Genomic DNA, 41,147 nt, shown 5'->3' on the forward strand with positions numbered 1-41,147 from the left:
GATATCGAAACTGTAGGTAGCAAAGCAGATATAGGCACTGGTTCTCTGGCGACTGACGCTTGATTTTGGCGCCGTAATATTGAATCCGTTCGGCATAGTGCTGCTGATTTTTTTGAGACAGAGAAAGTGCGTCCAGGACAGCTGTCACCTCTACCATCAGCGGTTGAATGTGGTGATACACCGCGAGTTCTTTCTGCAATTCGGTGCCGGTGAAATTGCGCGCGCTGCCGCGCAATTGTGTTAACGTAAGCGGGCCATCACCGGTTGCCAGTGTGTGCAGTATAACCGTCAATTTTGGGCTACACGCGGCGCGGATCTTCTCATGCATTCGCTGCTGATGCTGGTTAACCACCTGACTGACGATCTTCTGCAGGGTGCTATAGGCAGGAATGGCGATTTTTTGGTGGGCAAGGAACTCAATCGCTGCATCGAAGAGGGCACGAGGTGCAACCCAACTTTCAGCGCAGACCAGTAAGTGTTCAACAAGCTGGGGTTGATGCTCCGCATCTTTCCAGTTTTCGTAATCGATCATGGAAAAAATCCGTTCATAAATGCGGGATTTTTGATCGGATTTCAGACTGAAGCGCCGAAATTTCAGGCCATCAAAGTGATTTTTCGCGATAAATCCCAGGTCAACCTGCATGGATTTAAACGTCGGATTGAGCAAGATGGGTTTACATTTGAAGTAGCCCAACAATGCAATGCCGATACAGCGGTACTTGCGCTGCCTTATTCTGGCCAGCTCAGCACGCTCTTTATCATTCAGCGTGAAGTAAAACCGTTGATACGATTCGTTGAAGGAGGGGACGCCGTATAAATCCTCGATTTCAGCGGCAGTGAGAATTGATAGTCGCTTGGTTCTGCTCATTCTTTGACCCAAAGGCCGAAGAAGATACTGAAACTCGAGCTAAATTAAAATTAATAGTGGCTTGGAGGCCAGTAAATACGGGGCCTTCAACGGTTTTTGCAGTATTTGGTGGCAAAATCCCTAGGACCCCACAAAGAAAGGGAATTGCCGGATGCCGGATTGATTGCTCGTGAGGGCAATGGACCCATGTAGGTTTGATTCCTATGGTATTTGTCCAATTAAATTGGACTTAATGCGGCCAAGGTAAACTTACGTTATGAGGGTGACTGCGCTTTCCAGCAGGTCTCGCTTCGTGATTTGGCTTCCCGGTGTGCTGTTACCGTTGTCCTTGGGAAGTGTGGCGTGTCGGGCGGGGCATGTATCGCTGGCTACCGTCGTCAAACTGTACCGAGATCTTGATTTTGTGATAAAATCGCATGATGTATTATCACTATTGAGGTAGTTGGCGCCGATGAGCTTGGCAGGGCAAGTAAAACTGCAGTTGCAGAGTGTGCCGGAGGGTGGCGTTATCACCAGCCGAGCACTCCACAAATTGTCGCCTGACAGTCAGCAGGTCGATAAGGCCGCCTCTCGTCTGTACAAAACAGCGGGGCTCCAGAAGCTTCGCAATGGTATTTATTACCGCCCCTATACCAGCACCTTCTTCGGCAAGCTTCCACCCGAAGAAGAGCGCATTGTTCGTTCAATCAAACAGCAATACCAAGCCAAGGTGGCCCCGTCTGGTGAGTTGGCTGCCTACAAGCTCGGTTTAACCGACAACTTGCCCGATAACATTAGTTACGAAACCAATAAGCGCATCGGCCCCATCCAACTCGATAATCTCACACTTTATTTTCGCAAGGTGGAGGGTAAAAAGCTCGTTTCGGTCAATGGCGGCTTGTTGACGGTTTTGCGGGCGCTGGAGTTTCTCTACAAGGAAGAAGGGCGTTTAACCGTACTGCAGGAGCAGCGTATACGTCGACTACTCAGTCGTTTTTCCCGCGGGCAACTCGACAAAGCCATTGCCTTGTGGCCCGTATGGTTCCAGGACAAAGTAAAGGCTTTCATGCAGGGAGTGGAGAAACCGTATATTACCGGGCTAAGTGCTCTGAACATTCCCCACAAGGGAAAACAGGCGGATTGGCATCAGATGGGCATGCTTCACAGAAATAAATTTCAAGTTGCCGGGAAGAATTACGACAGCGCACCCAACCTTCAGGATACAGAGCTGTTTGACTGCAGTACTTTCTTGCGGAAATTCAACGTCGATGTAGGCACCATCCTGTGTGCCACACCCCTGCGCGCGATGAAAGATATTTTGTTCGCCAGCATCATCCGCAAATCACAATACCCTGGTTTCTTTATGCTGGATCAGTTTATGTTCGATATAACTCCCAGCGAGATGAAGCAAGCGATTGATGAACTGAGACCGTTGGCGGACGAAACACAGAAGCAGTTACTCGATACCTGGATGCATGACAATGAGCTTGAGTGACGAACAGCAACGCGAACACATAGAGGTCATGTCGGCGCTGTGCCATGGTTTTCACAAGAAAGGGCTGCCGATGATCCTGAAAGGTGGGACAGCCCTGAAGCTGTGTTATGACCTCGATCGCTTTAGCGAGGATCTGGATTTCGATTGTGCCAAAGCCCTGAATCTGGACAGTTCGATCAAGGAGGTTTTTACGCAGCTCGGCAAGGGCAAAGCCCACTTGAGAAACCCAACGATTGATATCACCAAGGACACAAAAACGGTTCGCCGCTACCGCATAACATATGGGGATGGCATGAATCTAAAGTTGGAAACCTCATTGCGCGGTACGCCCAATGACAACGACCTTGTCGAGATAAACGGTATCCTCACCTACAGGATTGGGAAACTGATCCAACAAAAACTCAGCGCACTCACCGGACGAACCGCCGCCCGAGACTTGCATGATGTCATTTATCTCTACGAACATTTCCCGGATGATTTTGACGATGAGGCCTTGGCGGAAATCACTGCCTTGTACGACAACCAGTCATCAATTCTCGAAGAATACACCCCGGCCTATAGTGAAGATACCATCCTGTCGATCTCTGACCTGTTGCAGGATATGAGTCGGTTCATTGATCTTTACGAGCAGCGTCATTGATACCCGGGAGTCGATCCATTCGATACGATCTGCGCAAGGATCCAATAACATGGGTAGAAGGGGACATGCTGTCAATTAATGGGAAAAAGGGATGACTGCATACGATCTGCTCGGGCTTTTCCTTGTCATGAGCGCATTGGCCGCGATACCCAGTGCCAGTGTGGCGCTGGTGGTTGTGCGTTCGGCGACGGTGAATGTGCGTAACGGTATCGCTACCGCAGTGGGGGTTGTGGCGGGGGACCTGATCTTTATTACCATGGCCATGATGGGGCTGGTGGCGCTGTCTGAAATCATGGGTGCCTTCTTCGCCATGATCCGCTACCTGGCTGCCGGTTATCTGGTCTGGGTTGGTTGGCAGTTGATCCGGCACGCGGCGGACACCAGGGTTGTGAATGCGGGTCAGGTCACAGGCGGTATGGCGACCAGTTTTCTATCCGGACTGGCGCTGACCCTGGGCGATATCAAGGCTATCCTGTTCTATGCAAGCTTGTTTCCCGCCTTTGTCGATATCGCGTCCCTGACAATGTCCGATGTCGTACTTATTATGCTGGTGACGGTCATTGCCGTCGGCGGTGTCAAGGTTGCCTATGCACTGGCGGCCAATCGGATTGCCTGTCTATCGAAAGACGTTGTATTTCGGCAGGAGGCCAGAGTCGCCGCCGGTGGCCTGCTGGTGGGGGCGGGCGGTTATCTCATTGTGAAGGCCTGAAGGTATTGTGCGGGCTGGACAGTTGAAGCCTCTTTCGGTCGGTTGTACGTCGTGATTATTTCAGGGGTTCTGGTTATTTGGCTCAATTCTTATTGGCCGGACTTATTAATAGTCGCCAGTGTTGTGGCTGTGGTTTTTCTGCACACTGCATATGAAGTGCTTCGAAGCGCAGGTCAATCCTGACGGGGTGGGCCTCAAGTCAATATTTGCAGTTCTGGCGCTTAATGGAAGTATCCGTTGATTGATCTATGTCAATCATCAAGGGCGTTATGTTTGAACTTTCGAGAGAATAAGGTATCTTTCCTAATGTTAATATAACCATTTGCAGATTATGTGGCTTAGCAGATTCAGATTTTACATGGCGATCTTCGCGTTACTGGCTTTTACCAGCCAGTCGTTCGCTGTTGCGAAATTGCCCTGCCACAAGATGAGTCACGAACCTGATGTTCCAGTAATGACGGGGGCAATGGATCATGGAAGCCATACCAAGGCAAACAATATCCAGATCAATAATGCCCTTACGGCTGATGCCGCTGATTGTTGCAGCCAGGATCACTGCTCTCAGTTGGATTGCATCTCTGCAAGCGTTGCGGTGGTGAGTACACTGTCGCCGTTTTCCGTTCAGTTTTCTCAAACCCTCAATACAGCGTATTCGGTTTCCTTCCTCTCCCAGGCAGCTTCCTCGCTGTTTCGCCCCCCCATTTCCCGCTGAAGTAGGGTTGGTACGCCTGAAATTCAGGCGTCTGACGACTCGATAAGCGGGAGATCAAAACTCCCATAACGTATGTTTAAAACGCGCCATCGCTACGAGCGCGTTCACTGCAACTCTTGATTGGGAGTCATCATGAAGCCGTTACATACCTATCTGCGCTTTCCGGCGCTGATCGTATTCCTGTTATTTCTTACCGCTTGTTCCGAAAGCGAAAATCACGCAACTAAAAGCGCAACGATTGCCACGTTGGATGTTTATAAAAGCCGCACCTGTCAATGCTGCCAGCAATGGATTCACCATATGGAAGATGTTGGTTTTGACACAAAAACCCACCACCCGTCGGACTTGAATCGCATTAAAAATGACTATGGCATAGCACCTGAGTTCCAGTCCTGCCATACGGCAGTTTCGAGCGACGGCTATGTGTTCGAAGGCCATATCCCTGCGCGCTTTGTTCAGCAGTTTCTGGAAAACCCTCCCGATGACGCCATCGGCCTTAGTGTGCCTGGCATGCCAGCAGGCAGCCCTGGTATGGAGATGGGTGACAGGTTTACGCCTTACAAGGTATGGCTGCTTAAAAAAGACGGTTCGGCTGACGTGTTTGCATCTGTGAATAGTCGCGATCAGCAATAGGACATATAACGATGAACATTCAATGGGTATTTTTATTGTTTTTGCTGGTGGGGCTTCCTGTATTTGCGCAGAGCCCGGCTAATACGTTGAGTCTGGATGAGGCCATCGCCCATGCCATTGCCACGGATCCCTGGCTGAACGGTAGCCGGCATCGCGAAGACGCTTTGACCAGCGAATCAATTTCAGCATCGACGCTGCCAGACCCCAAGGTCAGCCTGATGGCGGCTAACTTTCCTACCGATAGCTTCGATATCAACCAGGAGCCTATGACGCAGCTCACTGTAGGTGTTAGTCAGATGTTTCCTCGCGGCGATAGCCTGGAGTTGTCCAGCCGTCAGAAACAGGAGTTGGCGGAACAGGAGCCATTGCTCAGGCAGAATCGCCAGGCCAAGGTAGCGGCTACTGTCTCGCAGCTGTGGCTGGAAGCATTCAGGGCCCAGGAGAGCATTCGATTGATTGAGCGGGATCGCTCGCTGTTTGAACATTTGGTGGATGCAACCAAAGCGAGCTATTCGTCGGCACTGGGACGTGCCCGCCAGCAGGATATTATCCGGGCCCAATTGGAGCTTACCCGGTTGGACGATCGTTTGACGGTGCTGCGGCAACAGTCGGAGTCAGCACAGCAGCGTTTATCCGAGTGGGTCGGCGGTCGCGCCCGTCTGCCGTTAGCGCAGCTTGTGCCCAGTCAGTACGGTGATGAGCCGACGTCGGTGGGAAGTCAGCCGGATAGTGATCGTTTGCTCTATGAACAGGTCAATCGGCACCCACTCTTGCTGGCACTTGATCAGCGTATTGATGCCATGGAGACCGGGGTCGAATTAGCGCGCCAGAAATATAAACCTGAGTGGGGTCTTTCCGCCCAATACGGCTATAGGGACGATGATCCCATGGGTCGCGACCGCGCTGATTTGTTCTCTGTCGGTGTGACCTTTGACCTGCCGCTTTTCACCGGCAAGCGACAGGATAAAGACGTCAGTGCGGCCACTTCTCGGGCCGAGGCCTTGAAAACTGACAAGTTACTGATGGCGCGAAAGCTGATGGCGGAACTGGATACGGCCTTGGTCCAGCTACAGCGCCTGAATGATCGTCGCGCGCTCTACGCCGAGCAGTTATTGCCGCAAATGTCAGAGCAGGCCGAAGCTGCCCTGGCCGCCTACAACAACGACGACGGCGACTTTGCCGAAGCGGTGCGCGCCCGCATTGCTGAGTTAAATGCCAAGATCGACTTTTTAACGATCAGGATTGATCGGCTGAAGATGATTGCCGAGTTGAATTACCTCTTGTCCAAAAATGGTTCAGAACCGTTTCCCGCCACCAGCAGAGAACACGCTGAAGGATTAACCCCATGAAGATTCAATTGAATAAATCTTTTTTCATTACAGTTGCCTTGTTGATTGCGACAGCGACCCTTGCTCACTATTCGGCCCTATGGCGTATGAAAGGGACCACGGGCGATGATGACGTTGCAACCGAGAAAAAACCACTCTACTGGGTCGCGCCGATGAATCCCAATTATAAGCGCGATAATCCGGGTAAATCCCCTATGGGGATGGATCTGATACCAGTGTATGAAAACGCGGGCGGCGATCAGGAGATTGGCACAGTCACCATCTCTCCCGATGTGGTCAATAACCTCGGCGTACGTACAGCGCCTGCCACTCGGGGGCAGCTGGACGTCTCTGTCAATACCGTGGGCTATGTGCAATATGATGAAGACCGTCTTGTTCACATTCATCCACGGGTAGAAGGCTGGATTGAAAAACTCCATGTCAAAGCCGCCGGAGATCCGGTCACTCAAGGCGAACCGCTCTATGCCTTATATTCGCCTACCCTGGTCAATGCTCAGGAAGAACTGTTGCTGGCATTAAAGCGAAATAACCCAACACTAATCACTGCTGCCATGGAACGGCTGTCGGCTTTACAGGTGCCGGAATCGGAGATCCACCGACTGAAAAAATCCGCAAAGGTCAGTCAGGCCATCACCATCAAGGCCCCGCAATCCGGCGTATTGGACAATCTTATGGTCCGTGAAGGCATGTTTGTGAAACCCGGTATGGAAATGATGGCCATCGGGCAGCTGGAACATATCTGGGTCATAGGAGAAGTGTTCGAGCGTCAGGTTATGAGTGTGCGAGAGGGCGATGCAGTGCGCATGTACCTCGATTATCTGCCAGGACGCACGTGGTCTGGCACGGTTGACTATATCTACCCGTCACTGAATACCCAGACTCGAACAGCTCGGGTGCGGGTACGATTCGACAACCCGGACGGTTACTTGCGGCCGGGTATGTTTGCGCAAATGACGATAGCGACACAACCCGCTCGGGAGGCGTTGCTCATTCCCCGTGAAGCACTGATTCGCACGGGTAGTCAATCGCGGGTCGTGTTGGCTAAAGGTGACGGGCGCTTTAAATCCATCGCCGTCGAGGTGGGGCGGATTGGCGAGAACCAGGTGGAGATTCTGTCGGGGCTCAACGAGGGCGACCGGCTTGTGACTTCCGCTCAATTTTTGATTGATTCCGAATCCAGCAAGACCTCGGATTTTCGTCGCATGAACCACAGCCCGGATGACGATACCCAGCCTGAAACACCGGCATCGGTATCGGTCGACGCCCGTATTGAAGGCGTCATGGTCGAACACCGAATGCTCAAGCTGGCTCACGACCCCATCGATGCCTGGCAATGGCCGGCCATGACGATGGATTTTACTGTGGACCCCGCAGTGGATCTGGATGGGCTGAAACCCGACATGAAGCTGCATGTGGAGATTCAGCGGAACGGGGACAACCACTACGTGATCAGCCAGATCCATCGACTGGAACAGGTGTCCGAAGATGCGCCCAGGGAGGGGGACGGGCAATCCATGGACAACAGCCAGCATCAGGGTATGAGCCATGATGCGATCGATATGGATCAAGGCCAGCGCAACGGGGAGGACAAGCCATGATTGAAGGTATTATCCGCTGGTCTGTCCAAAACCGCTTTTTTGTGCTGCTGGCCACCCTGATTCTGGTGGGGATCGGCGGTTGGTCCCTGAAAAACACGCCAGTGGATGCCATTCCCGATTTGTCGGACGTGCAGGTGATTATCAAAACCAGTTATCCGGGGCAGGCGCCGCAGGTGGTGGAAGATCAGGTCACCTATCCACTGACTACAGCCATGCTGTCCGTGCCTGGCGCCGTTACGGTTCGGGGTTACTCCTTTTTCGGCGACTCCTATGTCTATGTCATTTTTGATGAGGATACCGATGCTTACTGGGCGCGATCGCGAGTGCTGGAGTACCTGTCGCAGGTGGCACCGACTTTGCCGCCCAATGCCAGGCCGCAATTGGGGCCGGATGCCACCGGTGTGGGTTGGGTCTACCTCTACGCGCTGGTGGACCGCACCGGTCAGCACGATCTCAGCCAGCTGCGCAGCCTGCAGGACTGGTTCTTGAAATACGAGCTGCAAACGGTTCCCGGCGTGTCGGAAGTTTCCGCCCTGGGTGGCATGGTGAAGCAATATCAGGTCAGGGTTCACCCGGATAAGTTACGGGCCTTCAACATCCCGCTGTCCCATATCCAAATGGCGATCCAGCGGGGTAACCAGGAGGTCGGGGCGTCGGTGGTGGAAATGGCCGAAGCGGAATACATGGTGCGCGCGTCTGGCTACATCCAGGGGCGTGATGATCTGGCCAATATCCCTTTGGGCCTGAACGTAAACGGTACCCCCTTGCTGTTAAAGGATGTGGCGGACATCGACGTCGGGCCGCAGATGCGCCGGGGCATTGCCGAACTCAATGGCGAAGGTGAAACGGTGGGCGGCATCGTGGTCATGCGTTTTGGCGAGAATGCGCAAAAAACCATTGATGGCGTCAAAGCCAAGCTGGAGACACTCAAGGCCGGGTTGCCTGAGGGTGTGGAAATCGTGACGGTCTATGATCGTTCCGGCCTGATTGAGCGTGCGGTGGAAAACCTGTGGCACAAATTGCTGGAAGAGTTCATCGTCGTGGCCCTGGTGTGTGTCGTCTTCCTGTTTCATATCCGCTCCAGTCTGGTGGCCATTGTCAGTTTGCCAGTGGGTATTCTTGTCGCATTTATCGTCATGCATGCGCAAGGACTCAACGCCAATATCATGTCGTTGGGCGGGATTGCCATTGCCATCGGCGCCATGATCGACGGCGCCATCGTCATGATAGAGAACATGCACAAGCATATGGAGCGAACACCACTGACCAACGAAAATCGCTGGCAGGTAGTCGCGGAATCTGCTGCCGAGGTGGGGCCGGCGCTATTTTTCAGCCTGCTGATTATCACCGTGAGTTTCGTGCCGGTGTTTACCTTGGAGGCGCAGGAAGGCCGTATGTTCTCGCCGCTGGCCTTTACCAAAACCTATGCGATGGCCGCAAGCGCTGCATTGGCGGTAACGCTGGTGCCCGTGCTGATGGGCTATTTTATTCGCGGAAAAGTATTGCCCGAGCACAAAAACCCACTCAATCGCGCGTTGATTGGCGTGTATATGCCTGCGCTTAAAACCGTGCTCAATTACCCTAAATCCACGCTCGTGTTAGCCCTGGTGATTACGGTTATCGGGTTTTGGCCAGTCAGCCAGATAGGTAGCGAATTTATCCCCCCCCTGGATGAGGGCGATTTGATGTATATGCCCACCACCTATCCGGGGCTGTCCATAGGTAAAGCACGGGAGATCCTGCAACAAACTGACAAGTTGATTGCCACGGTGCCCGAAGTGAAAAGCGTATTCGGCAAAATCGGTCGGGCAGAAACAGCCACTGACCCGGCGCCCCTGACCATGATTGAAACCTTTGTCCAGTTGAAACCGAGAGAGGAGTGGCGCGATGGCATGACCACGGAATCGTTAAAAAAGGAACTGGATGCCTTGGTGAAGTTTCCTGGACTGACCAATGCCTGGGTGATGCCCATCAAAACCCGTATCGACATGCTGGCCACGGGTATTAAAACCCCGGTAGGCATCAAGGTGGCTGGCCCTGATCTGAGGGAAATCGAAAAAATCGGCAAGCGTCTGGAACAGGTGCTCAAAGATGTACCTGGCACCGCCTCAGTGTATTCCGAGCGAGTAGCGGGTGGCCGTTATATCAAGGTGGATATTCAGCGGGAAAAGGCAGCGCGTTATGGTCTCAATATCGCTGACGTGCAGCAGGTGGTGGCCACTGCTATCGGCGGCATGAACGTCGCGCAGACAATCGAAGGGTTGGAGCGTTATCCCGTCAATCTGCGTTATCCGCAGGACTATCGTAACTCGCCGGAACAACTGGCCTTGCTGCCTATTGTAACAACCAGTGGCCAGCGCATTGCATTGGGGGATGTCGCTCGTGTTTATGTGGAAGACGGCCCACCTGCCATCAAGAGCGAGAATGCCCGCCTTAATGGCTGGACCTTTGTTGACATCGATGGCGTGGATATTGGCAGTTACGTAAAAAATGCCATGGCTGTGGTGGCCGATCAGGTCGAGCTACCCGCAGGCTACTCCCTCAACTGGTCGGGACAGTACGAATACATGCTAAGAGCCAAAGAAAAACTCACCTATGTGGTGCCACTGACGTTGGCCATTATCATCGTGCTGCTCTATTTCAATTTTCGCAGCGTTGCCGAGGTCGCGATCATCATGGGGACTCTGCCGCTAGCCATGGTGGGCTCGATCTGGCTGATGTACTTGCTCGGCTACAACTTCTCTGTCGCTGTTGGCGTAGGGTTTATTGCGCTGGCAGGTGTAGCAGTAGAAATCGGGGTCATCATGCTGGTGTACCTCAATCAGGCCTATCGCCATATGCTGGAAGAATGTGAGCAGAAAGGTGTTGAACCGCGAAAGGAAACATTGCGCCACGCGGTGTTGCACGGTGCCGGCCTAAGGGTAAGACCCGTGATGATGACTGCAGCGGCGATTATCGTGGGGCTGTTACCTATTATGTACGGCACGGGTACCGGTTCGGAAGTCATGAGTCGGATTGCGGCGCCTATGGTGGGTGGAATGCTGAGTGCCGTGGTGTTGACCTTGTTGGTATTGCCGGCGGTTTATCTGCTTTGGAAGCAGAGCAAGGGTAATGACGGAACTTAATCAATGAACCTGGCGTACCCGATTATAAAGTTCGGGTGCGCCGTTCTGAATTCTAACCCTATATTCTTGGCCTCTCCGTTGGTTCTGGTTGTGGAACCGATGAGAAACACATCGGTGTCAAACATTTGATTCAGATCAAGAACTGGCAATATCAGATCTGCTAGATTAAAACGGTCAATAAAGGGGGGCCGATATGGTTCATTATCTGGGTATTGTGCTGGTCATTTGGGGGTTGCTTGCGCAACCACTGATGGCTGCATTACCCGGAGATATACAGGTTCACTCTCCAGTATCAGCAAGTGCGCCCAATATTGGCGCGATCGCCTCAGTATCGGATCTGGACCATACGCTCCCAGTCCCAGCGGCCACTTCCAATCCTCTCAACCCGAATGAGTATGGTAAACAGGCGGCAGGGCATAGCCTCACTGCTTCGACAATGCCCTGTCACCAAATTGCCGACAGTAGTGATTTGTCCAAACCCTGCGGTAAGTGCTTAACCGGTCATTGTGACTCAGGCTGTCTATCGGCCAGTCATTGTGCGCCAACCTGTTCAGCCTCGGGAACAGTTGGGGCTGTCGGTTCATTTTATAAAAATACTATGAATCATGCCGCCTGCGATGTGTTCAATACCCCGCCGGAACCACTGTTGGCGCGGCTCCCCTCACGTATTTTTCATCCTCCCAAAACGGCCTGATCAGGCCGGTAATCCCGCTGGTATAACAACTGCGATACCTGTTTCGTGAATGGTTCCGCCTTTGCGGATCCTGGTTCCTGAACCTTTGAAATCCCTGCTGGCGGTTCTCCCGCTTTGTGCTGGGAGCAACGCATGTTCCGACTAGCCAGGGTAAACAGGATTACACATCCATTACAGCAATGTAATACACGGGTCATCTTAAGGTCAGAAACGCCGCTCTACTATGACAATGGATAAGTCCAGGTGCAGCTTGGGAGTTGTGTACGGGTCGATTCAATGCAGAAACGCCGCGACAGGATATCTGGCCAATATTAACGGTTGACGGCGTACAGGCTACAGATCGAGGTGCGTGTAATAGTGAGTACGAGAGGCCTGATACCTGTTAATGAAAATTGCTTGACCTGTGTCTTGGACACAGGTGTAAGGTGACAAAAAGCCGGACAAATTCTTTGGATTTTCTCTCGGGTTTAGAACTGATGATTGACTCATATCAAGGCAAGGAACAGATCTTCGGGGTTAATCTGAATCCTGCGATAGTCAGACTGAGCTGCGAGGAGGGCTGTGTGAAAGTTATCGAAATGGCCAGGCGTTTAGGGGTTACGGCCGATACCGTGCGGTTTTATACCCGGATCAAGATTCTGAAACCGGGTAAGAACAAAGCCAATGGATATCGGGAATACAGCGAAAAGGATTACAACCGCTTGCGATTCGTGCTGAGTGCACGGCAACTGGGCTTTTCCGTTGAGGATATTCAGGAAATTTTGAACCACGCGGATAATAAGAAATCGCCTTGCCCGACGGTGCGCCGCCTGATTGATCAGCGCCTGCATGAAACCGAGCGACAGCTTAGGGAAACGTTGAAATTGCGGGATCGCATGCAACAGGCTGTGTTGGAGTGGAGTCAAAAGCCGGATAAGGCGCCAACGGGCCATATGCTTTGCCATCTGATCGAAGAATTCACTGCGGAGGAAAGGTTATGAATACACACAAAACGCCAAGTGCGAATCTACACCGAGGTGGTTGTTGCTGCGCCGGCAAATCATCCGTTTCTGCTGAAGCCCGTGATATCCGCAGCGTTAGCGATACGTCTCTTCCTCTTCATCGTTTACAGGTTCAGGGTGCCAGCTGCGGTGGTTGCGTGAAAAGTATCGAGCAGACGTTGAAATCCGTTGCAGGGGTTAGCGAAGTGTCGATGGACCTGGTAACGGGCATCGCTTCAGTCATTGGTGTGGTTGAACCAAAAAACCTTACCGATGCGTTGGATCGTGTGGGTTTTCCCGCAACGCTCATTCGCTAGTTGCTGTCAAGTAAACCAGGAGTATGGATATGAGTTCAACAAACACGGAATCTGGCAATCCATCCTGTCATGAAGGTACGGAAACTGGCCAGCATCACCACCATCATGTTCATGGCGGCAGCGCAGTAAGCCAGGAATTGATGATCGAAGGCGCTGGTTGTGCCAGCTGTGTGGGAAAAATCGAATCCGCCCTAAAAGCGATACCGGGTGTGGAAAACGCGGAAATGAATTTCGCTCAGCGAACCGTCAGCGTGTTGGGTTCGGCGCCTGCCGAGCAATTGATAAAAGCCGTTGAGGGCGCTGGTTATAACGCCAAAATCAGCCTTGCTGACAATGAAGACGATGCATTGGCGGAAAAAGAAAAAGCTGATTGGGCTTACTACAAACGACTGATGCGGGAAATGACCATCGCCCTCAGCCTGGGCGTGCCGCTGATGATTTACAGCATCGTAGTCGGCGAAATGACGGTAACAAGCACTGGTGAGCGCATTGCCTGGTTGGCTGTTGGATTACTGACGCTTGGGGTGATGGTGTTCTCCGGCAAACACTTTTATGTCGGTGCCTGGCAATCCTTTAAAAATCACTCGGCCAATATGGATACCTTGATTGCTTTAGGCACAGGTACGGCGTGGGTGTATTCGATGGTGGTGGTGTTTGTTCCTCACTTGGTGCCGGAAATGGCGCGCCATGTTTATTTCGAGGCGACCGCGATGATTATTGGTTTAATCGATCTCGGTCTTGCCCTGGAATTGAAAGCCCGCGGTCGTACCTCTGAGGCTATTAAGCGCCTGATTGGATTGCAGGCGAAAACGGCGCGGGTTATTCGCGATGACAAAGAACTGGATATCGCTATCGAACAGGTTCTACTGAACGATGTGGTCCGCGTGCGCCCAGGTGAAAAAATTCCCGTCGATGGTGAAGTGGTTGAAGGGCATACGGCGATTGACGAATCCATGCTCACCGGCGAGCCGATGCCGGTTGAAAAAGCCACTGGGAATACCGTAGCGGCGGGCACCATCAATAAATCCGGCTCAATTCTGTTTAAAGCTACCCGCGTTGGTAAAGACACGGCGCTGGCGCAAATCATCAATATGGTCAAGCGCGCACAAAACTCCAAGCCGCCGATTGGTCGTTTGGCTGATGTCATCTCGGCGTATTTTGTACCGGTGGTGATGATTATTGCTGTGGTGAGTGCCTTGACCTGGCTTAATTTTGGACCGGAACCGGCGGTGGCATTTGCCATAGTATCGGCCACGACTGTATTGATTATCGCCTGTCCCTGTGCGCTGGGGCTGGCCACGCCGATGTCGGTGATGGTGGGTGTGGGTAAGGCCGCAGAGGCGGGCGTGCTGATTCGCAACGGTGAAGCCCTGCAAACCGCGTCGAAGATAACGGCGATGATTCTGGATAAAACCGGCACCATTACCTTGGGTGCACCGAAGGTCACCGATGTACTGGTGGCGGGTGAGTATGATGAGCAGGCGGTGTTGCGATTGGCAGCAACGCTTGAATCCGGCTCTGAGCATCCGTTGGCCATGGCTATTGTTGAAAGTGCTCAGGAAAGGGGGATCGAAACCGGCAAAGTCTCCAACTTTAACGCCATTGCTGGCCACGGCGTGCAGGCGGAAGTAGACGGTAAAACGCTGTTGTTTGGCAATGAAAAACTCATGCGCGAGCGCACCATTGAGCTCGGTGATTTTGTTGAAATGGCCCAGGCGCTGGCCGCCGAGGCTAAAACGCCGATGTATTTCGCCGTTGATAATAAGCTCGCAGCGATTATCGCAGTAGCCGATCCGATTAAGGAAGACTCCATCGCTGCCATCAAGCGCCTGCAGCATAACGGCATCCGGGTGGTGATGCTCACCGGCGATAACCGTGCCACGGCCAAAGCGGTAGCGAAAAAAGCCGGTATCAAGGAATTTTTCGCCGAAGTGCTGCCGGAAGAAAAATCCAAAAAGGTGCAGGAACTGCAGATGGAAGGCGAAGTGGTGGGCATGACCGGGGACGGCATTAACGATGCGCCGGCCCTGGCTATCGCCAATGTCGGTTTTGCTATCGGCACCGGTACGGATGTGGCCATTGAGAGTGCCGACATAACACTGATGCGGGGTTCGTTACATGGCCTGGCGGATGCCATTGCCGTCAGCAAGGCTACGTTGCGCAATATCAAACAAAATTTATTTGGCGCCTTTATTTACAACGTGGCCGGTGTACCGTTTGCGGCTGGCGTGTTGTATCCATTTTTCGGTTTGCTGTTAAGTCCGGTGATTGCCGGTGCGGCGATGGCGTTTTCATCGCTGACAGTTGTAACCAATGCTAATAGGCTGCGCTTCTTTAAAGCGCAGGAGCACTAATGAGAATGTCGGGATGAGAGCGTTGCGATGATGATTATTAATATTGCGGGTTTAGCGCTGATTGCACTGATTGTGTGGTGGTTCTGGCTCTACAAGCCGAAAGAAGCCGAGCTGGGTGAAAACGATCTGGTGATAACTGTGGAAAACGGTACCTATTCGCCTTCGCGCATTAAGGTGCCAGCTGGAGCACCATTTGAAATTAAATTTATGCGCAAAGATCAATCACCCTGTTCTGAGACTTTATTGATCCCCGAACTGCAAATCAGCGACACTTTGCCGTTGAATAAACTGAAGACCATTCAGCTGCCAGCAATGTCATCCGGCGAGTATGCGTTTCATTGTCAGATGCAGATGTACCGTGGACAAATCACGGTGAAATAAGCAGGAGGCCCAATGAACATCAACAAAGTCATGGCCATTTTTGACGAGTTTCGCCTGAAAAACGTGGAAGAAACTTTGATTCGACATGGGGTGAAGGGGTTTACCTTGCATCCAGTTCGTGGGCGTGGTCATTACTTTGACAGTTTTAACGAAAACCATTTGATCAAGCATATTCAAATGGAAGTTTACGCCAAGGCGGAGCAGGCCAAGGAAATCGCACGGTTGATTGTGGATGCGGCGCATGCCAATGCCGATAGCGAAGGGCTGGTCTGCATTGTGCCGGTTAACGATCTGCTATGGATACACGATAAACGCGGCGCAATAGACAACGATTTTCAATTACACAGGTGAGGTGTGACATGGCGACTCAAAAAACATCATTCTGGTTAACACCCAAAGGACTGGCGGCACTGGGACTTATCGGCGCGGTCACCTATTTTCTGCTCGTCGAGCACCGGCAACACGTCTGGCAGTTTCTGCCGTTCCTGATTTTCCTTGCCTGCCCCTTTATGCATCTGTTTATGCACGGCGGACACGGTGGTCATGGTAGCCATGATCAGCATGAGGGCGAGTCCGATCAGGATGCCTATCAGCGGGGGCTGGAGGAAGGCCGTCGGGAAAACGAACACCGTCATCACCATTAATCCAACAATATTACAGGAGAAGAAGCATGCACGGTGAATCCGCTTACGGCCTCTGGACGCTGGTGATACTTAATTCGGCGATATTTATTTTCTTTGCCTTCAGCTTTACCAAGCCGCAAACCAAAACTGACTGGCGAAGCTTTGGCGCTTTCTCGGCGTTTATTATTGCCCTATTTACCGAGATGTATGGCTTTCCATTAACCATTTATTTTCTCTCCGGCTGGTTGGCGGAAAAATATCCTGGTATTGATTTTCTGTCCCACGAAAACGGCCATCTTCTGCATACCCTTTTCGGTTTTGAAGGCAACCCTCATTTTGATCCGCTGCATATCGCCAGTAATGTCCTGATCATTTTGGGTTTCTTTTTGCTGGCCTCGGCGTGGAGTGTTCTGCACAAGGCGCAGCAGACCCGTTCGCTAGCGACTACCGGCTGGTATGCCCGTTGCCGCCACCCGCAGTACATCGCATTTATCCTGATCATGTTTGGATTTCTGTTGCAGTGGCCGACGATCCTTACCGTGATTATGTTTCCGGTTCTGGTAGTGGTTTACGTGCGACTCGCTAAGCGTGAGGAGCGCATGGCATTGAAGGAATTCGGTGATGACTATCGCCGCTATATGGAAGTCACGCCGGCATGGATTCCGAAATTTAACGTCGATAAAACTGTTTCCAACTGATGAGGGTACTCCGATGAAAAAACTAATCTCCAATTTGGTAATAGCCGCCGCGATTTCTTCGCCCGTCTTTGCGGAAAAAAGGGCACGAACATGGCGACAGTAAAGATCAGCCGATGGGCGGAATGGTGATGGGCCATGAGCAAATGATGGCTATGCATGAGCACATGCAAAAGATGCACGACATGATGGGAAAAATCAAAGCCGAAACCGATCCGGAAAAACGCCAGCAACTGATGCAGGAACATATGCGAGTGATGCAGGAGGGCATGCGATTAATGGGTGATGGCATGGGAATGGACATGAACAAAGATGAGTCATCAAAAATGGACGACATGGATATGATAAAGCGCATGGACATGATGGAAGAACGAATGGGCATGATGCAGATGATGATGGGGCAAATGATGGATCATGAGTCTGAATCCCAAAAAACACCTGTCCACAAACACAAAAAATAGATGGGTTGCTTACTCAACCTGTCGATTGGAGGAAAAACACTATGAATGAGCATCGATCGGGTATCAATCCAGGTTTTTTAACCAAGCATACCTTGAGCGTGTGCGGGATCAATGAAAACAATACCAAAGCGATTGTTGAGGAAATTGATGAGCTTCCCTGTGTTGACAGCGTTCAGTTCGATGCACGTAGAAAAACCTTAAAAATCGCCTACGACGCTTCTCATCACAATATCGATGAAATGATCGCCATTGTCGAAAAGCATGGTGCGGCAATAAAAGACAGCTGGTGGCCCCGAACCAGGCTGAGTTGGCAACGGCAGACCGATGAGAATATCAGGGATAACGCTAAACATGAGGCGCACTGCTGCAACAAGATGCCGCCTCATTAGATGAAAGAGAAAATGAGCAACAAAGAACATCGATTAGGTGTCTCGGAAATTAATCTGGTGAGGGGCCAATTGACGTTGGAACCTGTCGATATGACTAGCAGTCTGTTGAGAAATGCAGTTTTAAGCATCCTGTATACCTTGCAACGAATGCCCAGGAAGAGGGCTGACCATTATATTAAGGGGGCATGAATGGAGGAAAAAGACGATCGTTCGACACATTATGACGAGGGTAGCCTCTCTCTGTCAGGTACGGTGATGCTCGGGACTGGGGTGATGATCGGCGCAGGAATATTTGCGCTAACCGGGCAAATGGCAGAGATGACTGGTGCATTATTCCCATTGGCATTCCTCGCGGCCGCGATCATCGTTGGTTTCAGTGCTTACTCATACATCAAAATATCCAATGCCTACCCATCAGCAGGGGGGATCGGCATGTATCTGCATAAGGCCTATGGCGACCGGTTGCCCACTGCGTTTAATGCACTACTTATGTATTTTTCGATGGTCATCGCGCAGAGTTTTCTAGCGCGTACGTTCGGTTCTTACACCATGCAATTATTTGGCGGTGACCCTTCAGGGCAAATGACTCCTATACTCGGCGTCTCCCTAATTCTGGCGGCGTTCATTGTGAACCTGTTGGGTAATCGGTTGATTCAAGGGGTTGCAGGGTTTATCGGCCTACTGAAAATTGGTGGAATTCTAATCTTTGGTCTCGTCGGCATCTGGTTAGCTGATAGCCTGGCAGTGGACTTTGACCATGTAAGCGAGACCGGTTCAGCCAGTAATTTCCTCGGCGCCACAGCGCTGGGGATTCTGGCATTCAAAGGCTTTACCACTATTACCAATAGTGGTTCCGAGGTGATCGATCCACACCGCAATGTTGGTCGCGCCATTGTTATTTCGATTGCTGCCTGTGTCGTTATCTATACATTGGTTGGTTTTGCGGTGGCCAGTAACCTCTCACTCAGGGAGATTATTCAAACTCGAGATTATTCCCTGGCTGCGGCCGCTCGACCTGCACTCGGTGAGTACGGCGTGTGGTTCACCGTTGCGATTGCCATGCTGGCGACGGCGGGAGGGATTCTTGCCAGTATTTTTGCGGTCTCCAGAATGCTGGCGATGCTAACGGAAATGAAGTTGGTGCCCCATAGCCATTTCGGTATGCCGGGTAGCATTCAGAAACATACATTGGTGTACACCGTGGTTCTTGGACTTGTGCTCACCGCGTTCTTTGATCTTTCCCGTATAGCAGCACTTGGCATCATATTCTATCTGGTGATGGATATCGCCATTCACTGGGGTGTTCTGCGCTACTTGTTGGACGATGTTAAAGCCAAAAGCTGGGTCCCCGTTACCGCGATTATATTAGATTCGCTTGCACTAAGCGGGTTCGTTTGGGTGAAGTTGAATTCAGATCCATTTGTGTTGGGTGTGGCCGTTGTCACAATGATGCTAATCGCGATCGGAGAGCAACTATTCCTTGGATCTGAAAAACGAAAGCAAGCTGTGTCCCAAAGTCAGGCGCATGAACATCATCATTAAAAATCATGTGGAGGAAGCCTGCCAGGCACAGAACGGGACTCTAGTGGTTAACTTTTGTTGTTTGGAGAATGGTAATGGATCAAGTTAGCACACTTAAAGCGATCTATATGGGCATCGACACCCACCAGGAACTGGTGGTGTGTATGCGCAGCTATCGTGACTTTTTGAGACTCTAATCGATGAGTCAATCCACAACTGAGAAAAAATTATGCAAATTGAAACCTTAAAAGATGTGCTGCACTGGACCCGGGAATTTCACCAACATCTCAGTCAGTGCTTATCCCATTGCGCAGACAAGAATACGGATGAACGGGCCCGGATGATTCTTGCTTACCTGTCCGATCACGAAAAAAGTCTCACAAAAGTTGTCAATGGCTTCGAAACCTCGGGCGATGAACATGCGCTGAACACCTGGTGTATGGAATATGTGGCAAAGCATCCTATCGTCCGACATGCACATTGCGACGCGCCTTTTGCCGAGCTTGATGCCGCGCAAATCATGGAGGTGATTGTCGATCAGCATCAGCAGGTGATTGAGCTGTATCGCTATCTCGCCTCAAGGGCGGATATCCCCTCTGCCAAGGAGTTGATGGAATCACTCCGGTCGCTGGAGGAACACGAAATGATGCGTATGGTGCAGTCTGCCAACCGGTTCGGGGATATGTAGAGACACTAATTTATTACAGATACACCACCATAAACGGAGGAATAGTCATGACACTTAATGCGTTCAAATTCGGGATAGCCAGCGCGATTACCGCGGCGATACTGTGGCTGGCTTGCAGCCTGTTGGTGATGTTAATGCCCGCCATGATGTTATCCATGTCTGGGGAAATGGTGCATATGCAACTGAATGAGATGGGTTGGCATTTGACATTCACTGGCGTTGTTGTGGGACTGGTGGCTTGGTCAGTGTCAGCGGGTATCGCCGGGTGGTTGCTGGCGGCTATTTACAACCGCTTGCAGTAAGCCGATGGATTATGAGGTGCCATATCAGTGACCATGCCCTTCCGAGTCTTGCCCACGTGCGGTGAGTATCTGGTATTGGTCGGGAGACAATTCCGGCAATCGCTTCAGGAACGCCACCATGTTCCAGATACGTTCATCGTCATGCCCCGGTCCCCAGGCGGGCATGCCCGAAGCCTTGATGCCGTGTTTAATAATCCAGAATTGTCGCTTAATGGCCTCGTCGTCATTTTCGGTGTCGCCGGTATGTTCGTGCCCATGTTCATCGCCGGCTAGAGTTAGATTAGGGGGAGCGGGATACAGTCCCAGGGTGAAATCACTTTCGGTTTTGCCCGGCTTCAAATGGCACCCCGCACACATATCATTGTAGTCGGCGCCACCCGCCAGTAACCGCTCCGGTGCGTTTAGGTCGCCAGGAACCTTAATGTCACTGGCAGCACGTGCAACTGAACGTTCACGCAAGGTTTCCAGCAGCCAGTAGGTCAGCCGATTGTGTGGTACATCGGCTCCCATGGGGTAGAGACCTGAATAGAGAAACAGCCCACCACCCACCAGCGCGATGACAGCGGTAATGACCAGACTCTTGATAAAGGTGGTGAGCGCCGACATGAAAACTCCTTGGGTTGATCAGTGTTGGTGTTCTGAATGTTGCTCGCCTGAGCTTTTTTCGTTGTCCTGATGATCAGCCTGCGCTTGATCCTTTTCAGAGTCGTTATTATGCGTGTCATTCATGCATTGTTTCATCATGGCTTGCATCACAGGATCATTCATATCCATCTTGCTGTGATCCATATTTTTCATGGCTGCACAATCCGGTTTTTCAGCGTCTTTCATATGTTCTTTAGGTTCATGGGCCTGTGCTGAGAAAGCGATGCCCAGTGTGGAGAACACGATGATAGTGGCTAGTGTTTTCATATTCATAAAGGTGTTCCTCATAGGTGTTTAAAAAGTTTCTATATCAACTTGGTGATTGTTAAAACCAGAATCGCAGTCCCGCGACGAATTGGGTGCCTGACGTATCTTGGCCTGCCGCGCGGCGGTAATCGGCTGTGTCGCCATAGGTGTCTGTCCATTCCACACCGATGTAGGGAGAAAATTGACGGCTGAATTCGTAACGCAGGCGCAAGCCCAAGGCGAGATCCGAGAGGCCCGACCCCAATCTATTATCAAGATCATCCTTGCCATACAGATTCAGTTCCGCGCGGGGCTGTAAAATGAGCCGCTGTGTCAGCAGCAACTCGTACTCGGCCTCGGCAGAGAGTGCGGTCCGACCGTCGTCGCCAACATAGGCAGTCACATCCAGCTCAAACCAGTAGGGCGCCAGACCTTGTACACCGAATGCCAACCACTGACGGTCCTCACCTTCGTTATACTGGTCGAGTCGAACGCCGAGCTGCGTGTCGAAATAGGCATTAAGCGCATGGCCCCACAACAAGTCGGTTGAACTCTCCTCCAGCGTGCCGTCTGCGATATCACCCTCCGCTTTGATGACAAAGCGGTCGTAGGTGGTGCCATACCAGGCCTGGATATCGTAAACCGTGCTATCGCTATCTTCCTGATACTCAAGGCGATCACTCAGAACGGACCAGAAGGCGTGTTCGTCCGCCAGTTTCAGTTGCCGTGGCCCCGGTTGTGCATAGGGCCCTTCGGTCAAGGTGTAACCGTCGGAATAGGCATGGGGATCACGGGCATTGGCAGGAGCGCTGCCGCCCTGCGTTTGCATTTCGCCGTGATCCATTTGTGCCAGTACCGTATTCACTTGAAGTGCACCGACAGTAAAAACCAGTGTTGTTAGATATTTCATGGTATTCAGTTTCATGACACCACCACCTCGCGGAACATGCCCGCATCCATATGAAACAGTAAGTGGCAATGCCAGGCCCAGCGGCCCAGATCATGGGGTGTGGTCAGGTAGCTGATGCGCTGCGCTGGTTGCACGGGAATGGTATGGCGGCGCACTCGCAATTCACCCTGGTCGGTTTCCAGTTCACTCCACATACCGTGTAAGTGCATGGGATGGGTCATCATGGTGTCGTTTTGTAGAATAATTCTAACGCGTTCATTATGACGCAGAGAGACCGGTGTGCTTTTACCGAATTCAAGTCCGTCGAAAGACCAGCTATAGCGTTCCATATTGCCGGTAAGATGTAGTTCCAGCTCCCTCGCGGGCGGGCGGCGGTCATCCAGCACACCATCGATGGATTTCAGGTCAGCCAGCGTCAGCACTCGGTGGCCCTGTGGGCGCAGCCCACGCTGACTTAGGTTGCGCAGGCCAATACCTGGGTCGTCGAGATTGGTGCGCGGCGTGTCGACTCGCATATCCACCGAAGCGCCGTATTCAGTTCGGGCGTGGCGTATGGTGGATGAGGGTTTGGCAAGCTGGTGGTCTGCGCCGTTTTGCGTTCCGTGCATACTGTGGTCCATGGCCATGCCGCCATGCATTTGGGAATGATCCATGGTACCCATATTCATGGACCCCTGATTCATACCTTCGTGACCCGTGCTATGACTCATAGCCCCCATCATGTCCGCCATGGTCAACCACTCGACCGGATCGGGTTCTGGCACTGGCGCGGTTAAGCCTTGCCGCACGGTCAGGGTGCCGCGGGCATAGCCGCTGCGATCGATGCTCTGGGCAAAAATTGTGTAGGCATCGTCCCGAGGTTCGACCATGACATCGTAGGTTTCGCCGGGGCCAAAGCGGAATTCATCCACAGTGACTGGCTCAACATCCTGACCATCCGCCTGGATCACCGTTAGCTGCAAACCGGGAACACGGACGTCGTAAAAGCTGTTGCTGGTGGCATTGATAAAACGAAGCCGTACACGATCACCGCGCTGGAACAACCCGCTCCAATTGCCCGCCGGGGTGGTGCCATTCATCAGGAAGGTGAGGGTGGCTGCCGACAGATCCGCCAAATCGGTCGGATTCATGCGCATCTGATTCCACATCTGGCGCTTTTCCAGTGCCGCCTGCAAGCCCAGCTTGGAGACATCGGCTGTGAAATCGAAAAAGGTGGGCTGGTTGAAGTTATAGACATCGCTTTGCACTTTCAGTTTGCTGAAGGCGCGCATCGGGTCTTCGTCGGTCCAGTCGGAAAGCTGTACCACGTAATCCTGGTCAGCGCGGTGTCTTTCACCCGCCCGTGGTTCAATAATCAGGGCGCCGTACATACCAGTCATCTCCTGAAAGCCGGAGTGGCTGTGGTACCAGTAGGTGCCGCTCTGCCTAAGTGTAAAGCGATAAACAAAGGTTTCTCCCGGGGCAATTCCATTGAAGCTGATGCCGGGTACACCATCCATTTCATAGGGCAGCAATATCCCGTGCCAGTGAATGGAGGTGGCGACCGGCAAACGATTAGTGACGCGGATGGTGACTTCATCGCCCTCGCGCAACCGTAGCGTCGGTGCCGGAATGGAGCCGTTGATGGTGGTCGCCATGCGCGTGACACCGGTAAAATTGACGGGTGTTTCGGCAATCACCAGATCGATTTCTCGTCCGCTGAGCACTGGTGCTGAGCCCAGAGCAGTCGATCCTTTTACGGCCGACTGCACCCAGGACGGTGTGGCGGCCAGCACGCCACCGGCTGCCAGGCCCTGTACAAAGCGGCGGCGACCTAGTTGCCAGGGTTGTTTGGGTCTGGGGAAACCATGGGTCATGAGGCAATCTCTTTTGGGATAAGTGATGGTTGTTACACGTTCTGACTCCGCATACTAGCGAGCCGAGCCTGTCACCCGCATGACTTAAAAATGACAAAGTTGTAATCTAGTCGTCATCTTCTTGTGGGTTAGCCAGGTTTAGGCTGTTTCCAAACCATTCTGACACTCCATTCTGAAAATACGGAGCAGTGCAACGATGCGGCTATTAGTGGTCGAAGACGAAATCAAGACCGGCGATTATTTACAGCAGGGACTGACCGAGTCGGGCTTTCTGGTCACGTTAGTGCGCAATGGCCTCGACGGCCATCATTTGGCGATGACAGAGACCTTTGATTTGCTGGTGCTGGATGTCATGTTGCCGGACGTCGACGGCTGGCGCATTGTGCAGTCACTACGCGAGGCTGGACGTCAGACACCCGTACTGTTCCTAACCGCCCGCGACAGCGTGGATGACCGCGTTAAGGGCCTCGAGCTGGGGGCTGACGATTACCTGGTCAAGCCCTTCGCCTTTGCCGAGCTGCTGGCCCGGGTGCGCACGCTGTTACGCCGTAGTACGGTGCCGGTGATGACCGATCAGATCAAAGTTGCCGACCTCACCCTGGATTTGCCGCGCCACCGGGCCACGCGCGCCGGCCGCAAGATCAATCTAAGCCACAAGGAGTTTTGTTTGCTGGAGCTGTTGGTCCGGCGACAGGGCGAAGTATTACCGCGCTCCTTGATCGCCTCCCAGGTGTGGGACATGAACTTCGATTCCGACACCAATGTCATTGACGTGGCCATACGTCGCCTAAGGGCAAAAATCGATGACGATTATCAACCCAAGCTGATTCACACTGTGCGCGGCATGGGTTACAAGTTGGAGGTCGAGGACGACCATGACGAAAGTTAGTCTCGTCCGGAGACGACCACTGTCACTCAACAGCCGGGTGATGCTGTTTGTCGCGATGGCTATCGGTTTCAGTTTGCTGATGATCGGTTATCTTGTGCTGAATGAAGTAGAGCGCCATTTTGCTGAACAGGATGCCGACGAGTTGGTGGTGATTACTCGTGCTGTTGAAGACGCTCTACAATCGGCGAAAGATCAGGACTCGGCTCCGGAGGGCGCCCTTGCGCGAGCTGTTTCTGGTCACCATGGTGTCTACTTTCAAGTCTGGGATGATGCGGGACGTTTGGTCTATGGTCCTGAGGAAGGTGGACCTTTGCCACAAGCAAACGCCTATTCTCCTGTGAGCCGTATTCAGGTAGACAAGATTTACACCTGGCAAACTGACGGCAAAACCTACCGTGGCACTATCACTCATACCCGCATCGCGGGCCAGGATTATCGCATCGTTGCTGCCATCGATATGGATTTCCACATCCATTTTTTGGAAAATTTTCGTCGTAGTTTGTGGTTGATCATGGTGGCGGCAGGGGCCATCACTCTCCTGGCGGCCTGGTATGGCGTGCATCAGGGGCATGCGCCAATACGTGCTCTGAGTGAGTCTATGGGTGATGTCCAGGTAGATCGGCTGCATGTGCGTCTCGACCCCAATACCGTGCCGGCGGAGCTGAAAACGCTGGTTGATTCGTTCAACCATATGATTGGCCGCTTGGAAGACAGCTTTGTTCGACTATCCCATTTCTCCGCCGATATCGCCCACGAATTGCGCACACCTCTGACCAATCTGATCACACAGACCCAGGTGGGTTTGGGGAAGTCCAGAAGCCTGGAAGAATATCGCGAACTGTTGTATTCAAATCTGGAAGAACAGGAGCGCCTGACCAAGATGGTTAACGACATGCTCTGGCTGGCCCAAAGCGAGCACGGCCTGCTCAAGCCTGTCTGGGAACCGCTCGATCTGGCCCGGGAAGTGCGCGAGCTGTTCGATTTTTTCGAGGCCTTGGCGGAGGAAAAACACATCGAATTGGTATTGGAGGGAAAGGCGCTAATTATACTGGGTGATCGCGGCATGCTGCGTCGTGCATTATCCAATCTGCTGTCCAATGCCCTACGTCATGCGCCTGCGGGGGCAAGTGTGCTGATCCGGCTGGATTCATCGGGCGAGGGTGGGGCGTTACTCAACGTACAGAATCCGGGGCCGGAAATTCCAGCCGAGCATTTGCCCAGGATTTTCGACCGGTTTTACCGGATCGATCCCTCCCGACAACGCCAAAGCGAAGGTGCGGGCTTGGGACTGGCTATCGTCAAGTCCATAGTCGAAGCTCATGAGGGGAATATCAAGGTGATCTCCGAGCGCGACGTTACGCGTTTCACGATCAGCTTACCCAGCATGGCTGATGCAGAGGTGAGCGCTACCGGTGAAAGAGATGAGTCAACTGACCGTCGGTAAACTGGCGCAAGCAGCTCGGGTCAGTGTCGAAACTATTCGTTATTACGAACGCCTCGGGCTTATCGAACAGCCGCTAAAGCCAGCTTAAGGATACCGCACCAACCCAAAAGCCACTCTGAAGCGGGTCTTCTTCATGAAATGAGCCCAAGAGCTAGGATCCACTTTGTAAGAAATCGATAATCTGTTGGCGCCTAGAGAATCGCATTGTCCGGGGTCGCCGTGAAGATCAGGATGATCATGCTGGTGTATCTCAACCAGTCCAGTGTACAAACGCAAGAGGAGTGCGATGCGTGAGGTTGCTCCGACAGAAGATACGCACCGTAATGCCATTCTGCACGGCCCCGGACTGCGGGTACGACTGGTTATGAGAGCAGCTCAATGGAGGCAGAAGGATATCCCGTGTGCCGACAGGAGCCGTGTTGTCAGGAATGCCAACAAACCAGTCACACACTTGACTCTATAGCTACCATAGGGATTAGTATTGAGATCAATTATCATTAGCAACAAATCAAATTGAGATCCCGTTAATGCAGGCACACTGGATATACCGTTTTATAAGCCCGAAGCTATTTGTTCTGAATGTCTCAGTACTACTGCTGGGCTTATCGTGTTTGCTTCCAGCGACCAGTCAGGCGGAAATGAGTGATGACGGCTTCGCTCAGATGCGTCAATTGGCTCAGCTGGCCGAATACATTGCTGTGGATTACATGGAAGCCGTCAGGGATGGGCAGGTGGTCAATGACGGTGAATATCAGGAAATGCTGGAGTTCTCCCAGCTCATCGTGACGAATATTTCTGAGATTCAGGATAAATCAGCCGACGCTGGCGACCTGACAGATCAGGCCAAGGCTTTACAGGAAGCCATCCAGAACAAACAGGCTATTGAAACAATTCGGCAAATGAGCGGCAGCCTGCGGGGTACGTTGTTGGCACTGATGCCGCAGTCGTCCCTGCCGGATCATCTGTTGTCGAAAGCGACCGTCAAAGGGTTGTATGAGAGCCAGTGCGCTTCTTGCCATGGCGCAGCCGGTGGGGGCGATGGTGTGATGGCCGAACAGCTGGAGCCCGCTCCAACCGATTTCACCAGCAAAGAGCGAGCCTTGAACCGGTCACTTCTGGGCCTGTACGACGCCATCTCCAATGGCATAGACGATACCGCAATGCCGGCATTTACCCAACTGACGGAAGAGGAACGCTGGTCGCTGGCGTTCCATGTCGGCGGATTGGCATTCCAATCCGGCTCTGAAGTTACAGGCGAGGCACCCAGCGTCACCTTGTCACAGATGGTTAACCACACGCCGGTGCAACTCGCTGCAGAACATCCGGAGATGACGCAGAAGGGGATCGAACGGTTGCGCGCAAAGCCAGAACTGTTATTCCAGGAAACGACCAATCCTCTGAAAATCACCCGCGACCAACTGCTGCTAGCACAAGAGGCGCACCAGCACCAGCGCGGCGATTATCAGACAGCACAAGCACTGGCGGTCAGTGCTTATCTGGATGGCTTTGAATTGGTCGAAAACAGCCTGGATGCGCAGGATAAAGCACTTCGCCAGACGCTCGAAGCCGATATGATGGCGATAAGGCAATTATTGAAGCAGGCACAGTCCCCGGGTGAGGTGGAAAGCGCTGTGAGCCGGACGCTGGCAAGGTTGGATGATGCGGATCGATTGCTTTCGGAATCTACCTGAGGTCCGGCCGGTAAAAGTGTTGAAATTAGCCACTTCGAGTATAACTGACTGAATAATAAAGACTTAGTCAACCAACAGCTCAAATGACATAGGTTTGACCTGCTTGGTCAAATCCAGCTCAAAGCTTCCCAATCTGCCTAAGTGCTCAGTATGGTAAGGTGAGAATGCGGCCATAAGTTCGCGGGTGATATTGTGCCCTTCCGATTTCAACTGATTGAACACTTCAGTCATCGCATTCACGTTGTATAGGATTGTGAAGTTAGCCAGCAAATGATTGTATTTCACGATTTTGCTTTGCTCATGCTTTAGGTTAGCGGGGATTTTTCCGGCATTCGCAAAGAACAACCAACGAGCAAACTCATTGAACTCTTCACTCTTACAGGTCGCTGCCTGGATCGTTTTGCGTAGATCAACATCGGTGATGTATTCGAGCAAGAACATGGTTCTGACCACTCGCCCAAGTTCGCGGAACGCAAAGTAAAGCTTGTTTTTCCGGTTCTTAGTGCCGAACCGGCGCAGGATTGTCGAGGCAGTAATTTTTCCTGCTTTAACGGACATGGCCGTTCGCATCATATCCGCATAGTGTTTTTCAATAAGGTCCCACTTAATTGGCTCTTTGAACAGCGACTGAATATGCTTAAGCACCATGGCGCGGTCAGGCTTGTAGAAGCTGAGATCTTTGATATTCCTGATACGCGGCATGAGCTTGATGCCAAGCAGGAACGCCAAGCCAAACACCGGTGTTGATTGCGCCTGTGTATCCCCGTGAACAGTGTCCGGATTAAAATCTGATTCGTCGTTGAGCAGGCCGTCCAGGATATAAATCGCCTCGTAGACACCGCAAGGGATAAACCGGCTGAACAATGCAATGTAGGTATCCGAGACATGGTAGTAGGCAATGCCGCCATAGCTACCGTAACGAATATGGTATTCCGATAGTAAATTATCTTCGTAGAGATCCCATAACTTGCCATCGGCGGACACACTGTTGCCCGAACCCCAACACTCAATGAGCCGGTATTTCTTGTACTCGCTGTTGATCTTCGCAATCGCTTTATCGAGGCGGGCTTCCGTGGTGCGCTTTAAGTTAAGCCAGGCGACTTGCTTGCGAGAAACACCCTGCACGGATCGCACAGTTTCCGTAGGGCCGATATTAGTGCCGTAACAAAATACGGTGAGGACAAAACGTAACACAGGATCGCTGATGCGTGATTCAAAGCCCGACAACGGTCCAAAATGCTTATTTAGATTCAGCCACTTTTCGACATTAATGATCACATCGAGCAGGTTGATCTTGTCCAAGCGATCGCGCAATAGCGCTCCAATCTCTTCGACTTCTGGTGAGGGTTGATCGGGTTTCGGTTTACCGATAATCAGGTTTCCGTTTTCTATGCGGACCAGTTCATCGTCCGGAAATTGGCTATCAGCTTTCTGACAGCTCGTTTCCATGGACTCCTTCAGCGTTCTTGCAAATTCAGTATCACCGGCGACAAGCCCGACCTCCTCGCAATAGGTAGGCAACTGCGCTTCATACTCTTCCCAAGTGATCATTTGCTCCCGGTAATCATCGAAGGTTTCACTGTAGGGAATAAACAAGTCACCGGTACTCAGTTCTTCGGCGATCCGTTCAAACACACACAGCTCAAAACAGGTTTTATTGACCTCGGTGACTTGCGCGGATTTAGTCGATTTTCCTGTGACCAATTTCCACCAGCTTTCGCGAATCCAGCGAATGTTGATGACATTTTTGGAGGACGGATCGTTGGGATCACTTTGAATGGACAGGAACTCGGCGCGCCGTTGTTTGTGTTTCAAAATAAACTGAAACGCATTCAGCAGATCCTTGTCTTCCGTGGCCGATGCCAGATTGAGTATTTCAATGGTGCGAAACAACGTTGAACGCTGCTTTTTGTAGAGTTGAACCATGAACGGTAAATAGTTGTTACCCGCGAAGGCCATGTAGTGTTCGCACATTTGCAGTAACTGATTGCTGTTCTTTCCCAGTACTGGATCAAACGCTGATACCGACTCAGGTTTATCCAAATACACCTTGACCGTTCCAGTCAGCACAGAAATCAAATGATCGGTTTGCTTCTGGTGGTCAGCAAGGTATTTCTCTAACAGCTTTTGCGCCGAGCGATCCATTTTTAACAGTAGTTTGATAAAAATATCAGCGGCATTATCCAAAGTTCGTGCGTATTGGTGTCGGATTAAAACGATGACGAGCGCGAGTCGCTTGTTCAGTTTCAACTTCATCAATTCGGCGTAATCCAGGGCCTTGGCCTCGTCGATAAACTGCTGGTGTTTCACCGGCGGCAACCCCAAATCCGCGGGCAGAAGTGTTTGCAGGGAGGTCAGCCATTCCAGGTAATGGATGTACGCATGGATATTGCGAGGAGTTGGGCGTTTCGGTTCATTTTTCAGCGTGCTCCAGCCAAAACCATTCGTCCCAGTGCTGGAACGGAGAATATCAGTGATGCACTGGCGACTCTCAGCCGTCAAAAATTCACACAATTGATCGTAATACCGGGTGTTAACTTCAGCTCTGGCGGTTTGGCATATGCGCTCAAGTACGCTGAACGCTGGCAATTCGTACCGCTCCTTGACCAGGTATTCCAGCGTGACATTGATGATATCCGGCAGTGCTTCCTTGGTGGTCGCTGCTTCCAATGCCCAGGACTGCGCCAGCTCAGACGTTTTGGTCGCGTCATAGGCGTTGATGTTGAGATGCTGTCGTATCAGTTTGACATGACGATCCTTCGATCCAGACGCATAGTAGGCGTTCAGATTCTGAATAGTGGCCCGTGAACGACAGTGGGATTTGATGTGCGCGATAATTACCTTTGGAATTTCACCCAAGCTGATGAACCGACCCAATCGTTGTGTGATTTTTAGCTGAACCAGAAGCCCCAAAAAGGCCGCGCTGGTTCGTTTACAGTGACGTAATGCAAACTCCTGATCTTCTGGCGTTGGTGTGTAGATATCGCCTAGCTCGCCTTCGGTAATATCAGCCTTGATTCGTGGATAGGCTGTTTGATAAATGGCGGCCATTGTCTTAAATTTTCTCTAACAGGTGCATTGTTGTGTAAAGGCGTCGCATTAGGGTAATTGGGTTTTTGGTCGTCATTCAGGGGTTCCCAGATTAACCGTAATTGGTTTTCTTGGCTTTATTTCTTGTTATGGCCTGCCATTGGGTGGCCTGAATTGAGATACCAAGCATTTTGAGCGATCGCACCCAGCAGCAAGAGCAACGCCAACAACAACAGTTCAGTTTGATACACATTGACCGCATACTGAATTTTGAGACCCATCCCCGAAACGGTGGAGGGAAACAGGATGGCGGCAAAACTTAAGATGGTCGGCAATAGCGGAGTACAACATAAGAGCGGGCTTACCATCCCGATAACTATACCGCCCGCCGCCGGTGCCGTTCTACAACGGTTTTTCTGGCGTATCAGTTGAACCCATAAATTGATGAGCACGCTCTCCAGCGTAGCGAACAGAAACGCAAATAACGCTATTTTCAGATTAAGATGTGAAAAAGAACGCAAACCAATGTCGGAACCCAGAGCATGCGCTGGCAGAACCACTAAATGAGCAATTAGAAATAGACTAAAGATGATCGCAGTGCGCCATTTTGAATGAGAATCCTGAACCGATATTCGAAATGCATACAGCACAAGTGACCAAAGGCGTTTTATAGTGCTCTCAGCTATCGCGTTCATTGGTTTACCTACTTATCCGGCGCAGCAGGAGAGTTCTTTGACATTCTTGTTAAAGGTTTGCGCGCAGAGCTTTAAGCCTTCCACCATGGTCAGGTAGGGGAAAAGCTGGTCGGCTAATTCGGTCACCGTCATACGGTTGCGGATGGCTAAAGCTGCACTCTGGATCAGTTCGCCGCCCTCATGGGCCAGAATTTGCGAACCGATCAGGCGACCACTGGCCTTCTCAACGACCAGCTTGATAAAACCATCGGTTTCAAAATTAGCCAGTGCGCGCGGCACGTTTTCCATATCCAACACGCGGCTGTCGGTTTCAATACCTTGCGTATTGGCTTGTTCTTCCGTGAGTCCAACGGTGGCCACTTGAGGGTCGGTGAAAATCACGGCGGGCATGGTGGACAGATCCAGTTCGGCGTCTCCACCCGTCATATTGATACCGGCGCGGCTACCGGCGGCCGCGGCGACATAGACGAATTGCGGCATGTTGCAGCAGTCACCGGCGGCGTAAATACCGGGAACATTCGTTTCCATGCGCTCGTTAACCACGATTTCGCCTTTTTTATTGGTTGTGACACCCACTGCGTCCATATTGAGTTTGCTGGTATTGGCGTGTCGCCCGGTGCTCACCAGCAAACGATCACAGCGCAGTTCGCCCGCGTTAGTTTCCAACGTAAATTGGTTTCCATCGTGGGTCACCTTGGTGGCTTGCGTATTGTCTAAAACACGAATGCCTTCTTTTTCAAAACAGCCGGTCAGTTTTTCACCCAGCAAGGGATCTTCCCGATAAAGCAATGTATGTCTTGCCAATACGGTGACTTCACTACCTAGACGCCGATAAGCCTGAGCAATTTCGAGTGCTACGACCGACGAGCCAATCACGACCAGGTGCTGCGGCAATTCCTGGGCAAACAGCGCTTCGGTAGAGGTCCAATAAGGCGTTTCAGTTAATCCATCAATAGGAGGAATGGTTGGCATGGAACCGGTGGCAATCAGGATTTTATCGGCGTGAACCTCCTGCTCAGACCCATCATTTTTTCTGACTGTCAGGGTGTTCGCATTTTTAAATTGTGCCCAGCCTTTAAGTAAACTAAGCGCAGGGTTGGTCTCCAGAATATTCTGGTACTTTGCAGCTCGCAGTTCTTCGACCCGAGCAGTCTGCTGCTGGGCCAACAAGGCGCGACTCAGCTGGGGCGAATGATTTTCCAGTCCGACAAAGGGATTGTTGCGTTGCTGTTGAGCCAATTGTGCGGCGCGGATCAGAATTTTTGAGGGCACGCAGCCGACATTGACACAACAACCACCTATGACATCAGCACCTTCGATGAGGGTGACCTTGGCACCACCTTCAGCGGCTTTGATGGCACAGGCAAAAGCGCCGGAACCAGAACCGATAATCGCCACATGTTGAGACCTGTGGCTTTCTGTGTTGCTTATATTTTCGTTATCATAACAGGCGTTCGGTGCCGTGTTTTCCGCTAAGGGGGTTTCTTTTGCGGTATAACCCAGGGCTTCAATCGCGCCGATAAGATCGTTTACGCTGACTCCATCATTTGCAGTGATCGTTGCACTGGCGTTTTCATAAGATACTTCAACATTATTCACGCCTTCGATTGCATCAAGCGCTTCTTTAACGTGGGCGACGCAACTTGGGCAGGTCATCCCTTCTATCGATAGTAAAATCATTCTCTGTCCTCAAATAGCAGTCAGGCATTGCGTCGGGTTAAACCGCGCAACTGTCATCATCACAGCGTTTATTCGCGGGTGAAAAAATATCCCAAAGCGATACGGCAACCATCAGGCCTAATGCTGAATAGGTTACATAGCTGCTCCAGCCATATTGAAACCAGGCATAAAGCGACAGCAGTAGCAATACCGGACCTGTCATACCGAGCGCACTGCGGTGCCATTGCCGGTGACTGAACCAGCCAAGTCCGTTGAGTACCAGGGCTATCCCGGCAAACAGGGGTAATAGCGTGTTAACAAACAGACCTTCCCATTGGCTGAGAAAACCCAGTCCGACCGCAGCGCCGAGGCTGGCGATGGCCGGGAAACACATGGCGCAGCCCATGGCGGAAACCAGTGCGCCCAATGAGCTAATCTTATCGCCGAAACGGGTCAGTAACCGCATTAGCATTTCCATGCTTTACTCCTTGATCGTAGACGGATAACCCGCGTTAGTGGTGGCTTCGGTCAGTGCTTTTACTGTGGTTTTTTCGTCATCGAAGGTGACTACCGCCAATTTGGTTTTAAAGGTGACTTCAGCTTTACTCACACCATCAACATTTTGTAAGGCCTTTTTGACCGTAAATGGGCAAGTCACACAGTTCATGGTGGGCACTTCCAGGGTAACCGTTTGCGGCGCGGCAAAAGCAGTCAGGCTGGTCAAGGCTAGCAAAGACAACAAGGCAATTTTCTTCATCAGGTTCTCCAGTAACGTATAAGTAATTAATAAAAGTAAGCTGTTAAAATGAGTGATCAAGCGAACCAAACAATCCAATAATTACTGGTAACTAACGCCAATGCCGTCAGTGCGGTTAACCAAAAAATGAGCTGCCGACGTTTTCGCACTTGCGGTACCGAACAGGCTGTGCCGGGTTTACAGGCTTCGACGGGGCGATAGACTTTCCAGCCCGCAAAACTAAATAAAGCCAATACCAGCAGGATAAAAATGGGGCGGTACGGTTCTAACAAGGTTAAATTACCAATCCAGGAACCACTCACGCCTAGCAGCAACAAGACGAAAGGACCAGCGCAGCAGAGGCCAGCGCCAATAGCGGCAATCACGCCGCCAATAATGGGTAGATTGGACTCTTTCTGGGACACGACTTACTCCTCTGATTTCAGCGTATGGAGCAAGTGTAATTGCCGTACCAATGTACGGAGTCAAGCGTTTTCGTGGTGCCCGGGTAAAATTTTTTTATGGCTGCAGGGAATCGATGATGGGACAGTGGCTGTCATCATCATTACTGTGGCACTGTGCGAGTAAGACCTTGAGCGCTTTCTCAAGGCGACGTAAGTCAGCCATTTTTTCTTTGACGGCGCTGAGTTTATATTCGGCCAGTTCCTGCACCTGAGCACATGGGCGGTCATTCAAGCTGAGCAGGTTGGCGATCTCTTCCAGGGTAAACCCCAACTCTTGCGCCCGCTTAATGAAACGAATGCGGTTCACTGTTTCATCGGGATAATGGCGGTAACCCAGTTCAGGTTTTGGTGGTTGCTGTATCAAGCCGCGACGCTCATAAAAACGTACAGTTTCTATATTGATAGCCAGTTCTTCGGCAACTTTACTGATGGTTCGTGTCATGCTTACATCCCGTTTACATTAATGGTATCGATAAGAACCGCCATTTTCTCCATCAATATATGGGTAGCGTTATTGGAGAGTTGCTGTCCTTCTTCAATGTACTCCCAGACGGTAGCATCGCTCTTCCATCCTCCTTGTTTTTTAATCAACTCAAAATCAATTCGCTCTCGAGCTGCCGACGTAGACAGGCCGCGCCGGAAGCTATGGCTGCTCAGTTCAGGTACGAAATCGAACTGACAGGCGCTACCCAAACTCTTGAGTAATTCATTAATGGCACCGGGATTCAGCGCTTTCGGCTGAACCTTATCCCAGCGGTTAATGGGGCGAAAAATCGGACCTTCATTTATGCCACCCAATTCTATCCAGTCCCTCAAGGCCGTAGCAGGACAGCAGCCTGGAGCACCAAAAGGCAAGGCCCGTACTAAGCCTGTGGCTTGCTGATCGGTCTTGGATCGAGGCAATTTGATGAGAAGCCCTTCAGGCTCCCACATCAGATCACTGGTTTTAATGGCCACCAATTCACTACGACGAAAGGCACCAAAAAAACCCGTTAACACCAGCGCGATATCCCGATACTTCTTCTTGCTGTCATGCAGTTGCTGTAGATGCTTCACCATCTGCGCAATGTGCTCTAGTCGCAGCGCCTTGGCTTTGCGCTTGGGCTGGCCATGCGTGCGTCGGATGCCATCCATAGTTTTACGCACTAAAGGATCGCGGACCGGATCAGGCAGCGCCTGAAAATGGTGCCACTGGCTGATCGCCGTGAGGTGCAGATCCAGGGTCCTGGGGTTTAGCGATTCGGCCCTGGCCAGCAGGTAGCGCACCACCGTGTCCCGATCCGTAGGCAGGCGGCCACCCCATTTTTCAAACTGCCGAATGGCCGAGCGGTAGGCTTTTCGAGTGTTGTCGGAAGTTGCTGCCTGAAGATATTGCTGCAGCGACTCGGCTTCTCGGCGTGCAACCAAGCTTGAATGCTCATTACGTAACGACAGTTCAGTGACGGTTTTTGGCAATTTACTGTTCATAAATAGGAATCTTCTTGGATGCGCTGAAAAGGCCATTCTGTACTGGTGTTACAAGCCCACAATTTAAGTCTCTCTGCTTTAACAAACGATAACATTCATTATCGAAGGTTACTATTTAATTTTTATGAGCTGAATAGAAGTTACTATATTATGTTATATTACGTTTTATGTAATACGTTACGATATAATCACCGGGGAAAACTGTCATGGCTCGCGCCGGAATCACTTACTACGATGTCTCGAAAGCCGCAGAGGCTATCAAAATCCAGAATCAGGAACCTACGGTGGATCGTGTTCGTGAGCACTTGGGTACCGGCAGCAAAAGCACCATAGCTCCGCTGCTCAAGCGCTGGCGGTCAGATAATGGGGAGTTGGCCGATGTGAGCGGACTGCCGAATGATCTCGTCGAGGTAGTAAAAGCCTTGCATGAACGAGTTCAGCAGATGGCCGACCAGCGCATTGCGCAATCCCGCAACGAATTCAAGGCATCGAATGAGGAACTCCGAAAAGAATTGACTGAGGCCCGTAATAGCATTGTGCAGCTTACCGACCGCCAACAGGATGTGAACGCCCAGCTATCGCAAATTACCGAAGCAAAAGCCCTGCAAGGCAAGTCTCTGGAAGAGGTACGCATTAAGCTAGCAACGGCAGAGGCTCAACGCGACGAAGCTCTTTCACGAACTGCTGAATTAAAGGAAAGCGTTGCAGAAATCAAGCAGGAAAATAAGGATATTCGTGATCACTTTGAACACTACCAGCAACGCACCGCCGAAGATCGGCAGCAGGAACGCGAGCAATTCCATGTGGTTAACCAGGGCCTGAAAGACCAGATTCAAGACCTGCAACACCAGATTCAAGACCTGCAACACCGGCTCATCCAAGCCGAGTCAAGAGCGTCCGAGCTGATAGACACTAATGCGCACTTACAACGACAAACGCATGAGCTCGAAAAGGCCAATGCGATGCACAAAAGCACCCTAGATAGGCAAGTGGTCGATATCCAGAACTTGGAGCATCAACTTAACGACGCCTCGGTAAAAAGTCGGGAGCAGCAGCATAAAAGCGAACAATTGGTGGATAATATTGCCGCGCTCACCAGCCAGAAAGCAGACGTCGATAAGCAAGTGACCGTGCTATCCCAAGCATTGGAGGCCACTAAAACGGATATGATAGCCGCTCAGAATAGAGTGGGAGTTCTATTCGATGAGAACAAGATGATTCTTCAGGAAAAAGCAGTGATTCAGGGGCAGTTTAAGCAGCTTCAGGAGTCACTGTCGCGATAAAGGCTTTAGTAAAACTTTTGTCCTAAAAACTATATTAATCAATATGTTATATGCGAAGTGGCTAATTCCAACGCTTTTACCGGCCGGACCTCAGTATGGGCTTTCGTCCGTCCGCTTTTTACCAACTACCGACACTCCTTGCGCATGGCAATATTGCTTATTACCAGCAGCCGACTTTCCTTGCGCCAGACAGAAACTGATTTACCATAAATTGGCCATCGCGGGTTTCTACCATAAGATGTCCAAAGCGGACATCTTATGGGTGAATCGACATATCGCATCAGAATATAATTCCTTTTGTACCGAAACCGATCATATCGAACAGTGGAGAATGAAATGCAGAGTTTTATTTGGGGTGCCGCGAGTCTTGCCCTTATGGTTATTGTTATTCTTGTCTTTCTTGTTGTAAAAATCGACATTGGAGACGTCGTTTATGCAATGCTTAGCGGCTCCATAGTTGGTCTTCTAGCAGGAATTTATTCATTCAATAATGGAGGCGAGGCACATCGAAGCGTTTTGCTTATTTTCTCCGGCATCGCAGCATCTATTGGCAGTTGGTTATTTACTTTGCTCTTGCTCAAAATAACTACTGTCACCATTTATAGTAACACCGCGCTAGCATTTGATTTGATCGTCGGTCTCGTTGGCTCAGCATCGCTTTGCTTTTTTCTTCTTGGCCGTAATGTTGATAAGCAAACTGAAAAGGCGTAGTTATCCGCTAGTCAAAGTGACAATCCAGAACAAGGGAGCCTCAATATAAATATGTCAAGGATGTACTAAGAATGGGCAATCGTTTTAAGGAAGTTCAAACCGAAGGAAACGTTCTTTTACGTAAACAAATCGAAGAGTCGAAAGGCCGTTTTGTCACTTTTAGCAATGGATGCTGGCTAAGCCTACGGAGTGAGGATGGTCATATTTGTGGGACAAACCCTTATGGCCAAGACTGGTTTTGCAATGCTGTGGATGGCTGGGAAGATTCAGTATTAAGGTGGCTTTCATATTGGGATTCCTCAAGGGATGAAACTGGATCGCGCCTAACACCGATACAATCCGTCTAAAATAAAACGCTCGGGAGGGGTTGCTGGTTAGAAAAGCCGTGTAATGCTATCTGAAACAGACAGCAAAAGGATGGTTCCTGTGATTAACAACTCTCTGAAAATTAATATCGATGCGGTCACTTTTAAGGGGCTCTCGTCATCCCGCGCAAGGATGTTGAGCCTGGTCGCATCGCTAGCTCTATTCTTCACTTTTAATGGCTCACTCCTGCTGATCGCCAATCATGCTGACAGTGCCGGCTTGTTGCCCGGTGAGATACTCCTCCTCATTTTCTCGGTGTTGCTTTTTGAGTACATAGCGAGAGGCAAGTCTTCAATGCTGTTCGTAGCTCGAATTTTGGTCGATGCGATGCCAATTTCTGTACTATTTAGGCATGACAAAATTGTACTTAGCCGTGGCCGGGCAGAGCTTGAGCGCGTATTGGCTGCAATGGATCTCTCAAAACTTGACGCCTACGCCAGCCTGAACCCCTGCATTTCGTCGTCTATTGCGGACAATCTCCGGGGTGTCGCCCGTCGAGGTGAATTAAAAGACTGGTTGAAAGACCCACGGCGCTTGGCCTCAGCAGCGAATTTGATGTACCAGTTGCACATCACTGAGGAGTTTGTCGCCTCTTGCTAAGCCAAAATTGGGGCACGGCTCTATGCCCCAATCTTACCCAATTCCGATCCTAGCTTTTGTACTATCACCACAGCACTCAAATTCAGATATCGAGGTTCTAAGTGGTGATACAGGGGCGGTTCAGCAATGGAAGGCGGAAAAAAATATACAACGCTGACGTATTCTCCAGCGATTTAAAGCGCTATCAGCTCGAAACCCTGTCCAGTTCACCGTCCGACGCATACCACGAAATGGTCGCCTTAGCGGCTGAAGAGGGGATTAACCTGATCCGACTGATTGAGATCTATTCCGGGCGCCTCTCCGATCGCCAAACCAGCGATCACCCAGTTCTACTTCATCATGAAACGACCGACGACAACCCACTTCTTGGTCAGCCATAGGTGTTCTATGCAGATTTTGAGAGTCACAGATGCTCCTGGCGAGTACCCAGATAGGCTCATCTACGGTGTCTTGGAGGCATTCCACTCATACACTCTTTATGAGTGTAAGGGCCGGGATGAAATATCCCTAGGAAATCCTGCGCAGACAGTAGTGCTCGACAATTTACATCTTGCCTCAGCACCTTCCCGCATAATCAATCAAATTATTCAGTCGAGCCAAACAGTTGACCGGCTGATACTGGTTGATCAACAAGAAGATCAGGAAATCCAAACACCAGAAGGATGTAGCGTTGACCATCACTTTGTTCTAGTCAATTGCCGCTTCCTCCCTCAGTTTTTCTCCCAAAAACGAGACTATTATTTCGACCCGGCCGATGCGGTTATAACCCTACTAAACCTAACTAAAGCAGCCTGAAACGATGAGTGATCCAGACGCGAAAGAAGAGACCGGTGCGCCGAAAAGCGCTGAATACACGGATGAAACAATACTATGGGAAGGGAAGCCTTCTCAAATCGTCAATCTTCCTACTTTCCTGTGGTGGGGTGGTATCTCGATAGCCATTCTTATTTTCAAGTCCATGTGGGACGATGGAATGGCTACACAGTACCCTCCGATTGTGGATCTTATTATTTCTTGGTCAACAACCGGTGTTCAGGTCGTAGCTGTAACTAGCATGCTCTACGCCTATCTAGCAATCCGGTACACGCATACCACTATTACACACAACAAAATTAAAGAAGTTAGGGGCATCACCAAGATTTTCAGGCAAGAGCTATTCTGCGAAATCAGCGACGTGAAGGACGTGAAAAGTCCCCCTGCAGGACTTCTTGCATTGTTTGGCCTTGCATCGATCGTCATGGAAACCTCTGACAACGACCAACCTACTATCAAGATCCGGGCGATACGCAACCGCAACCTGGTCGTTGAACAGTTCCTCCCTGTGTGGAGAGAGTTGAAGGTAGAGCGTCGGGGATACTTTTCAGATTAAGGAATATGGTATGACTTTTCGCAACTTCATCACTAAGGGAATATTAGCCGCATCAATATCAGCAGCTTCGACTAATCTTTATGCCTCAAGCCCGGCTGACACGGCACCGAATGTGAGTATCGAGGAGGTTAAGGCGATCTTTGGCGACGGTTTGGACACCGACAATCCGGTACTTCAACGCCTACTCCTTGCAATAGGTATGGAGAGAACTCGGCATGACATGGCCTTCCAAGAACAAAAGATAGGCATTCCTTATATAGTGGATGCCACACCTGCGTATTCCGGCCCAACCTGATCACCGCCTGCGACGCAACGTGATCACCTGTCGCGAACGAACGTGATCACTCATTGCGATTCAAAGTGATCACTTTACGGGACTTATCGCAACGGGTGATCAGGTTGCCGCAATGACTGATCACCATCATTTTCCACACCACCTCATGCACTGAAATTCATCCTGTACTGCACGTTATCCTTGCCGCTTTTGCGCCGGGATGACGATGCCAAACACGAGATTAGCAATGCGACATATCAAAGAAATTCTCCGCCTTAAACTTGAGGCAAAGCTAAGTC

General features: G+C 51.2%; 45 protein-coding genes. 32 read left to right on the top strand and 13 right to left on the bottom strand.

Going from position 1 to position 41,147, the window contains the following annotated elements; translation table 11 throughout:
- The coding region (locus tag O9X78_RS16735) for a DUF4158 domain-containing protein (RefSeq protein ID WP_269620875.1) at positions 1–868 on the bottom strand (868 nt) is incomplete at its 3' end.
- Positions 869–1,319: 451 nt separating this feature from the next.
- On the opposite strand from O9X78_RS16735, the gene O9X78_RS16740 reads away from it, so the two are divergent.
- From O9X78_RS16740 to O9X78_RS16840, 21 genes are all read left to right on the top strand, one after another.
- Complete coding sequence (locus tag O9X78_RS16740; protein ID WP_047012816.1) at positions 1,320–2,342, top strand: DUF6088 family protein; 1,023 nt, start codon at positions 1,320–1,322, stop codon at positions 2,340–2,342.
- Positions 2,329–2,982 carry a nucleotidyl transferase AbiEii/AbiGii toxin family protein gene (locus O9X78_RS16745; protein WP_052763561.1) on the top strand — a complete coding sequence of 218 codons (654 nt, stop codon included), beginning with the start codon at positions 2,329–2,331 and terminating at the stop codon, positions 2,980–2,982. The genes O9X78_RS16740 and O9X78_RS16745 overlap by 14 nt, the downstream gene beginning before the upstream one ends.
- 91 nt (positions 2,983–3,073) lie before the next feature.
- Positions 3,074–3,691, top strand: a complete 618-nt coding sequence (locus O9X78_RS16750) for a LysE family translocator (RefSeq protein WP_269620876.1) — start codon at positions 3,074–3,076, stop codon at positions 3,689–3,691.
- 358 nt (positions 3,692–4,049) lie between these two features.
- Entirely contained in the window at positions 4,050–4,403 is a 354-nt protein-coding gene (locus tag O9X78_RS16755; RefSeq protein WP_152025194.1) for a hypothetical protein, read from the top strand.
- 132 nt (positions 4,404–4,535) lie between these two features.
- Positions 4,536–5,036 carry a DUF411 domain-containing protein gene (locus tag O9X78_RS16760; protein ID WP_231580286.1) on the top strand — a complete coding sequence of 167 codons (501 nt, stop codon included), beginning with the start codon at positions 4,536–4,538 and terminating at the stop codon, positions 5,034–5,036.
- An 11-nt stretch (positions 5,037–5,047) separates the two neighbouring features.
- Positions 5,048–6,385, top strand: a complete 1,338-nt coding sequence (locus O9X78_RS16765; protein ID WP_047012813.1) for a TolC family protein — start codon at positions 5,048–5,050, stop codon at positions 6,383–6,385.
- Positions 6,382–7,983: an efflux RND transporter periplasmic adaptor subunit gene (locus O9X78_RS16770; RefSeq protein ID WP_047012812.1), complete on the top strand. Its 1,602-nt coding sequence runs from the start codon at positions 6,382–6,384 to the stop codon at positions 7,981–7,983. The genes O9X78_RS16765 and O9X78_RS16770 overlap by 4 nt, the downstream gene beginning before the upstream one ends.
- Positions 7,980–11,108, top strand: a complete 3,129-nt coding sequence (locus tag O9X78_RS16775; RefSeq protein ID WP_047012811.1) for an efflux RND transporter permease subunit — start codon at positions 7,980–7,982, stop codon at positions 11,106–11,108. Before O9X78_RS16770 ends, O9X78_RS16775 begins: the two co-directional genes overlap by 4 nt.
- Before the next feature lie 193 nt (positions 11,109–11,301).
- On the top strand, positions 11,302–11,802 hold the full coding sequence (locus O9X78_RS16780) for a hypothetical protein (RefSeq protein ID WP_023659437.1): 501 nt from the start codon (positions 11,302–11,304) through the stop codon (positions 11,800–11,802).
- A 563-nt stretch (positions 11,803–12,365) separates the two neighbouring features.
- Positions 12,366–12,782: a MerR family transcriptional regulator gene (locus tag O9X78_RS16785; RefSeq protein WP_047013472.1), complete on the top strand. Its 417-nt coding sequence runs from the start codon at positions 12,366–12,368 to the stop codon at positions 12,780–12,782.
- Entirely contained in the window at positions 12,779–13,099 is a 321-nt protein-coding gene (locus tag O9X78_RS16790) for a heavy-metal-associated domain-containing protein (RefSeq protein ID WP_023659439.1), read from the top strand. The genes O9X78_RS16785 and O9X78_RS16790 overlap by 4 nt, the downstream gene beginning before the upstream one ends.
- A 23-nt stretch (positions 13,100–13,122) precedes the next feature.
- The gene (locus O9X78_RS16795; RefSeq protein WP_008296013.1) at positions 13,123–15,453 is read left to right on the top strand and encodes a heavy metal translocating P-type ATPase; all 2,331 of its coding nucleotides are present in this window, start codon (positions 13,123–13,125) and stop codon (positions 15,451–15,453) included.
- A 27-nt stretch (positions 15,454–15,480) separates the two neighbouring features.
- Positions 15,481–15,834, top strand: coding sequence for a cupredoxin domain-containing protein (locus O9X78_RS16800; RefSeq protein ID WP_008284637.1), 354 nt, complete (start codon positions 15,481–15,483; stop codon positions 15,832–15,834).
- A 12-nt stretch (positions 15,835–15,846) separates the two neighbouring features.
- The gene (locus O9X78_RS16805; protein ID WP_008296012.1) at positions 15,847–16,185 is read left to right on the top strand and encodes a P-II family nitrogen regulator; all 339 of its coding nucleotides are present in this window, start codon (positions 15,847–15,849) and stop codon (positions 16,183–16,185) included.
- Between the two features lie 8 nt (positions 16,186–16,193).
- Positions 16,194–16,478 (top strand): DUF2933 domain-containing protein, encoded by a 285-nt coding sequence (locus O9X78_RS16810; protein WP_008296011.1) that lies wholly within the window; start codon positions 16,194–16,196, stop codon positions 16,476–16,478.
- A 26-nt stretch (positions 16,479–16,504) separates the two neighbouring features.
- Positions 16,505–17,155 carry a methyltransferase family protein gene (locus O9X78_RS16815; protein ID WP_008296010.1) on the top strand — a complete coding sequence of 217 codons (651 nt, stop codon included), beginning with the start codon at positions 16,505–16,507 and terminating at the stop codon, positions 17,153–17,155.
- Positions 17,156–17,268: 113 nt separating this feature from the next.
- Entirely contained in the window at positions 17,269–17,613 is a 345-nt protein-coding gene (locus tag O9X78_RS16820) for a hypothetical protein (RefSeq protein WP_269620877.1), read from the top strand.
- 41 nt (positions 17,614–17,654) lie between these two features.
- Positions 17,655–18,002, top strand: coding sequence for a hypothetical protein (locus O9X78_RS16825; protein WP_008296008.1), 348 nt, complete (start codon positions 17,655–17,657; stop codon positions 18,000–18,002).
- Positions 18,003–18,191: 189 nt separating this feature from the next.
- Complete coding sequence (locus O9X78_RS16830) at positions 18,192–19,544, top strand: APC family permease (protein ID WP_008284552.1); 1,353 nt, start codon at positions 18,192–18,194, stop codon at positions 19,542–19,544.
- 208 nt (positions 19,545–19,752) lie between these two features.
- Positions 19,753–20,211, top strand: coding sequence for a hypothetical protein (locus O9X78_RS16835; protein ID WP_022960192.1), 459 nt, complete (start codon positions 19,753–19,755; stop codon positions 20,209–20,211).
- A 47-nt stretch (positions 20,212–20,258) separates the two neighbouring features.
- Positions 20,259–20,513 (top strand): DUF5676 family membrane protein, encoded by a 255-nt coding sequence (locus O9X78_RS16840; protein ID WP_022960193.1) that lies wholly within the window; start codon positions 20,259–20,261, stop codon positions 20,511–20,513.
- Between the two features lie 24 nt (positions 20,514–20,537).
- Here the strand turns inward: O9X78_RS16840 and O9X78_RS16845 are convergent, their stop codons facing one another.
- The 4 genes from O9X78_RS16845 to O9X78_RS16860 are packed head-to-tail and all read right to left on the bottom strand — an operon-like array spanning position 20,538 to position 24,170.
- The gene (locus O9X78_RS16845) at positions 20,538–21,119 is read right to left on the bottom strand and encodes a c-type cytochrome (RefSeq protein WP_047012810.1); all 582 of its coding nucleotides are present in this window, start codon (positions 21,117–21,119) and stop codon (positions 20,538–20,540) included.
- Positions 21,120–21,137: 18 nt separating this feature from the next.
- Positions 21,138–21,431 (bottom strand): hypothetical protein, encoded by a 294-nt coding sequence (locus O9X78_RS16850; RefSeq protein ID WP_269620878.1) that lies wholly within the window; start codon positions 21,429–21,431, stop codon positions 21,138–21,140.
- A 52-nt stretch (positions 21,432–21,483) separates the two neighbouring features.
- Complete coding sequence (locus tag O9X78_RS16855; RefSeq protein ID WP_269620879.1) at positions 21,484–22,329, bottom strand: copper resistance protein B; 846 nt, start codon at positions 22,327–22,329, stop codon at positions 21,484–21,486.
- Positions 22,326–24,170 (bottom strand): copper resistance system multicopper oxidase, encoded by a 1,845-nt coding sequence (locus tag O9X78_RS16860; RefSeq protein WP_269620880.1) that lies wholly within the window; start codon positions 24,168–24,170, stop codon positions 22,326–22,328. The genes O9X78_RS16855 and O9X78_RS16860 overlap by 4 nt, the downstream gene beginning before the upstream one ends.
- Positions 24,171–24,366: 196 nt before the next feature.
- Here O9X78_RS16860 and O9X78_RS16865 point away from each other — a divergent pair, with 196 nt between their 5' ends.
- The 4 genes from O9X78_RS16865 to O9X78_RS16880 all read left to right on the top strand — a co-directional run bounded on the left by O9X78_RS16865 (position 24,367) and on the right by O9X78_RS16880 (position 28,194).
- Positions 24,367–25,059: a heavy metal response regulator transcription factor gene (locus tag O9X78_RS16865; protein ID WP_269620881.1), complete on the top strand. Its 693-nt coding sequence runs from the start codon at positions 24,367–24,369 to the stop codon at positions 25,057–25,059.
- Complete coding sequence (locus O9X78_RS16870) at positions 25,046–26,503, top strand: Cu(+)/Ag(+) sensor histidine kinase (RefSeq protein ID WP_269620882.1); 1,458 nt, start codon at positions 25,046–25,048, stop codon at positions 26,501–26,503. The genes O9X78_RS16865 and O9X78_RS16870 overlap by 14 nt, the downstream gene beginning before the upstream one ends.
- A complete protein-coding gene (locus O9X78_RS16875; RefSeq protein ID WP_269620883.1) occupies positions 26,481–26,591 on the top strand; it encodes a MerR family DNA-binding transcriptional regulator in 111 nt (36 codons plus the stop codon). The genes O9X78_RS16870 and O9X78_RS16875 overlap by 23 nt, the downstream gene beginning before the upstream one ends.
- Positions 26,592–27,141: 550 nt before the next feature.
- Complete coding sequence (locus O9X78_RS16880) at positions 27,142–28,194, top strand: c-type cytochrome (RefSeq protein WP_269620884.1); 1,053 nt, start codon at positions 27,142–27,144, stop codon at positions 28,192–28,194.
- Between the two features lie 63 nt (positions 28,195–28,257).
- Here O9X78_RS16880 and O9X78_RS16885 read toward each other — a convergent pair whose 3' ends face one another.
- The 8 genes from O9X78_RS16885 to O9X78_RS16920 all read right to left on the bottom strand — a co-directional run bounded on the left by O9X78_RS16885 (position 28,258) and on the right by O9X78_RS16920 (position 36,245).
- Positions 28,258–31,245 carry a Tn3 family transposase gene (locus O9X78_RS16885; RefSeq protein WP_269620885.1) on the bottom strand — a complete coding sequence of 996 codons (2,988 nt, stop codon included), beginning with the start codon at positions 31,243–31,245 and terminating at the stop codon, positions 28,258–28,260.
- A 116-nt stretch (positions 31,246–31,361) separates the two neighbouring features.
- Complete coding sequence (locus tag O9X78_RS16890) at positions 31,362–31,919, bottom strand: hypothetical protein (protein WP_269620886.1); 558 nt, start codon at positions 31,917–31,919, stop codon at positions 31,362–31,364.
- A gap of 12 nt (positions 31,920–31,931) precedes the next feature.
- Positions 31,932–33,599: a mercury(II) reductase gene (merA, locus tag O9X78_RS16895; RefSeq protein ID WP_269620887.1), complete on the bottom strand. Its 1,668-nt coding sequence runs from the start codon at positions 33,597–33,599 to the stop codon at positions 31,932–31,934.
- A gap of 37 nt (positions 33,600–33,636) precedes the next feature.
- Positions 33,637–34,056 carry an organomercurial transporter MerC gene (gene merC / locus O9X78_RS16900; protein WP_435056065.1) on the bottom strand — a complete coding sequence of 140 codons (420 nt, stop codon included), beginning with the start codon at positions 34,054–34,056 and terminating at the stop codon, positions 33,637–33,639.
- A gap of 3 nt (positions 34,057–34,059) precedes the next feature.
- Positions 34,060–34,335 carry a mercury resistance system periplasmic binding protein MerP gene (merP, locus tag O9X78_RS16905; protein WP_269620888.1) on the bottom strand — a complete coding sequence of 92 codons (276 nt, stop codon included), beginning with the start codon at positions 34,333–34,335 and terminating at the stop codon, positions 34,060–34,062.
- 56 nt (positions 34,336–34,391) lie between these two features.
- A complete protein-coding gene (locus O9X78_RS16910) occupies positions 34,392–34,739 on the bottom strand; it encodes a mercuric transporter MerT family protein (protein ID WP_269620889.1) in 348 nt (115 codons plus the stop codon).
- Positions 34,740–34,833: 94 nt separating this feature from the next.
- A complete protein-coding gene (gene merR, locus O9X78_RS16915; RefSeq protein WP_008284391.1) occupies positions 34,834–35,220 on the bottom strand; it encodes a mercury resistance transcriptional regulator MerR in 387 nt (128 codons plus the stop codon).
- A gap of 2 nt (positions 35,221–35,222) precedes the next feature.
- Positions 35,223–36,245, bottom strand: coding sequence for a tyrosine-type recombinase/integrase (locus O9X78_RS16920; RefSeq protein WP_008284241.1), 1,023 nt, complete (start codon positions 36,243–36,245; stop codon positions 35,223–35,225).
- 206 nt (positions 36,246–36,451) lie between these two features.
- Between O9X78_RS16920 and O9X78_RS16925 the strand changes: the two genes are divergently transcribed.
- The 7 genes from O9X78_RS16925 (at position 36,452) to O9X78_RS16955 (ending at position 40,869) form a co-directional block, all read left to right on the top strand.
- Entirely contained in the window at positions 36,452–37,528 is a 1,077-nt protein-coding gene (locus O9X78_RS16925) for a DNA-binding protein (protein WP_269620890.1), read from the top strand.
- A gap of 336 nt (positions 37,529–37,864) precedes the next feature.
- The gene (locus O9X78_RS16930; protein ID WP_269620891.1) at positions 37,865–38,239 is read left to right on the top strand and encodes a hypothetical protein; all 375 of its coding nucleotides are present in this window, start codon (positions 37,865–37,867) and stop codon (positions 38,237–38,239) included.
- A gap of 426 nt (positions 38,240–38,665) precedes the next feature.
- A complete protein-coding gene (locus O9X78_RS16935; RefSeq protein WP_269620892.1) occupies positions 38,666–39,205 on the top strand; it encodes a hypothetical protein in 540 nt (179 codons plus the stop codon).
- A 104-nt stretch (positions 39,206–39,309) separates the two neighbouring features.
- Positions 39,310–39,585 (top strand): hypothetical protein, encoded by a 276-nt coding sequence (locus tag O9X78_RS16940; protein ID WP_269620893.1) that lies wholly within the window; start codon positions 39,310–39,312, stop codon positions 39,583–39,585.
- A gap of 7 nt (positions 39,586–39,592) precedes the next feature.
- Positions 39,593–40,000, top strand: a complete 408-nt coding sequence (locus O9X78_RS16945) for a hypothetical protein (protein WP_269620894.1) — start codon at positions 39,593–39,595, stop codon at positions 39,998–40,000.
- Between the two features lie 4 nt (positions 40,001–40,004).
- Positions 40,005–40,574, top strand: a complete 570-nt coding sequence (locus tag O9X78_RS16950; protein ID WP_269620895.1) for a YdbT family protein — start codon at positions 40,005–40,007, stop codon at positions 40,572–40,574.
- A gap of 10 nt (positions 40,575–40,584) precedes the next feature.
- Positions 40,585–40,869, top strand: a complete 285-nt coding sequence (locus tag O9X78_RS16955; RefSeq protein WP_269620896.1) for a hypothetical protein — start codon at positions 40,585–40,587, stop codon at positions 40,867–40,869.
- Positions 40,870–41,147: the final 278 nt, after the last annotated feature.

This window comes from Zhongshania aquatica (assembly GCF_027257955.1).
GTDB lineage: Bacteria > Pseudomonadota > Gammaproteobacteria > Pseudomonadales > Spongiibacteraceae > Spongiibacter > Spongiibacter aquatica.

What these genes read in the sequence shown, in the direction of transcription:
- O9X78_RS16740 (WP_047012816.1), top strand. Translation starts at nt 1,320, where the DNA reads ATGAGCTTGGCAGGGCAAGTAAAACTGCAGTTGCAGAGTGTGCCGGAG.
- O9X78_RS16745 (WP_052763561.1), top strand. Translation starts at nt 2,329, where the DNA reads ATGAGCTTGAGTGACGAACAGCAACGCGAACACATAGAGGTCATGTCG.
- O9X78_RS16750 (WP_269620876.1), top strand. Translation starts at nt 3,074, where the DNA reads ATGACTGCATACGATCTGCTCGGGCTTTTCCTTGTCATGAGCGCATTG.
- O9X78_RS16755 (WP_152025194.1), top strand. Translation starts at nt 4,050, where the DNA reads ATGGCGATCTTCGCGTTACTGGCTTTTACCAGCCAGTCGTTCGCTGTT.
- O9X78_RS16760 (WP_231580286.1), top strand. Translation starts at nt 4,536, where the DNA reads ATGAAGCCGTTACATACCTATCTGCGCTTTCCGGCGCTGATCGTATTC.
- O9X78_RS16765 (WP_047012813.1), top strand. Translation starts at nt 5,048, where the DNA reads ATGAACATTCAATGGGTATTTTTATTGTTTTTGCTGGTGGGGCTTCCT.
- O9X78_RS16770 (WP_047012812.1), top strand. Translation starts at nt 6,382, where the DNA reads ATGAAGATTCAATTGAATAAATCTTTTTTCATTACAGTTGCCTTGTTG.
- O9X78_RS16775 (WP_047012811.1), top strand. Translation starts at nt 7,980, where the DNA reads ATGATTGAAGGTATTATCCGCTGGTCTGTCCAAAACCGCTTTTTTGTG.
- O9X78_RS16780 (WP_023659437.1), top strand. Translation starts at nt 11,302, where the DNA reads ATGGTTCATTATCTGGGTATTGTGCTGGTCATTTGGGGGTTGCTTGCG.
- O9X78_RS16790 (WP_023659439.1), top strand. Translation starts at nt 12,779, where the DNA reads ATGAATACACACAAAACGCCAAGTGCGAATCTACACCGAGGTGGTTGT.
- O9X78_RS16795 (WP_008296013.1), top strand. Translation starts at nt 13,123, where the DNA reads ATGGATATGAGTTCAACAAACACGGAATCTGGCAATCCATCCTGTCAT.
- O9X78_RS16800 (WP_008284637.1), top strand. Translation starts at nt 15,481, where the DNA reads ATGATGATTATTAATATTGCGGGTTTAGCGCTGATTGCACTGATTGTG.
- O9X78_RS16805 (WP_008296012.1), top strand. Translation starts at nt 15,847, where the DNA reads ATGAACATCAACAAAGTCATGGCCATTTTTGACGAGTTTCGCCTGAAA.
- O9X78_RS16810 (WP_008296011.1), top strand. Translation starts at nt 16,194, where the DNA reads ATGGCGACTCAAAAAACATCATTCTGGTTAACACCCAAAGGACTGGCG.
- O9X78_RS16815 (WP_008296010.1), top strand. Translation starts at nt 16,505, where the DNA reads ATGCACGGTGAATCCGCTTACGGCCTCTGGACGCTGGTGATACTTAAT.
- O9X78_RS16820 (WP_269620877.1), top strand. Translation starts at nt 17,269, where the DNA reads ATGGGCGGAATGGTGATGGGCCATGAGCAAATGATGGCTATGCATGAG.
- O9X78_RS16825 (WP_008296008.1), top strand. Translation starts at nt 17,655, where the DNA reads ATGAATGAGCATCGATCGGGTATCAATCCAGGTTTTTTAACCAAGCAT.
- O9X78_RS16830 (WP_008284552.1), top strand. Translation starts at nt 18,192, where the DNA reads ATGGAGGAAAAAGACGATCGTTCGACACATTATGACGAGGGTAGCCTC.
- O9X78_RS16835 (WP_022960192.1), top strand. Translation starts at nt 19,753, where the DNA reads ATGCAAATTGAAACCTTAAAAGATGTGCTGCACTGGACCCGGGAATTT.
- O9X78_RS16840 (WP_022960193.1), top strand. Translation starts at nt 20,259, where the DNA reads ATGACACTTAATGCGTTCAAATTCGGGATAGCCAGCGCGATTACCGCG.
- O9X78_RS16845 (WP_047012810.1), bottom strand. Translation starts at nt 21,119, where the DNA reads ATGTCGGCGCTCACCACCTTTATCAAGAGTCTGGTCATTACCGCTGTC.
- O9X78_RS16850 (WP_269620878.1), bottom strand. Translation starts at nt 21,431, where the DNA reads ATGAATATGAAAACACTAGCCACTATCATCGTGTTCTCCACACTGGGC.
- O9X78_RS16855 (WP_269620879.1), bottom strand. Translation starts at nt 22,329, where the DNA reads ATGAAACTGAATACCATGAAATATCTAACAACACTGGTTTTTACTGTC.
- O9X78_RS16860 (WP_269620880.1), bottom strand. Translation starts at nt 24,170, where the DNA reads ATGACCCATGGTTTCCCCAGACCCAAACAACCCTGGCAACTAGGTCGC.
- O9X78_RS16865 (WP_269620881.1), top strand. Translation starts at nt 24,367, where the DNA reads ATGCGGCTATTAGTGGTCGAAGACGAAATCAAGACCGGCGATTATTTA.
- O9X78_RS16870 (WP_269620882.1), top strand. Translation starts at nt 25,046, where the DNA reads ATGACGAAAGTTAGTCTCGTCCGGAGACGACCACTGTCACTCAACAGC.
- O9X78_RS16875 (WP_269620883.1), top strand. Translation starts at nt 26,481, where the DNA reads ATGAGTCAACTGACCGTCGGTAAACTGGCGCAAGCAGCTCGGGTCAGT.
- O9X78_RS16880 (WP_269620884.1), top strand. Translation starts at nt 27,142, where the DNA reads ATGAGTGATGACGGCTTCGCTCAGATGCGTCAATTGGCTCAGCTGGCC.
- O9X78_RS16885 (WP_269620885.1), bottom strand. Translation starts at nt 31,245, where the DNA reads ATGGCCGCCATTTATCAAACAGCCTATCCACGAATCAAGGCTGATATT.
- O9X78_RS16890 (WP_269620886.1), bottom strand. Translation starts at nt 31,919, where the DNA reads ATGAACGCGATAGCTGAGAGCACTATAAAACGCCTTTGGTCACTTGTG.
- merA (WP_269620887.1), bottom strand. Translation starts at nt 33,599, where the DNA reads ATGATTTTACTATCGATAGAAGGGATGACCTGCCCAAGTTGCGTCGCC.
- merC (WP_435056065.1), bottom strand. Translation starts at nt 34,056, where the DNA reads ATGGAAATGCTAATGCGGTTACTGACCCGTTTCGGCGATAAGATTAGC.
- merP (WP_269620888.1), bottom strand. Translation starts at nt 34,335, where the DNA reads ATGAAGAAAATTGCCTTGTTGTCTTTGCTAGCCTTGACCAGCCTGACT.
- merR (WP_008284391.1), bottom strand. Translation starts at nt 35,220, where the DNA reads ATGACACGAACCATCAGTAAAGTTGCCGAAGAACTGGCTATCAATATA.
- O9X78_RS16920 (WP_008284241.1), bottom strand. Translation starts at nt 36,245, where the DNA reads ATGAACAGTAAATTGCCAAAAACCGTCACTGAACTGTCGTTACGTAAT.
- O9X78_RS16925 (WP_269620890.1), top strand. Translation starts at nt 36,452, where the DNA reads ATGGCTCGCGCCGGAATCACTTACTACGATGTCTCGAAAGCCGCAGAG.
- O9X78_RS16930 (WP_269620891.1), top strand. Translation starts at nt 37,865, where the DNA reads ATGCAGAGTTTTATTTGGGGTGCCGCGAGTCTTGCCCTTATGGTTATT.
- O9X78_RS16945 (WP_269620894.1), top strand. Translation starts at nt 39,593, where the DNA reads ATGCAGATTTTGAGAGTCACAGATGCTCCTGGCGAGTACCCAGATAGG.
- O9X78_RS16950 (WP_269620895.1), top strand. Translation starts at nt 40,005, where the DNA reads ATGAGTGATCCAGACGCGAAAGAAGAGACCGGTGCGCCGAAAAGCGCT.
- O9X78_RS16955 (WP_269620896.1), top strand. Translation starts at nt 40,585, where the DNA reads ATGACTTTTCGCAACTTCATCACTAAGGGAATATTAGCCGCATCAATA.